At 71.1% G+C, this 46729-nt stretch carries 49 protein-coding genes; 26 read left to right on the top strand and 23 right to left on the bottom strand.

The features are described from left to right. Positions 1-695 (bottom strand): nucleotide sugar dehydrogenase (locus ASG32_RS35190; RefSeq protein ID WP_244492061.1); only part of this gene is annotated, 695 nt, incomplete at its 3' end. A gap of 312 nt (positions 696-1007) precedes the next feature. Between ASG32_RS35190 and argB the strand changes: the two genes are divergently transcribed. The 3 genes from argB (at position 1008) to rplS (ending at position 3476) form a co-directional block, all read left to right on the top strand. Then, a complete protein-coding gene (argB, locus tag ASG32_RS19510; RefSeq protein ID WP_020095286.1) occupies positions 1008-1901 on the top strand; it encodes an acetylglutamate kinase in 894 nt (297 codons plus the stop codon). Between the two features lie 201 nt (positions 1902-2102). Next, positions 2103-2852: a pyrimidine 5'-nucleotidase gene (locus ASG32_RS19505; RefSeq protein ID WP_056529635.1), complete on the top strand. Its 750-nt coding sequence runs from the start codon at positions 2103-2105 to the stop codon at positions 2850-2852. Between the two features lie 222 nt (positions 2853-3074). Continuing rightward, a complete protein-coding gene (gene rplS, locus ASG32_RS19500; RefSeq protein WP_020095288.1) occupies positions 3075-3476 on the top strand; it encodes a 50S ribosomal protein L19 in 402 nt (133 codons plus the stop codon). 114 nt (positions 3477-3590) lie between these two features. Here rplS and ASG32_RS19495 read toward each other — a convergent pair whose 3' ends face one another. The 3 genes from ASG32_RS19495 to ASG32_RS19485 form a co-directional block, all read right to left on the bottom strand. Next, positions 3591-5177, bottom strand: coding sequence for a methyl-accepting chemotaxis protein (locus ASG32_RS19495; RefSeq protein WP_082557963.1), 1587 nt, complete (start codon positions 5175-5177; stop codon positions 3591-3593). A gap of 482 nt (positions 5178-5659) precedes the next feature. Next, entirely contained in the window at positions 5660-6043 is a 384-nt protein-coding gene (locus ASG32_RS19490) for a RidA family protein (protein WP_056529629.1), read from the bottom strand. Further along, on the bottom strand, positions 6040-7254 hold the full coding sequence (locus tag ASG32_RS19485; RefSeq protein WP_020095291.1) for a lytic murein transglycosylase: 1215 nt from the start codon (positions 7252-7254) through the stop codon (positions 6040-6042). The genes ASG32_RS19490 and ASG32_RS19485 overlap by 4 nt, the downstream gene beginning before the upstream one ends. A gap of 171 nt (positions 7255-7425) precedes the next feature. On the opposite strand from ASG32_RS19485, the gene ASG32_RS19480 reads away from it, so the two are divergent. Continuing rightward, positions 7426-7767: a carboxymuconolactone decarboxylase family protein gene (locus ASG32_RS19480; RefSeq protein WP_020095292.1), complete on the top strand. Its 342-nt coding sequence runs from the start codon at positions 7426-7428 to the stop codon at positions 7765-7767. A gap of 49 nt (positions 7768-7816) precedes the next feature. Here ASG32_RS19480 and ASG32_RS19475 read toward each other — a convergent pair whose 3' ends face one another. Beyond that, complete coding sequence (locus ASG32_RS19475) at positions 7817-8470, bottom strand: TetR family transcriptional regulator (RefSeq protein WP_056529626.1); 654 nt, start codon at positions 8468-8470, stop codon at positions 7817-7819. Between the two features lie 94 nt (positions 8471-8564). On the opposite strand from ASG32_RS19475, the gene ASG32_RS19470 reads away from it, so the two are divergent. Beyond that, entirely contained in the window at positions 8565-9236 is a 672-nt protein-coding gene (locus ASG32_RS19470; protein ID WP_056529623.1) for an O-methyltransferase, read from the top strand. 72 nt (positions 9237-9308) lie between these two features. Here the strand turns inward: ASG32_RS19470 and leuD are convergent, their stop codons facing one another. Next, positions 9309-9911: a 3-isopropylmalate dehydratase small subunit gene (gene leuD, locus ASG32_RS19465; RefSeq protein ID WP_020095295.1), complete on the bottom strand. Its 603-nt coding sequence runs from the start codon at positions 9909-9911 to the stop codon at positions 9309-9311. Between the two features lie 69 nt (positions 9912-9980). Then, positions 9981-10712 (bottom strand): HisA/HisF-related TIM barrel protein, encoded by a 732-nt coding sequence (locus ASG32_RS19460; protein WP_082557962.1) that lies wholly within the window; start codon positions 10710-10712, stop codon positions 9981-9983. Between the two features lie 9 nt (positions 10713-10721). On the opposite strand from ASG32_RS19460, the gene ASG32_RS19455 reads away from it, so the two are divergent. The 4 genes from ASG32_RS19455 to ASG32_RS19440 are packed head-to-tail and all read left to right on the top strand — an operon-like array spanning position 10722 to position 13424. Continuing rightward, positions 10722-11771 (top strand): hydantoinase/oxoprolinase family protein, encoded by a 1050-nt coding sequence (locus ASG32_RS19455; RefSeq protein ID WP_056529620.1) that lies wholly within the window; start codon positions 10722-10724, stop codon positions 11769-11771. Then, complete coding sequence (locus ASG32_RS19450; RefSeq protein WP_012317969.1) at positions 11768-11968, top strand: hypothetical protein; 201 nt, start codon at positions 11768-11770, stop codon at positions 11966-11968. Before ASG32_RS19455 ends, ASG32_RS19450 begins: the two co-directional genes overlap by 4 nt. A gap of 23 nt (positions 11969-11991) precedes the next feature. Next, positions 11992-12774 (top strand): hypothetical protein, encoded by a 783-nt coding sequence (locus ASG32_RS19445; RefSeq protein WP_056529609.1) that lies wholly within the window; start codon positions 11992-11994, stop codon positions 12772-12774. Positions 12775-12803: 29 nt separating this feature from the next. Beyond that, the gene (locus tag ASG32_RS19440) at positions 12804-13424 is read left to right on the top strand and encodes a GNAT family N-acetyltransferase (protein WP_056529606.1); all 621 of its coding nucleotides are present in this window, start codon (positions 12804-12806) and stop codon (positions 13422-13424) included. 77 nt (positions 13425-13501) lie between these two features. Here ASG32_RS19440 and hpnH read toward each other — a convergent pair whose 3' ends face one another. Then, a complete protein-coding gene (gene hpnH, locus ASG32_RS19435; RefSeq protein ID WP_020095300.1) occupies positions 13502-14665 on the bottom strand; it encodes an adenosyl-hopene transferase HpnH in 1164 nt (387 codons plus the stop codon). Positions 14666-15285: 620 nt separating this feature from the next. Here hpnH and ASG32_RS19430 point away from each other — a divergent pair. Further along, positions 15286-17952, top strand: coding sequence for an MMPL family transporter (locus ASG32_RS19430; protein ID WP_056529641.1), 2667 nt, complete (start codon positions 15286-15288; stop codon positions 17950-17952). A gap of 45 nt (positions 17953-17997) precedes the next feature. Here ASG32_RS19430 and ASG32_RS19425 read toward each other — a convergent pair whose 3' ends face one another. The 6 genes from ASG32_RS19425 to ASG32_RS19400 all read right to left on the bottom strand — a co-directional run bounded on the left by ASG32_RS19425 (position 17998) and on the right by ASG32_RS19400 (position 24382). Continuing rightward, complete coding sequence (locus ASG32_RS19425) at positions 17998-18873, bottom strand: helix-turn-helix domain-containing GNAT family N-acetyltransferase (protein WP_056529603.1); 876 nt, start codon at positions 18871-18873, stop codon at positions 17998-18000. A 32-nt stretch (positions 18874-18905) separates the two neighbouring features. Beyond that, entirely contained in the window at positions 18906-19748 is an 843-nt protein-coding gene (gene hpnK / locus ASG32_RS19420) for a hopanoid biosynthesis-associated protein HpnK (protein WP_056529599.1), read from the bottom strand. Positions 19749-19869: 121 nt separating this feature from the next. Next, positions 19870-21303, bottom strand: a complete 1434-nt coding sequence (gene hpnJ, locus ASG32_RS19415; RefSeq protein WP_056529596.1) for a hopanoid biosynthesis associated radical SAM protein HpnJ — start codon at positions 21301-21303, stop codon at positions 19870-19872. A 57-nt stretch (positions 21304-21360) separates the two neighbouring features. Next, entirely contained in the window at positions 21361-22569 is a 1209-nt protein-coding gene (gene hpnI / locus ASG32_RS19410; RefSeq protein ID WP_056529593.1) for a bacteriohopanetetrol glucosamine biosynthesis glycosyltransferase HpnI, read from the bottom strand. Positions 22570-22655: 86 nt separating this feature from the next. Further along, positions 22656-23279, bottom strand: coding sequence for an ABC transporter substrate-binding protein (locus ASG32_RS19405; protein WP_020095306.1), 624 nt, complete (start codon positions 23277-23279; stop codon positions 22656-22658). Beyond that, complete coding sequence (locus ASG32_RS19400; protein ID WP_056529590.1) at positions 23270-24382, bottom strand: flippase-like domain-containing protein; 1113 nt, start codon at positions 24380-24382, stop codon at positions 23270-23272. The genes ASG32_RS19405 and ASG32_RS19400 overlap by 10 nt, the downstream gene beginning before the upstream one ends. Positions 24383-24592: 210 nt before the next feature. Here ASG32_RS19400 and ASG32_RS19395 point away from each other — a divergent pair, with 210 nt between their 5' ends. Then, complete coding sequence (locus ASG32_RS19395) at positions 24593-25768, top strand: amidinotransferase (RefSeq protein ID WP_020095308.1); 1176 nt, start codon at positions 24593-24595, stop codon at positions 25766-25768. A gap of 75 nt (positions 25769-25843) precedes the next feature. On the opposite strand, the gene ASG32_RS19390 is transcribed toward ASG32_RS19395, so the two are convergent. Further along, complete coding sequence (locus ASG32_RS19390) at positions 25844-26854, bottom strand: alpha/beta hydrolase (protein ID WP_056529586.1); 1011 nt, start codon at positions 26852-26854, stop codon at positions 25844-25846. A gap of 181 nt (positions 26855-27035) precedes the next feature. On the opposite strand from ASG32_RS19390, the gene ASG32_RS19385 reads away from it, so the two are divergent. Both ASG32_RS19385 and kdsA read left to right on the top strand, forming a co-directional pair. Then, the gene (locus ASG32_RS19385) at positions 27036-27524 is read left to right on the top strand and encodes a hypothetical protein (RefSeq protein WP_056529583.1); all 489 of its coding nucleotides are present in this window, start codon (positions 27036-27038) and stop codon (positions 27522-27524) included. Positions 27525-27534: 10 nt separating this feature from the next. Next, a complete protein-coding gene (gene kdsA / locus ASG32_RS19380) occupies positions 27535-28389 on the top strand; it encodes a 3-deoxy-8-phosphooctulonate synthase (protein ID WP_056529580.1) in 855 nt (284 codons plus the stop codon). 5 nt (positions 28390-28394) lie between these two features. Here kdsA and ASG32_RS19375 read toward each other — a convergent pair whose 3' ends face one another. Beyond that, complete coding sequence (locus ASG32_RS19375) at positions 28395-29069, bottom strand: methyltransferase domain-containing protein (RefSeq protein ID WP_056529576.1); 675 nt, start codon at positions 29067-29069, stop codon at positions 28395-28397. A 316-nt stretch (positions 29070-29385) separates the two neighbouring features. Here ASG32_RS19375 and ASG32_RS19370 point away from each other — a divergent pair, with 316 nt between their 5' ends. Next, the gene (locus ASG32_RS19370) at positions 29386-29724 is read left to right on the top strand and encodes a hypothetical protein (RefSeq protein WP_012317985.1); all 339 of its coding nucleotides are present in this window, start codon (positions 29386-29388) and stop codon (positions 29722-29724) included. A 64-nt stretch (positions 29725-29788) separates the two neighbouring features. Here ASG32_RS19370 and queF read toward each other — a convergent pair whose 3' ends face one another. After that, entirely contained in the window at positions 29789-30241 is a 453-nt protein-coding gene (gene queF, locus ASG32_RS19365; protein ID WP_056529573.1) for a preQ(1) synthase, read from the bottom strand. Positions 30242-30436: 195 nt separating this feature from the next. Between queF and eno the strand changes: the two genes are divergently transcribed. Together eno and ASG32_RS32725 are read left to right on the top strand one after the other, a co-directional pair. Then, on the top strand, positions 30437-31726 hold the full coding sequence (gene eno, locus ASG32_RS19360; RefSeq protein WP_056529570.1) for a phosphopyruvate hydratase: 1290 nt from the start codon (positions 30437-30439) through the stop codon (positions 31724-31726). Beyond that, on the top strand, positions 31627-32127 hold the full coding sequence (locus ASG32_RS32725) for a DUF3574 domain-containing protein (RefSeq protein ID WP_244492060.1): 501 nt from the start codon (positions 31627-31629) through the stop codon (positions 32125-32127). Before eno ends, ASG32_RS32725 begins: the two co-directional genes overlap by 100 nt. A 69-nt stretch (positions 32128-32196) precedes the next feature. Here ASG32_RS32725 and ASG32_RS19350 read toward each other — a convergent pair whose 3' ends face one another. Next, a complete protein-coding gene (locus tag ASG32_RS19350; protein WP_056529567.1) occupies positions 32197-33399 on the bottom strand; it encodes an adenylate/guanylate cyclase domain-containing protein in 1203 nt (400 codons plus the stop codon). A 112-nt stretch (positions 33400-33511) separates the two neighbouring features. Between ASG32_RS19350 and ASG32_RS19345 the strand changes: the two genes are divergently transcribed. The 8 genes from ASG32_RS19345 to lpdA all read left to right on the top strand — a co-directional run bounded on the left by ASG32_RS19345 (position 33512) and on the right by lpdA (position 40353). Next, positions 33512-33823 carry a septum formation initiator family protein gene (locus ASG32_RS19345; RefSeq protein WP_012317989.1) on the top strand — a complete coding sequence of 104 codons (312 nt, stop codon included), beginning with the start codon at positions 33512-33514 and terminating at the stop codon, positions 33821-33823. Positions 33824-33994: 171 nt separating this feature from the next. Continuing rightward, positions 33995-35080, top strand: coding sequence for a pyruvate dehydrogenase (acetyl-transferring) E1 component subunit alpha (gene pdhA, locus ASG32_RS19340; protein WP_056529564.1), 1086 nt, complete (start codon positions 33995-33997; stop codon positions 35078-35080). A 55-nt stretch (positions 35081-35135) separates the two neighbouring features. Beyond that, complete coding sequence (locus tag ASG32_RS19335) at positions 35136-36578, top strand: pyruvate dehydrogenase complex E1 component subunit beta (RefSeq protein ID WP_020095318.1); 1443 nt, start codon at positions 35136-35138, stop codon at positions 36576-36578. Between the two features lie 59 nt (positions 36579-36637). Continuing rightward, positions 36638-36925: a DUF5076 domain-containing protein gene (locus ASG32_RS19330; RefSeq protein ID WP_020095319.1), complete on the top strand. Its 288-nt coding sequence runs from the start codon at positions 36638-36640 to the stop codon at positions 36923-36925. A gap of 15 nt (positions 36926-36940) precedes the next feature. Continuing rightward, positions 36941-37129 carry a hypothetical protein gene (locus ASG32_RS19325; protein WP_020095320.1) on the top strand — a complete coding sequence of 63 codons (189 nt, stop codon included), beginning with the start codon at positions 36941-36943 and terminating at the stop codon, positions 37127-37129. Between the two features lie 4 nt (positions 37130-37133). Next, on the top strand, positions 37134-38564 hold the full coding sequence (locus tag ASG32_RS19320; protein WP_056529560.1) for a pyruvate dehydrogenase complex dihydrolipoamide acetyltransferase: 1431 nt from the start codon (positions 37134-37136) through the stop codon (positions 38562-38564). A gap of 45 nt (positions 38565-38609) precedes the next feature. Further along, positions 38610-38858, top strand: a complete 249-nt coding sequence (locus ASG32_RS19315; protein ID WP_244492059.1) for a hypothetical protein — start codon at positions 38610-38612, stop codon at positions 38856-38858. Between the two features lie 55 nt (positions 38859-38913). Beyond that, positions 38914-40353 (top strand): dihydrolipoyl dehydrogenase, encoded by a 1440-nt coding sequence (gene lpdA, locus ASG32_RS19310; RefSeq protein ID WP_056529554.1) that lies wholly within the window; start codon positions 38914-38916, stop codon positions 40351-40353. 60 nt (positions 40354-40413) lie between these two features. On the opposite strand, the gene ASG32_RS19305 is transcribed toward lpdA, so the two are convergent. Then, positions 40414-40617 (bottom strand): hypothetical protein, encoded by a 204-nt coding sequence (locus ASG32_RS19305; RefSeq protein ID WP_026605273.1) that lies wholly within the window; start codon positions 40615-40617, stop codon positions 40414-40416. A gap of 122 nt (positions 40618-40739) precedes the next feature. After that, positions 40740-40958, bottom strand: a complete 219-nt coding sequence (locus ASG32_RS19300; protein WP_020095325.1) for a hypothetical protein — start codon at positions 40956-40958, stop codon at positions 40740-40742. Between the two features lie 250 nt (positions 40959-41208). Between ASG32_RS19300 and ASG32_RS19295 the strand changes: the two genes are divergently transcribed. Further along, positions 41209-42225 carry a threo-3-hydroxy-L-aspartate ammonia-lyase gene (locus tag ASG32_RS19295; RefSeq protein ID WP_056529551.1) on the top strand — a complete coding sequence of 339 codons (1017 nt, stop codon included), beginning with the start codon at positions 41209-41211 and terminating at the stop codon, positions 42223-42225. Between the two features lie 133 nt (positions 42226-42358). Then, a complete protein-coding gene (locus ASG32_RS19290) occupies positions 42359-42736 on the top strand; it encodes an iron-sulfur cluster assembly accessory protein (protein ID WP_012317999.1) in 378 nt (125 codons plus the stop codon). A gap of 64 nt (positions 42737-42800) precedes the next feature. Here the strand turns inward: ASG32_RS19290 and ASG32_RS19285 are convergent, their stop codons facing one another. The 3 genes from ASG32_RS19285 to ASG32_RS19275 all read right to left on the bottom strand — a co-directional run bounded on the left by ASG32_RS19285 (position 42801) and on the right by ASG32_RS19275 (position 46140). Continuing rightward, a complete protein-coding gene (locus tag ASG32_RS19285) occupies positions 42801-43859 on the bottom strand; it encodes a GGDEF domain-containing protein (RefSeq protein WP_020095327.1) in 1059 nt (352 codons plus the stop codon). A 101-nt stretch (positions 43860-43960) separates the two neighbouring features. Next, a complete protein-coding gene (locus tag ASG32_RS19280) occupies positions 43961-45550 on the bottom strand; it encodes a DEAD/DEAH box helicase (protein ID WP_056529548.1) in 1590 nt (529 codons plus the stop codon). Between the two features lie 209 nt (positions 45551-45759). Then, the gene (locus ASG32_RS19275; protein ID WP_056529545.1) at positions 45760-46140 is read right to left on the bottom strand and encodes a hypothetical protein; all 381 of its coding nucleotides are present in this window, start codon (positions 46138-46140) and stop codon (positions 45760-45762) included. Positions 46141-46729 lie beyond the last annotated feature (589 nt).

The raw sequence follows: 46729 nt of genomic DNA, 5'->3' as shown, positions 1-46729 counted from the left end.
CCCACCGCCTCGCACAGGTCCGCCACCTCGTTGATGAACGTGATCTTCGCCGCGAGGAACGCGTTCGCCGCGTACTTGGTCAGCTCGGCCGTCCGGCGCGAGGTGACCATGATCGGCGCCTGGTTGAGGTAGAGCGGCCGGTAGACCTCGCGCATCACAGCCTCGGCCCGGGCCTCCTCGGCGCCGACGACGATGCGGTCGGGGCGCTTGAAGTCGGCGATGGCCGCGCCCTCGCGCAGGAACTCGGGATTCGAGGCGACCGCGAACTGCGCCTCGGGGTTGGTCTCGCGGATGATGCGCTCGACCTCGTCGCCCGTGCCCACCGGAACGGTCGACTTGGTCACAACCACGGTGAAGCCGGACAGGGACCCGGCGATCTCCCGGGCGGCATCGAACACGTAGCTCAGGTCGGCGAAGCCGTCGCCGCGGCGGGAGGGCGTGCCCACCGCGATGAAGACCGCGTCCGCCTCGGCCACGGCGTCCCGCATGGTCGCGCGGAAGGCGAGCCGGCCCTGGCGGACGTTCTCGGCGACCAGGACGTCGAGGCCCGGCTCGTAGATCGGCATGCGGCCGGCGTTAAGGCTGGCGATCTTGTCGGGATCCCGGTCGATGCACACGACCGTGTGGCCGAAATCGGCCAGGCAGGCGCCGGAGACCAGGCCGACATATCCGGCCCCAATCATCGCAATCCGCATCGGGCCCTCCCGGCAGCTCGCCCTCGGCTTGCTGCGATGCAACATGATCCGGGCCGCGTGAGGATGCAACCCGGGCCAGCCTGGATCTGCTCCAGTCTGTCACGGGAATGCAACACCCGCGAAGCATGACTGTAGTTTGACAGCGGGTCCCGGAGCGCCCCGCATCGGCCGCCGGTCCGCGCGGCGCGCCTCCGCGACGGCGCGCGGGGCGGCTTCGCAGCGCGGGCGGCTTCCTGTAGAAGCGCCCCCGCCCGACGGGGAGGCCCGGATCCGCCCCCGAGGACCCGACCCAAGGATCGGCGAAGGACCGCGATGACCGAATTGCCCAACGTGCACGTGCGTGCCGAGGTCCTGGCCCAGGCGCTGCCCCACATGCAGCGCTACGACCAGGAGATCGTCGTCATCAAGTACGGCGGCCACGCCATGGGCGACCGGGCCGCGGCCGAGGACTTCGCCGAGGACATCGTCCTGCTGGAGCAGTCCGGCCTGAAGCCGATCGTCGTGCACGGCGGCGGACCGCAGATCGGCAAGATGCTCGACCGGCTCGGCATCCAGTCCGAGTTCCGCGGCGGCCTGCGCGTCACCGACGAGGCCACCGTCGAGGTGGTCGAGATGGTCCTGGCCGGCCTGATCAACAAGCAGATCGTCGGCTGGATCTCGGCCGAGGGCGGCCGGGCGGTCGGCCTGTGCGGCAAGGACGGCAACATGGTCCGGGCCAAGCGGGCGATGAAGACCGTCGTCGATCCCGAGAGCCGCGTGGAGCAGACCGTCGATCTGGGCCTCGTCGGCGAGCCGGACCACGTCGAGCGCGGCGTCCTCGACGCGGTGCTCAAGGCCGAGCTGATCCCGGTCCTGGCGCCGGTCGCCTACGGGGCGGACGGGCAGACCTACAACGTGAACGCCGACACCTTCGCGGGGGCGATCGCCGGGGCGCTCCGCGCCAAGCGCCTGCTGCTGCTCACCGACGTGCCGGGCGTCCTCGACAAGGACAAGAAGCTGATCCCGGAACTCACCGTGGAGGATTGCCGGCGCCTGATCGCCGACGGCACCATCACGGGCGGGATGATCCCGAAGATCGAGACCTGCATGTACGCGATCGAGCGCGGCGTCGAGGCGGTCGTCATCCTCGACGGCAAGGTCAACCACGCCGTGCTGCTCGAGCTGTTCACCGATTACGGTGCCGGCACCCTGATCCGTCGCGGCTGAGATCCGGACCGCCCGCGCACCGTGCCGGATCCCGGCGCGGCGCGCGGGCGCAACCTCCGCGCGCCCAGCGCATTGTCGTACCCCGCCCGCCCTGGAGGGGCCGGCCCAGCAAGGCCCGGGCAAGGTACCGGCAAGCACCGAACTTGCGAGCTTGACCGTTCCAGTCCAGATTCCGGGGCAACAGCAACCTGAGGGGTTCCGGTGCACCACCCCGACAAGGCTCAGTTCACCACGCCCGCGCCGCGCGGCTTCGCCGATGTCGACACCTGGGTGTTCGACCTCGACAACACGCTCTACCCGAGCGACGCGGCGGTCTGGCCGAAGGTCGACGAGCGCATCACCCTGTACGTGATGCAGCTCTACGGGCTCGACGGGATCTCGGCCCGAGCCCTGCAGAAGTACTTCTACCACCGCTACGGCACGACGCTGTCGGCGCTGATGGTCGAGTCGCGGGTCGATCCCCACGACTTCCTCGATTTCGCGCACGACATCGACCATTCGTCGATCAAGCTCGACAAGAGCCTCGGCGACGCGATCGAGCGGCTGCCCGGGCGCAAGCTGATCCTGACCAACGGGTCGCGCCGGCACGCCGAGAACGTCGCCGCCAAGCTCGGCATCCTCGACCATTTCGAGGACGTGTTCGACATCGCCGCCGCCGACTTCGTGCCGAAGCCGGAGCGCACGACCTACGAGCGGTTCCTGGAGAAGCACGCCGTCGAACCGACCCGCGCCGCCCTGTTCGAGGACATCGCCCGCAACCTCGCGGTGCCGCACGACCTCGGCATGGCGACCGTGCTGGTGGTGCCGAAGGTCACCGATCCCTACCGCGAGGCCTTCGAGCAGGAGGCGGTGCGCGAGCCGCATATCGACCACATCACGGACGATCTCGCCGCCTTCCTCTCTGCCTGCGTGCTGCCCGAAGTACGATCCGCATCCGGGGAGCGCCGCTGACGCGAGGCCGGAGCGCTTCACGGGCGGCGCGCATCGGGCCCTGATCCCAAGTCGACCGACGATCCGCCGCGCCGGCAGCAGCGCGGACGGATCGCGGCGGCAACCCAATCGACAAGCCGGCGCCGATCCTGTAGAGAGCCGCCCAACTCACAACAGGATCGCCGAAATCCTGGCGCCGATCGCCCATGAGGGGCGGAACGGCGCGACGGCCGGAGCTATGCCATGAACATCATCGAGCAGCTGGAGCGCGAGGAAGTCGCGCGCCTCGCCAAGACCATCCCGGATTTCGAGCCGGGCGATACGCTCATCGTCAACGTCCGCGTGAAGGAAGGCGAGCGCACCCGCGTCCAGGCCTACGAGGGCGTCTGCATCGCCCGCTCGGGCGGCGGCCTCAACGAGAGCTTCACGGTCCGCAAGATCTCCTACGGCGAGGGCGTGGAGCGCGTCTTCCCGGTCCATTCGCCGATGATCGACTCGATCAAGGTGGCCCGCCGCGGCAAGGTGCGCCGCGCCAAGCTGTACTACCTGCGCGACCGGCGCGGTAAGTCGGCCCGCATCGTCGAGCGCACCGACCGCTACAAGGCCAAGGACACCCCGGCCCCGGCGCCGGCTGCCGCCGAGTAAGCTGTCCGATTCGCTCCGCAGGCCGGAGCGATCGCCCCGTTTCAGACCGGTCCGGCTCAGCCGGGCCGGTTTTTTCGTGGCCGACAGGTCCGTCCAGTCGGCCGATAGCGCTCCTCAGGCAGCCCGGATCCCGTCGAGGAGCCGGTGGATCTCGGCGGAGAGCTGATCGGACCTGCGCGACAGGTCGATCGCGGCGCCGAGGACCTGCTCGGCCGCCTCGCCCGTCGCCTCGGCGCCCTGCGAGACCTCGGCGATGTTGCCGGTGACGGCCTCCGTGCCGGCCGCCGCGCGCGCGACGCTGCGCACGATCTCCTCGGTGGTCGCGCCCTGCTGCTCGATCGCGGCCGCGACGGACGCGGCGAGCGTGCTGACCTCGCCCACACTGCGGCCGATCCCGTGGATCGCCTCGACGGCCTGCCGGGTCGAGGCCTGGACCGCGCCGATCCGCGCAGCGATCTCCTCGGTCGCGGCCGCGGTCTGCTCGGCCAGCGCCTTGACCTCCCCCGCCACGATGGCGAAGCCCCGGCCCGCCTCGCCGGCCCGCGCCGCCTCGATCGTGGCGTTGAGGGCGAGGAGGTTGGTCTGACGGGCGATGCCCGCGATCATGCTGGCGACGGCCCCGATCCGCTCGGCCCCGTCGGCGAGATCGCCCACGAGGGCGTCCGTGCGCCGCGCCTCGGTGGCCACCCGCGCGGTCTTGGCCGAGGATTGCGCCATCCGTCCGGAGATCTCCTGGATGGTGATCGCCATCTCCTCGGTGGCCGCGGCGACGCTCTGCACGCTCCCGGCGGTCTCCTGCGCGGCCCCGGCGACGCGCGTCGCTCGGGCACTCGTGCGCGACGCCGTCCGCGCCATCGCCTCGGCGGTCGCCTGCATCTCCGTGGCGGCCGCGGAGACGCCCGTCATCAGCGCCCCGGCCCGGGCCTCGAACGCCCGGGTGAGCGCGTCGAGGGTCTGCGCATGCCGGACCTTGGCCTCAGCTTCGCGCGCGACCGCCCGGTCCGTCTCGGCCTTGGCGACCAGCGCCTGCCGGAACACTTCGACGGTCCGGGCCATCTGACCGATCTCGTCCGTCCGCTCGAGTCCCGGTATCGGCTCCGCGCCGTCGCCCCGGGCGAGCGCCTGCATCCGGCGACCGAGGCGGTCGAGCGGGCGCGTGATGCCGCGCCCGATCAGGACGGAGCCGATCACGCCGAGCGCGCCGACCCCGAGCAGAAGGCCGATCGCCGCGAGGGCGAGCGCCTGGAAGGCGGCCCTGATGTCGTCGGTGTAGGTCCCCGCCGCGATCATGATGTCCCAGGGCTCGAACCTGACGGCGAGCGTCGTCTTCGGAGACAGGCCTTCGTGCCCCGGCCGGGGGTAGAGATAGCTCAGCGTCGCCGTGTCGGAGGTCTTCAGCCGTTCGATCAGCGTTCCGGCCTCGCGAACGCCGTTGAGCCGGGTCTCCAGCTGGTTGCTGCCGACGAGACGGCGGTCGGGGACCGCCAGGACCGTGCCGTCCATCGTGTAGATGGCGACGTAGTTGGTGCCGTTATCGAATCGCATGGCCATGGCGGTCTCGGCCAGCTCCGCCAGGGCCGCCGCACGGGACAGGGCGCCGCTCCTGACCCGGCTCTCGAGACTTTGCGCATAGGTGGTGAACAACTCCGTGACCGTGCGCAGGGACTGCAGCCGCCCCGACAGCATTTCCTGGTAATACATGCGCAGTCCGATGACACCGATGACCGATATAAGTAGACCTATCAAGGCAATCTGCGTCATCATCCTACGCGATAGATTTTTACTCAAAAATATCTTTATCATAATACGTTCCGCGAGATCGACAAACTCGTCGATGCTGCGGTGTGGCCTGATAAATCTGAGCCCGCATGTCAACGTAATCTCGCAGATCTGGATCGAGATCTGAAAGACACGCGGTTCAGGCGCGCAGGGCGGGCGAGGAAGCGGTCACCCGCGACGCGGTCTGCGCCGGCGGCAGGAGCGGGCCGTCAGTCGGCGAGCAGAACCTGAGATCGTGCCCGCGGCGCGGGGCTACGCCCGACCCGCCCGAATAACCGGGATCGAGTCGCTCCCTTGCACGCAGATCTCGGGCACGATGGGGATGACGTCATCGGCGGATCGGAGTGGCGCCGCGGCCCGACGGAACGGCGCGGAGACGGCGCGATCGGGAGCGGGACAGGCGTCTAGCCGATCCGCGCGGTCACCTCGATCTCGACGCGCATCTCGGGGCGCAGGAGGCCCGCCACGACCACGATCGTGGCGGCGGGCCGGACGTCCGCCAGCACCCGCCCGCAGACGGCCAGCACGGCCTCGGCATCGTCCCGGTCGGTGACGTAGTAGGTGGCGCGCAGGATGCCGGCGAGGCCGGTCCCGGCCTCGGCGAGGACCGAACGGATCGTGCGCCAGCAGGCCTCGGCCTGCGCGGCGGCGCCGTCGGGCATCGTCATCGTGGCGTAGTCGTAGCCGGTCGTCCCGGACAGGTAGACGGTGTCGCCGTCGACCACCGCCCGGGAGTAGCCGTAATCCCGCTCGAACGGGGACCCCGACGTGATCAGCCGCCGGCTCATCCGCCGCGCAGGGCCTCCAGAACCTTGCCGCCGGCGCGGCCCGTGGGCGTCATGCCGAGCCGGCGCTCGACGTCCTTGATGGCGTCGCGCGTCTTCTGGCCGACCTTACCGTCCGGCTCGCCGACGTCGTAGCCGCGGGCGGCCAGTCGGGTCTGGAGGTCGCGGCGCTCGGCCCGCGACAGGGGCGGGTCGTCGGTCGGCCAGGCGGCCTGGACGCCGGGCCGGCCGCGCAGCCGGTCGGACAGGACCGCGATGGCGAGGCCGTAGGATTCGGCGGCGTTGTACGAGTAGATCGCGTCGAAGTTCCGGGTCACCAGGAAGGCCGGTCCGTCGATGCCGGCGGGCGCCAGGATCCCGGCCGGGCCCTCGCCCGAGAGCGGGCGCCCGTCCGCGCGGGTGACGCCGAGCGACGCCCAGTGGGCGACCGGCTTCTTGTTCTTGCGCCCGGCGGCGCCGACGTTGAAGCCGCGGGGCAGCTTCACCTCGTAGCCCCAGACCTGACCGTTCTGCCACTTGGCGACGCGCAGGAAGTTGGCGGTGGAGGCGACGGCGTCGGCCACGGAGTCGACCACGTCGCGCCGGCCGTCGCCGTCGCCATCCACGGCGAGTCGCTGATAGGTCGTCGGCATGAACTGTGTCTGGCCGAAGGCGCCCGCCCAGGAGCCGGTCAGCCGCTCCGGCGCGATGTCGCCGCGCTCGATGATCCGCAGGGTGGCGATCAGCTCGCCGCGGAAGAAGTCCCGACGGCGGTTGTTCGAGCAGGCGAGCGTCGCCAGCGACTGCACCAGCGGCATCTTTCCGAGGTTCTTGCCGAAATTCGACTCGACGCCCCAGACCGCCGCGATCGTGTAGCGGTCGACCCCGTAGCGCGACTCGGCCTGGGCGAGCGCCGCCGCGTTCTGGCGCATGGCCGCGCGCCCGTCCTCGACCCGCTCGTCGTCGACGAGCGCCGCCATGTAGTCCCAGATCGGCGTCTTGAACTCGGGCTGCGCCTGGGACAGCTCGATCACCTTGTCGTCGTAGCCGATGCCGCTCGTGGCGGCCCGGAAGGTCTGCGCCGAGACGCCCGCCGCTGCCGCCTGCGACTGGATGCCGGCGAGGCAGCTGTCGAAATCGGCCCGCGCCGGCAGGCTCGCCAGGGGCAGGACCGCGATGCCGGCGAGCAGCCCGAGCGCGCGCGCCGTCCTCGGTCCCGTCGGGTGCTTCGGCATGCTGACGATCCTCACGATGCGGAACGGAGTCTGGGCGCGGATTCAGGCGACATGTGGGTTAATGAACGGTGAGGAAACCCGCCTCGTCTTGACCCCGCGGCCTACCAATCGGTAGGTTGGCCCCGTACTGGCGCATCGCCGGTCGGGTCAACGAACAGGGAGACGGGACGCGTGATGAAGGACTGGAATCAGTACGGCGCCGAGCTCGTCAGCACGCTCGGGCGCATCGGTGCGGTGAGCCCGGACCTCCTCAAGGCCCACGACCAGCTCGCCGCGGCGGCCCCGACCGAGCGCAAGCTGGACGCGAAGACCCGCGAGCTGATCGCCCTCGCGGTCGCGGTCACGACCCGGTGCGACGGCTGCATCGCGGTGCATTCCGACGCCGCCCGCAAGGCCGGCGCGAGCAAGGAGGAGGTCGTGGAGGCGCTGGGCGTGGCGGTGGCACTGAACGCCGGCGCCGCCCTGGTCTACACCGCCCGCGCCTTCGAGGCGTTCACCGGCGAGTCCGGCTGAGCCGACCGGGATAGGGCCATGTCCGGTTCGCAGGGCCCGGGGCTCGTCTTCAGGACGGCGTGCCGGCCCGGTCTCGGCTGCCCAGGCGGTCCAGATAGGCGCAGAGCATGTCGGCCAGGGCGTCCGCGAAGGTCGCCATGGCCGCCTCGGTCCGGACCATCTCCGAGATGCGCTCGCCGACCTCGCCGAGCGTCATCGCGATGATCTCGCCCGCGACCGCCAGGTCCGTCTCGGGCGCCGCGGGAAGTGCCGCGCGCAGGAAGTCGCGGAAGGCCTGCGAGCCGGCCAGCTGCGGCTCCGCGGCCTCGGGCGCGTCGCGATAGGCCGGGGCGGCCGCGTCGAGGGCCCGGCGCATCGCGGCCTCCGCGCATTCCGAGCGCACGAAGGCGTGGACGGCGGCGCGCAGGCGCTCGCCGGGCGCGCAAGCGGGATCCGTCAGAAGGCCGGCGAGGAGGGCGCTCGTGTCCCGCCACTCGTCGCTCTGGAGCTGGAACAGGATCGCCGCCTTGTTGGGGAAGTACTGGTAGAGCGAGCCGATGCTGACGCCGGCGCGCTCGGCGACCCGCGCCGTCGTGAAGCGCGCCGCGCCGACCTCCGCCAGAACCTGAGCGGCGGCCTCCAGAACGGCCGCGACGAGGTCGCTGGAGCGCGCCTGCCGGGGCTGCTTTCGCCTGGAGATTCCGAGACTTGGCCGGTCGGGCATGGGGCGGGGCTCGGAACGCGAATAGGCGCGGGCAGGGGGCGCCGGTACTCTGCGTCGTGTTCAGTTGAACGCGCAAGACGGAAAGCAACGCGCCATGTCACTCTCAGCATCCATACTCGCCGAACCGCGTATCGCGTCGCTGTTGGACAGTCTCTTCGCGCAGGCGGAGGCCTCCTCACCCTTGAGCGCCATCGGCGATCTCTCGGCGGACGAGCGGGCGCGCCTCATGGGCAGCCGCAGCGGCTACCGGGACTTCTACAGCCGGCTCAAGGATATGCCCCTCGCGGTCTCGCGGGAGACCGGCCGTCTGCTCTACATGCTCGCGCGAACCCGCCGGGCGCGGACGATCGTCGAGTTCGGCACGTCCTTCGGTCTCTCGACCCTGCACCTCGCCGCGGCCCTGCGCGACAACGGCGGCGGCCGGCTGATCACCTGCGAGTTCGAGCCGTCCAAGGTGGTGCGGGCGCGGGCGAACCTGATGGCGGCCGGGCTGGCGGACCTCGTCGAGTTCCGCGAGGGCGACGCCCTCCAGACCCTCGGCCTCGACCTGCCCGACTCGGTCGACCTGCTGCTCCTCGACGGGGCGAAGGGGCTCTATCCGGAGGTTCTGAGCCTCGTGGAGAGTCGCCTCGGACCGGGGGCCCTGGTGGTCGCCGACAACGCGGACCACAGCCCGGACTACCTGCAGCGGGTGCGCGCGCCGGGCCGCGGCTACCTGTCGGTGCCGTTCGCCGAGGACGTGGAGCTGTCCATGCGGCTCGGGTGAGGCAGGCCCTGGCCTCGGACCGGCGGTCGCCTCAGCGCGACGCGACCGCCGTCGGGACGCGGGTCCGGTCGCTCAGGCCCACTCGCGCTGGGCGAGCTTCTGCTCGTAGGCGTCGATGGAGGAGACGCGCTCCAGCGTCAGCCCGATCTCGTCCAGGCCGTTCAGCAGGTTGTGCTTGCGGCCCTCGTCGACGTCGAAATGCAGGGTGCCGCCGTCCGGTCCCCGGATCGTCTGCGCCGCCAGGTCGACCGTCAGGGTGGCGTTCGCGCCGCGCTCGGCGTCCTCGAAGAGCTTCTCCAGATCCTCTGGCGACACGACGATCGCCAGGATGCCGTTCTTCGCGCAGTTGTTGAAGAAGATGTCGGCGAAGCTCGTGGAGATCACGCAGCGGATGCCGAAATCGGCCAGCGCCCAGGGCGCGTGCTCCCGGGACGAGCCGCAGCCGAAATTGTCGCCGCACACCAGGATCTTGCTGTTCCGGTAGGCCGGCTGGTTGAGGATGAAGTCCGGGTTCTCGGAGCCGTCCTCGCGGTAGCGCATCTCGGCGAACAGGCTCTTGCCGAGGCCGGTCCGCCGGATCGTCTTCAGGTACTTCGCCGGGATGATCCGGTCGGTATCGACGTTGATCGTCCGCAGGGGCGCCGCGACGCCCTCCAGGGTGGTGAACTTTTCCATCGTCTGACGGCTCGTGTCGGTGGTCTCTCTGTCGCGCGGTTTAGCAGCCGCGGGCCCGGGCCGGAAGCGTCAGGCGAGGTCGGGCGCCGTCGCCCGGGACAGGGTGCCGTCGTGGAGGGCCGAGGCGACCAGCGCACCGGCGATCCCGGCCGCCCGGAGCGCCCGCAGGTCGTCCGGCCCGCGCACGCCGCCCGCCGCGTAGAGGCGGCGATCCGGCGCCCGCGCCCGCAGGGCTCCCAGGGCCGCGAGGTCCGGGCCGGCCCCGGCGCCGACCTGCGCCAGCGTCATGGCGATCACCTCCGGCGGCCAGAGCGCCGGATCGTCGTGGAGGGCCGCCGGGCCGAGCCGCTCCGCGCCGCGCGTGTCGAGAGAGAACACCGCCCGGTCGCCGAGCCGCGTCACGAGGTCGGCATCCGCCTGGCTCTCGCTGCCGATCACCGGTCGCCCGAGCCCGGCCTCCAGGAACGCCGCGACGCCCTCCGGCTCGGCGAAGCCGGCATCGACCCACAGGGCGATCCCCGGGCAGGCGCAAGCGATCGCCTCCAGGGCGCGGAGATCGGGCGCGGCGCGGTCGATGATCGCGTCGAGATCGGCGACGTAGAGGATCGCGGCGGGCCACGCGTCGACCAGCCCGCGGGCCACCGCGTCCGGCGCCGAGCCCTTTGCCAAGGGCGTCTCGATCGGGGCATAGGAGGAGCGCTCGCCCCGGCGCGCCCGCACCACGCGGCCGCCCCGGAGATCGAGCACCGGGATCACCGCGAAGCCGGGGCGCCCGATCCTGTGGTCCATCGAGGCGCTCATCGCGGTCCCATGCGCTCATCAAACCCAACGACCATCGGGTGGGACCTCGGCGGGGTCCACGTCAAGGTCGCCCTGGTCGAGGACGGCCGGGTCGCGGCCGCCGCCCAGGTGCCGTGCCCGCTCTGGCAGGGCCTGCCGGCCCTCGACCGGGCGCTGGAGGCCGCCCCCGACTGGGCCCGCGGCGCGGCCCTGCACGCCGTGACCATGACGGGCGAGCTGACCGACTGCTTCGCCGACCGGCGCGACGGCGTCGCGGCGCTCGCCGGATGGGCCGGGTCGCACCTTGCCGGGACCGTGCGGATCTACGCCGGCCGCTCCGGCCTCGTCGCCCCCGAGGCGGCCGCGTCCCTGTCGGCGGACGTGGCCTCGGCCAACTGGCACGCCACCGCGGCGCTCGCCGGCCGGCACGTCCCGGACGCGCTGCTGGTCGATATCGGCTCGACCACCGCCGACCTGATTCCCGTCGTGGGCGGGCGGCCGGCCGCGACCGGCTACAGCGACGCCGAGCGGCTGGAGACCGGCGAGCTCGTCTATACCGGCGCGGTGCGCACGCCGGTGATCGCCCTGTCCGACCACGCCCCCTTCGCGGGCCGCCGGACCCGGCTGATGACCGAGACCTTCGCCCACATGGCGGACGTCTACCGCATCCTCGGCCAGCTCCCCGAGGGGGCAGACCAGCAGCCGAGCGGCGACCGCAAGGGCAAGACGGTCGCCGAGAGCGAGACCCGGCTCGCCCGGATCGTCGGGCGGGACCGGGCGGAGGCGCCCGGAACGGCCTGGACGGCGCTCGCCGCCCATTTCGCCGAGGCGCAGCTGCGCCTGCTGCACGACGCGGCGGCGGAGATCCTCAGCCGGCCCGATCTCGGCGCGGACGCGCCCCTCGTCCTGTGCGGCGCCGGCGCCTTCGTGGGCGTCCGCCTCGCCGAGCGTCTCGGCCGGCCCTCGACACCGCTCGTGACGCTGCTGGCGGACCGGATCGGCGGCGCGCGCGACGGCATCTCGACCTGTGGACCGGCGGTGGCGGTCGGCCTCATCGCCGCGGAGGAGGCACTCGCATGAGCGCAATCAAGATCCTGGCCCGGATCCTGACGGCCCGGGTCGGGCCGCATATCGAGCTGGCCGTCGAGACGGAGACCGGAGAGGTTCTGAAGGTGCTCGCCACCGAGGACCAGGTCGACCGGCTGGTCGACGAGCTCGAGGACATCCTCAACTCGCCCGCCGACCCGGAGGATGACGGGCCGCCCCAGGCGGCCTGAGGCCCCGGGCCCCGCCTGTCGCCATGAGCCTGATCGCCGCCAAGATCGTCGTCACGCCGACCCTGATGTGGGCCGTGTCGGCGGCCGCGCGCCGGTGGGGCAGCCTCGTCGGCGGCCTGCTCTCGGGCCTCCCGCTGACCTCGGCGCCGATCTCGATCTACCTCGCCGCCGAGCAGGGCGAGCGCTTCGCCGCCGACGCGGCGATCGGCTCGGTGGAGGGGCTCGGCGCGGTCACCGTCAGCTACCTCGTCTACGCCGTCGCCGCGCCGCGGACGGGGGGCCTCGCGGCCGCGCTGCTCGCCCTCGCGGGCTTCGTCCTCGGCGGCGCGCTGCTGCACGGGGTGATCCAGCCCGGCCTGTGGCTCGCCACGGCGATCGACCTGCCGGCGATGGTCCTGGTGGTCGCCCTGTGCCGGCCGGCCGCGGGGACCGAATCGCCAGTCCGCCGGGCGCGCCCGCCGCGCTGGGACATGCCGGCCCGGCTCGCGGCCGCCACCACCCTGGTCCTGATGGTCTCGGGGCTGGCGCCGCATCTCGGCTCCGGCCTGAGCGGCGTCCTGGCGCCGATCCCGATCATCTCCTGGCCGCTCATCGTCTTCGCCCGGGCGCAGGACGGCGTCGGCGCCGCCCTGGAGGTGGTGCGCGGCAGCGCCCAGGGCGCGTTCGGCGTGCTGGCCTTCTATGTCTGCGTGCACCTGCTGCTCGGGCGCATCGACCCGGTCGCGGCCTACGCCGCCGCGATCGCGGTGTCGGCGGCCTGCGTGCTGCCGTGGCTGGTCGCGCGACGGCGCCCGCTTTCCGCCTGACCGGGCCGAGGCGACCGCGGAGGGGATCGATGCTGCCGGAGACGGGAATCCCGACCCTCACACCGGGCTACGCGGCGGTGCCGCCCGGCCATCTCGCCACGATCGTCACCAGCCTGGAGATGCTGCGCCCGCCGCCCCCGCGGCCCGGACGGCCGTTCCCGCCCGGGCTCGCCCTCGAGCCCCTGGAACGCACCGACCCGGAGAGCTACCGGAGCCTGTTCCGGGCAGTGGGCGCCGACTGGCTCTGGTTCTCGCGCCTCACCCTGGCCGACGAAGCGCTGGCGGCGATCCTGGCCGACCGGGATGTCGAGATCCTCGCGCTGCGGCGGGAGGGGCGGAACGTCGGCATGCTGGAACTGGATTTCCGCCGGCCCGGCACCTGCGAGCTGGTCTTCCTCGGACTGACCGGGGACGCGGTCGGCACCGGGATCGGCCGCACGCTGATGAACGCGGCGATCGGCCGGGCCTGGGCGCGCCCGATCGCGCGGTTCTGGGTGCATACCTGCACGCTGGACCATCCCGGCGCGCTCGCCTTCTACCGGCGCTCCGGCTTCGTTCCTTTCGCGATCCACGTCGAGGTCGCGCCCGATCCGCGGCTCGACGGGACCCTGCCGCGCGACTGCGCGCCGCACGTGCCGCGGCTCGGCTGAGCCGCTGAGGGGTCCGAACACGAAGAGACCCGCGGCCTCGCGGCCGCGGGTCTCGTGTCGTCAGTCGCGCGCGCCGATCAGGCGGCGGTGCGCTTGCGGGCTTCCTGCTTCGTGTCGACGCCGGCCGCTTTGATCTCGGACAGCTTCTGCGCGACGTTACGCGAGAACACGAACTCGGCCGGGCGCTGGTTCTCCAGGCTGACCTCGGGGGCCATCTCGCCCTCGGTCTTGATGCCGCGGATCGCGTGCACCAGCGGCTTCCAGGGCTTGCGGACCGAATCGACCACCGAGGAGGCCTCGTAGCCCGAGTGGACCATGCAGTCGGCGCACTTCTCGTAGTTGCCGGTGCCGTAGGCGTCCCAGTCGGTGGTCTCCATCAGCTCCTTGAAGGTCGCCGCGTAGCCCTCGCCGAGCAGGTAGCAGGGCTTCTGCCAGCCGAACACGGTGCGGGTCGGGTTGCCCCACGGGGTGCAGTGGTAGGTCTGGTTGCCGGCCAGGAAGTCGAGGAACAGGCCCGACTGCTGGAAGGTCCACTTCTCGCGGCCCTTCTCCTTGCCGTGCCGGAAAACGCCGCGGAACAGGTCCTTCGTCGCCTTGCGGTTCAGGAAGTGCTTCTGGTCGGGGGCGCGCTCGTAGGCGTAGCCGGGGGAGACGGTGATGCCGTCGATGCCCATCCGGGTCACGCTGTCGAAGAAGTCGGCGATCTTCTCCGGCTGGGAATTGTTGAAGAAGGTGCAGTTGATGGTGACCCGGAAGCCCATCTCCTTGGCCTTCGCGATCGCCGCCACAGCCTTGTCGTAGACGCCGCGCTGGCACACCGACTGGTCGTGCATCTCCTTGTCGCCGTCCAGATGGATCGACCACGTGAAGTACGGGCTCGGCTTGTACTCCTTGATCTTCTTCTCGAGGAGCAGCGCGTTCGTGCAGACGATCGCGAACTTCTTCTGGGCGATGATGCCCTCGACGATCTGCGGCAGGTCCTTGTGGAGAAGCGGCTCGCCGCCGGCGATCACCACCACCGGGGCGCCGCACTCGCGCACCGATTCGAGCGCGTCGGCGACCGGGAGGCGCTTGTTCAGGATCTCGTCCGGGTAGTCGATCTTGCCGCAGCCGGCGCAGGCTAGGTTACAGCGGAACAGCGGCTCCATCATCATCACAAGCGGGTAACGCTTGCGGCCTGTGAGGTGCTGCTTCAGGATGTAGCCGCCGATCTTCGCGACGTACCGGAGGGGGATACCCAAGATTGCGGCTCCTTACTTCGTCGGCCCCGGGACATCGGGGTGCTTAACGCGAAAAAATCTCGAATTCCAGCCATCTAGCTTGGAACTAATCTGAAATGACCCCGTTTCGGCGGGGCGATGACATCTTATTCCGTGCCTGACGCAACGGCGCCACATGGACCGCGCTTGCGGAGCCCGTGGGCGGACGCGCCCGATCGTTGAGGACAGCACGTGCATTGCGTCGGCAATACGACCGGAATCCCACGATTCAGGTGGCCGCGCCAGAAACGCCGTGCGCTAGCGCACACGGGCGGGCGCGGGATGCGCGCCACGGCGGCCGCGTTGCAATCTGGCATCGCCCTCTTTACTGAGCCTCGTGGCCGCGATGCAAGTCCCGGCCCGCGGCGGGTGTCCCGACCGCGGACCGCATCGGGCGCAATCAGTCGGGCGCCGGGCGCGCGCGGCGCGCTCGGATCGGGCGGTGTGGCGTTCCTCGAACCCGATGCGCACCCGGCCGAATCGCGGAGCGTCGCGCGGCGGAGCCCTGAGCCCGCCCGTGTCGGTGGCCCGGGTTCGGACCGGACAGATGGCAGGAGCCGGTCGCGCACGGGGCGCGTCCGATGCGAACAGGCAGGGTGCTCGTGATCGAAAGTCTCGTCGCGTTCTCGGTGCGGTATCGGTGGATCGTGATCGCCTTCACGGCGTTCCTCACGGTCGCGAGCCTCGGAGTCGCGGCGCACCTGTTCCGAATCAACACAGACGTTGAGCGGCTGATCGACCCGAAGGAGCCGTGGCGGCAGGACGAGATCAATTTCGAGAAGGCGTTCCCGCAGCGCAGCAACACCATCGTCGCGGTCATCAACGGCGAGACGCCGGAGGAGACCGAGGAGGCGGCCGCCAACCTCGCCAAGGCGCTCACGGCGCACAAGAACCTGATCGAGACGGTCTACCGGCCCGACGGCGGCCCGTTCTTCAACAAGAACGGCCTGCTGCTGATGTCGCAGGCGGACCTCGACAAGACCCTGGAGGCGCTGACCCAGCAGCAGGGTCTGCTCGGCCCGCTCGCCGCCGACCCGTCGCTGCGGGGCATCATGCGGGTGCTGACGCTGGGCGCGCGCGGCGTGAAGACCGGCGACGCCAAGATCGAGGACCTCGAGAAGCCCATGGGGCAGATCGACGCCACCCTGCAGAAGGTGCTGGCGGGTCAGCGGGCGCGGATGTCCTGGCAGGAACTCCTGTCGGGAGGTGAGACCAGCGTCACCGACAAGATGAAGTTCGTGGTGATCCAGCCGGTCCTCGACTTCAACGCCCTGGAGCCCGGCTACCAGGCGACCAAGCTGATCCGCAACGTCGCCAAGGATCTCGGGATCGACGCCCAGAACGGCCTGCGGATGCGCCTGACCGGCACGGTGGCCGTGGCGGACGAGGAGTTCGCGACGCTGTCGGAGGATGCCGGCCTCAACAATAGCATCATCGTCGGCGCGATCGTGCTGTTCCTGTGGCTGGCCCTGCGCTCGGGCAAGCTCGTCGGCGCGGTGATCATCACCACCTTCGCGGGCCTCGTGGTCACGGCCGCCCTGGGCCTCATCATGGTCAAGGAGCTGAACCCGATCTCGGTGGCCTTCGCGGCCCTGTTCGTCGGGCTCGGCATCGATTTCGGCATCCAGTTCTCGGTGCGCTACCGGGCCGACCGCTACGAGCAGCCGACGCTGGAGAGCGCGATCCGCGCCGCCGCCCGGGGCGTCGGCTGGTCGCTGACGCTCGCCGCGGTGTCGCTGGTGGCGGGCTTCTTCGCCTTCCTGCCCACGGCCTTCCGCGGCGTGTCGGAGCTAGGCCTGATCGCCGGCGTCGGCATGATCGTGGCCTTCCTGTTCTCGCTGATCCTGCTGCCGGCGCTGATCGCGGTGTTCAAGCCGGTGGGCGAGAAGGCGGCGGTCCAGACTGACTGGCTCGTCGGCGTCGACCCCTGGATCATCCGGCACCGCAAGCCGATCCTGATCGGCGTCGGCCTCGTGACCCTGGCCGGCGCGCCGCTGCTCTGGCACCTGCCGTTCGACTCGAACCCGATGCACCTGCGCAGCGCCAAGACGCAGTCCATCGCGACCTACCTGGACCTGATCAAGAATCCCGAGACCAGCCCGAATTTCATCGACGTGCTGGCGCCCAGCGTCGCGGAGGTCCCGTCGCTGTCGAAGACGCTCCTGGCCCTGCCGGTCACCGCCTCGGTCAACAGCATCGACACCTTCGTGCCGCGGGATCAGGACAAGAAGCTGGCCCAGATCGCCGACACGGCCCAGCTGCTCGATCCGGTGCTCAATCCCGGCCGCCGCCCGCCGCCGCCGACCGACGCCGACAACGTCAAGGCGCTCAAGGACGCCGCCGCGGCGCTCAACGGCCTCTCGGCCGACGCCAAGGGCGACGCGAAGGGCGCCCAGGAGGCCAAGCAGCTCGCCGGCACCCTGGACAAGCTCGCCGCCGGCCCGGTCCAGCTGCGCGAGGCGGCCTCGGTGGCGCTCACCAAGGATCTGGTGCCGCTGCTCGCCCGCCTGCGCGACCTGCTGCATCCCGAGAAGATCACGCTGGACAACCTGCCGCCGCAGCTGAAGGCCGACTGGGTGGCGGCGGACGGACGGGCGCGCATCGAGGTCCACCCGAAGGGCGATTCGAACGACGACACGGTGCTCCGCCGGTTCTCGGACGAGGTCCTGAAGGTCGCCCCGCACGCGACCGGCGCGCCCGTGGCCACGACGCAGTCGAGCTACACGATCCTGGGCGCCTTCGTGCAGGCGGCGGTGACGGCCTTCGTGCTGATCTTCGTCATCCTGTCGGTCGCCCTGCGCAAGCCGTGGGACGTGGCGATGACCCTCGGCCCGCTGGTGATCGCGACGCTCTGGACGCTGATGGCGATGCGCATCGTCGGCATGCCGCTGAACTTCGCCAACATCATCGCCCTGCCGCTGATGCTCGCGGTCGGCGTGGCGTTCCACATCTACTACGTGATCGCGTGGCGGGCGGGCGTGACCGACATGCTCGCCTCCAGCCTCACCCGGGCGATCTTCTTCTCGGCGCTGACCACGGGCAGCGCCTTCGGGTCGCTGGTCCTGTCGAGCCATCCGGGCACGGCCAGCATGGGCAAGCTGCTGGCGCTGTCGCTGTTCTTCACCCTGGTGGCGGCGTTCTTCGTGGTTCCGGCGACCCTCGGCGAGCCGCCGGAGCAGCCCGACGAGGATCGTCCGGAAGCCGAGAAGGCGGCCGGCGCGGCCCTGCGCAAGTCCGCCCCGCACCAGGATCCGGTGCCCGCCAAGTAGAAGCCGCGCAGCGCCGGCCGGTCGCGGCCGGCGCTTCGGAGGGCCTCAGAGGACCTTCTCGAAGAAGTGGTCCGGATAGGGATCGTCGTTGAAGCGGTCGATCTCCATCCAGCCCGACCGCCGGTAGAGCGCCAGGGCCTCAGGGAGGGCGCTGTTGGTATCGAGCCGCAGCGTCCGGATCCCGAGGTCGCGGGCGGCGGCCTCGGCCTCCCGCATCAGCCGCCTGGCGAGGCCCAGCCCGCGGGCCGCGGGATCGACCCAGAGCCGCTTGATCTCCGCGACCGCGCCGCCGCCTCCCTTGAGCCCGACGCATCCGACCGGCAGCCCGTCGGCGCACGCGAGCAGGAACACGCCGCGCGGCCGCACCATGGCGTCGGCCTCCGGGTCGCACGACAGGGCGACGTCGAACCCGCCGGCAAACCGGGTCGCGAGCTCGGCGTAGTAGGCGGCGAGGCAGGCGCGGGCGCCCGCGTCGGTCGGGTCGGCCTCCCGGATCGCGATGGCGTCGCGTCCGAGGGCCAGGGCGACCCGGTCCATGGCGTGCAGCAGCGCGTCCACCTGCGGTGCGCGCTCCAGCAGGGCGACGGCGCGGGCATCCGACAGCGCCTCGTAAGCCGCGAACTCGCGCCGCCCGGCCTCGGTCAGGGAGGCGACCCGGCGGCGGGCATCCGCGGGATGCGGCGCGGTCGCCACCAGCCCTTCCTCCTCCAGGCTCCGCAGGAGACGGCTCATCAGGCCGGAATCGAGACCGAGATAGGCGCGGATCTCGCCGATCTCCGCGCGGCCCGCGCCGATGGCGTTCAGGACCCGCGCCGCGCCCAGGGGACGGCCGCGACCGAGGAATGAGGAATCGAGCGCGCCGACCTCGGCGGTGACCGCGCGGGCGAAGCGGCGGACGCGGGCGATCTCGGCAGGCTCCATGTTATCTGACTAAAGTCAGATAACGACCTGGGTCAACCGAGGAAGTCGGAGAACCCACCGCGGACGGCGCCCGACGCGTCGGCGGCCGACCGGGATGCGGGGGCGGTCAGGGCGTCGCGCTCGTCGGCGTAGCGGTAGCCCGGCGCCTCGCCGGGGAAGCCGCCGGCGGTGGCCGGATGGGTGTAGAGCTCGGTCAGGCCGTCCGGAAGTTCGGCCAGCAGGGCCGCGACACGGGCGGGCGTCATGGCGCCGGACCACGCGAGGCCGAGGGTGCGGTCGGGGATCAGCAGCCCGGCCTGCCGGGCGCGGACGGCGAGCAGCGCCGCCCAGGGCGCGATGTCGAGGGCGGCTCGCGGCCGCGCGCCGGGCTCGGCGCGGCGCAGGATCTCGCGCGGCTCCCGCGGCACCCGCAGGGCGCGCATCCCGAAGTCGCGGCCGACGCGCAGCACCGCCCCGGCGATCAGCGGGTGGACGTGGAAGTGCTTGTGGGCGTTGACGTGGTCCAGCGGCAGGCCGGTGGCCCGGTAGGCCTCGAACTGAGCCCGGATCTCGGCGGCGAGCTGGCGCCGGGCCGCGGGCCTGCGGGCGAAGTCGAGGCCGAGGCGGGCCATGTCGGCCCGCATCAGGCCGGCCTCGTCCGTCAGGTCGGGAAGCTGTTCCGCCGGCAGGGTCGGCCACGCCTCCACGAGGACGAGGTGCAGCCCGACCCGCAGGGACGGCATCCGCCGGGCCCGCGCCACGGCGTCGGCGGCGGCCGGCGCCGAGACCATCAGGCTCGCCGCCGTGAGGATCCCGTCGCGATGGCCCTGCTCGACGGCCTCGTTGACCTCGGGGCTCAGCCCGAAATCATCCGCGGTGACGACCAGACGCTTCACGGTAACCTCGTAACGGGTGTCGAGAGGGCTCGCCCTCTCGCGGGTCCAGGGCGGAGCCCTGGAAGAGGGGCGGGGCTCCGCCCCGCTCCCCGCCGGGGCCGCAGGCCCCGGACCCCTGACTTCAGGCCGCCTTGGCGGTGCCCTGACGCTCCTTGAGGAAGCGGTAGAACTCGACGCCCTCGCGCAGGCGGCGCTTCATCATGTCGGGCGAGCGCACCATCTCGCTGACGATCGAGGCGATCTTCGGCGCCCGGAAATAGAACTTCTTGTAGAACTCCTCGACCGAGGTGAAGATCTCGGTGTGCGAGAGGTGCGGGTAGTGCAGCGGCGCGACCTGCACTCCGTTCTCGTCGACGAGCTCGGCGTTCTCGATGTCGAGCCAGCCGTTCTCCACCGCCTGCTTGTACAGGAAGGTGCCCGGGTAGGGCGCCGCCAGCGAGACCTGGATCGTGTGCGGGTTGATCCGCTTGGCGAAGGCGATCGTCTCCTGGATCGTCTCCTTCGTCTCGCCCGGCAGGCCGAGGATGAAGGTGCCGTGGATGGCGATGCCGAGGTCGTGGCAGTCCTTGGTGAACTTCTCGGCGACCTCGACCCGCATGCCCTTCTTGATGTTGTGCAGGATCTGCTGGTTGCCGGACTCGTAGCCGACCAGCAGCAGGCGCAGGCCGTTCTCCTTGAGCACCTTCAGGGTCTCGCGCGGCACGTTCGCCTTGGCGTTGCACGACCACGTGACGCCGAGCTTGCCGAGCTCGCGGGCGATCTCCTCCGCGCGCGGCAGGTTGTCGGTGAAGGTGTCGTCGTCGAAGAAGAACTCCTTGGTCTGCGGGAACTCCTTCAGGCAGTACTTGATCTCCTCGATCACGTGGGCGACCGAGCGGGTGCGGTAGGTGTGGCCGCCGACCGTCTGCGGCCAGAGGCAGAAGGTGCAGCGGCTCTTGCAGCCCCGGCCGGAGTAGAACGAGATGTAGGGGTGCTTCAGGTAACCGATGAAGTACTTCTCCATCTCCAGGTCGCGCTTGTAGACGCTGGTGACGAAGGGCAGCTGGTCCATGTCGGTCATGATCTCGCGGTCCTCGTTGTGGACCACGACACCGTTGGCGTCGCGATAGGACAGCCCCTTGATCTCCGACATCGGGACGCCGTCGGCGACCTCCTTGACGGTGAAGTCGAACTCGTTGCGGGCGCAGAAATCGACCACCGGGGCCTGGGCCATCGCGCCGGCGGCGTCGACCGCGACCTTGGCGCCGATCAGGCCTGCGATGAGCTTCGGGTTGGCGGCCTTGAGCGCCTCGATCGTCTTCACGTCGGACTTGAAGGACGGCACCGAGGTGTGGAGCACGACGAGGTCGAAGTCGTTGGCCTGCGCCACGATCTCGGCGAGCTTGATGTTGTGCGGCGGCGCGTCGATCAGCTTCGAGTTCGGCACCAGGGCGGCCGGCTGGGCCAGCCAGGTCGGGTACCAGAACGACTTGATCTCGCGCTTGGCCTGGTAACGGGAGCCGGCACCGCCGTCGAAACCGTCGAAGGTGGGGGCCTGGAGGAAGAGCGTGCGCATGGGGTTCAAGGCCTCAGGGCAATGCCGGGGGGAGGGCGGAGGACGAGGAAGCCGGGTTCAGCGGAGCGGCGCGCCGGCATCGCGGCCGAGTTCGGCGTCCGGGATCAGGGTGCCATCCGCAACCACGTGATAATCGTGACCTTTCCATGTCACCGCCCCCGACACGAAGGCCCAGGAGAAGTTCAGGAAGGAGAGGATGTCGCGGATCGGCAACAGTCCGTAGGGGTGCGGGGCGAGGCCGAAGGCCCGCTCCAGCTGCCGGCAGAGCAGCACGCGGCTCGCCAGCGCCGCGGCGGCGACCCAGAGGGCGCCGGTGCCGGCGCCGGGCAGGAGCGCGCCCAGCAGGGCGAGCGGGAAGGCGTGAGTGACGATCGAGCCGGCGTAGCCCGCCGGGTCGACGGTGCGGATCGTCCGGTTCCAGCGCAGCTCGTGCCGCCACAGGCCGAAGAGATCGGTGTCGACGCTGGTGTGGCCGATCGTGAAGCTCGGGATCACCACCCGGCCGCCGAGGCCGCGCAGGGCGGCGCCGATGGCGTAATCGTCCGCCAGATCGTTGCGGAAGGTGCGGAAGCCGCCGACCGCCTCCAGGCTCGCCTGGGTGAAGGCCACGGTGGAGCCGAAGCAGGGCTTCGCCAGACCGAGGCTCAGGCCCATCACGACGTTGGGTAGGAAGTGGGTGTCGATCGCGAGCGTCGAGAGCTGGTCGTACAGGCCCCGGAAGGCCGGGACCCCGTGGTACAGGCAGGTGACGCCGGTGACGCCGTCCTGGGACAGCTCCGCGACGAGGCGCTCGAGGTAGTCGGGCCCCACCACCATGTCGCTGTCGGCCAGCACCACCACGTCGTGGGCGATGGCCTCGGCCATGTTGATCAGGTTCGAGACCTTGCGGTTCGATCCGTGCTGCCGGCCGTCGATCACGAGGTCGATGCGGGCCTCGGGATAGGCCTGCTGCAGGCGCTCGACCACGCCGATCGCGGGATCGGTGGGCTTCTGGACGCCGAACAGGACCTGGACCGGCCCGGCGTAGTCCTGGCGCAGCACGGTCTCGAGATTCGCGTAGAGATTGGGCTCGAGGCCGCAGAGCGGCTTCAGCACGGTCACGGAGGGCCGCGTCGCGCCGGCGGGCAGCACCGGTGGGCGGCGGCCCGCGTAGCGGCCCGCGCAGATGGCGGCGGCCAGCCCGTAGACGCAGCCCGCCACCGCCAGGATCAGGCAGAGCAGCGAGAGCCACGAGAGGCCGAGCAGCGCCAGGGAGGAGACATCCATCCGGTCGGATCCGTGCGATCGTCCGGCCGCCGAGGCGGCGATGGCCGCGAACGGCCGGTTCAGGTCGGCGCAGGCGCAGGCGCCGCTCAGGGCGTCGGCTTGGCCGCGAGCATGCCGTCGGCCCGCGCCCGGAGGAACTTCACGACGCCGTCGGCGCCCCCGGACTTCAGCGGCGCCGACAGGGCGTTCCGCTGCGCGGCGATCTCGCTGACGTCGCCGTTGAGCAGGACGTCCTGGATGCGGTTGTCGGCGTTGACGACGAAGTCCACGGCGGAATCGTCGCCGTCCGCGGCGGTGACGCGGGTCGGCACCACGCGCTGGGCGCCCCGCTCCTCGACCTTCGGGGTCACGTCGAACTTGCCGCCGGCGGCGCGTGCCAGCCGGTTCGCGTAGGTCACGGTCAGGCTGCGCTTGAAGGCGTCGATGACCGCCGCCTGCTGCTCCGGGGTGAAGCTCGACCATTTCGAGCCCACCGCGATGCGGGTCATGGCGGGGAAGTCGAACGCCTTGTCGAGCGCGGGGCCGACGGCCTCGACCCGGGCCGGCAGGGGGCCGGGCCCGTCCTTCAGCGCGGCCGAGAAGGCGGCGTAGAGGTCGCGCACGGTCTGAACGGCCGGATCGTCCGCGGCCCGTGACGGGGCCGGGACGAGCAGGGTCAGGGCCAAGGGAGCGGCGATGAGGGCGGCCGCGAGCCGGCGGGTCAGGCGCACTTCTTCAACTCCTCGCCGTCGCCGAGCCGCGCCCCCATGCGCGGCGGGGCGTAACTGTAGAACGGGCCGAGGGTGGCGGGCTGCGCGACCCTCTTGGCCTTGCGCCCGGCCTCCGGCGCAGGCTCGCGCTCCTCCTCCTCGGGGGCCTCGGACCGGAGCCTGGACTCGATCCGGTGCCAGAGCAGGAGGCTCGGGAGCCCGACGCCGAGATCGGCGAAGCGCTTGACCAGCGACAGGGCGAGCGCCGCCTCGGCCGGGATATTGAACAGGCCGCACAGGGCGATCAGTCCGCCCTCCTGCGCGCCCAGGGCGCCGGGCACCGCGAAGGCCGCGCCACGCACGGCCTGGGCGAGGCTCTCGATCATGAGCGCCTGCGCGAAGTCGATCGGGTAGCCCATGAACCGCAGGCAGACATAGACCTCGAGCGTGCCGATCACCCAGCCGGCGAGGTGGACCACCAGGGCCAACGCGAAGCGACCGTGGTTGCCGTAGAGCCGGCGCAGGCTGTCGTAGAGCTGGTCGATGGCGCCGAAGGCCCGCCACTCGCGCCCGGAGGCGAAGCGGCTGAGCAGCGCCTGGATCAGGCGATGACCGGCCTTGCGCTGGATCAGGTAGAAGGCGCCGAGCGCCGGGACCGCCAGGGCCAGCCCGCCCTCGACCGTGTGGGCGATCGGTCCGTCACCGGAGATCAGGACCAGCAGGGCGAGGCCGGCCACCGTGAACAGGAGCTGCGTCAGCGCCTGGGTCATCAGGTCGACGAACATGCTGGCGCCCGCGAGCGCGCCCGGAACGTTGCGCTTCGACAGGAGGCGGGCGCCGACGAAGTCACCGCCGACGGTGGCGACGGGCAGCAGCGTGTTGATGCCCTCGCGGACGAAGCGGAGCGAGATGCAGTCGGCGAGCTTGGTCGCGCCGGCGGGGAACACGACGTACCAGCCGAGCCCCGCCCAGGCGACGGCCACGAAGCGCGCGAGCACCACCAGGGCGGCGCCCCAGCCGGCGCTCACGACGGCGGCCGACACATCCTCCAGGCCGGAGGACATGAACAGGCCGACGACCGTGCACAGACCGGCGATCGAGGCCAAGGTCGTCAGGCGCTTCATTGTCGTCTTTCAAGCTCGCGTAAGGCTTGATGCGGGAAATCGGTCACGGTCGCGGCAGAAATAGGTCCATCGGCCCGGGAACGTTTCTGTCACGTTGCAGCACGGATTAGCGGTGTCTATCACCCGTTTGACACACCGAGGGCCAAAGCGGCGGCGGGGCGGAGAAGCCCGCGCAGAAGGCCGCGGCACGTCGCAGAAGGGGCACACGTCATGGAGCGCGAATCACCGATCACGGCCCTGGAGGCCGTGACCGACGACACGCATGCGGGCGGCTTTCCGGGCGGGACCGGACCGGGCGTGCCGGCTCCCCAGTCGCCGGTGATGGCCTGGAACGAGTGGGATCCGCTGGAGGAGGTCATCGTCGGCTCGCTCGACGGCGCCACGATCCCGACTCACCACCTGACGGTGATCTTCAACCTGCCGCGCGCCGCGCAGCCGTTCTACCGGCTGGCGAGCGGCTGGAAATATCCGAAGTTCATGAAGAAGCTCGCCCAGGCCGAGCTCGACAACTTCATCACCATCCTGGCCGGCGAGGGCGTGAAGGTCCGTCGCCCCGACGCGGTGGACTTCTCGAAGAAGTTCAAGGCGCCGCGCTGGTCCTCCCGCGGCTTCTGCGTCGCCTGCCCGCGCGACCCGTACCTCGTGATCGGCGACGAGATCATCGAGAGCCCGATGTGCTGGCGCTCGCGCTACTTCGAGGGCGACGCCTACCGGTCGCTGTTCAAGGAGTATTTCCGCGCCGGCGCCCGCTGGACCTCCGCGCCGCGGCCCCAGCTGACCGACGACCTCTACAACTACGATTACCGGGTGCCGAACCTGAAGGCCGGCGAGCCCATGCAGTTCACGGTCAACGAGTTCGAGCCGGTCTTCGACGCCGCCGACTTCGTCCGCTGCGGCCGCGACCTGTTCGTGACCCGCTCGAACGTGACGAACCTGATGGGCATCGAGTGGCTGCGCCGCCACCTCGGCCCGGGCTTCCGCATCCACGAGATCGAGAGCCGCTGCCCGCAGCCGATGCACATCGACTCGTCGTTCATGCCGCTCGCCCCCGGCAAGGTTCTGGTGAACCCAGACTACGTCGACGTCGAGAAGCTCCCGGCCGTGCTCAAGAAGTGGGACGTGCTGGTCGCCCCGCGCCCCGACCCGGTCGAGGGCTTCATGAGCAAGATCTCGATGTGCTCGCCCTGGACCTCGATCAACGTCCTGGCGATCACCGAGAAGAAGATCGTCGTCGACCAGAGCCAGCCGACGCTGATCAAGGCCCTGAAGGACTGGGGCTTCGACCCGATCCCGGCGCCGTTCCTCAGCTACGGCCCGTTCGGCGGCTCGTTCCACTGCGCGACCCTCGACGTCCGCCGCCGGGGCGTGCTGAAGTCCTACTTCTAGGATCAAGGCGCCGGGCACGCCGTCGTCCCGGGGCGCTGCGAGCGCCCCGGGACGACGGAGGACGGCGCGCGGCGCCTAGCGCGCCGCGATCCCGGCGATCAGCGCCGCATTGAACCCCTCCGGGTCCGACATCTGCGGCGCGTGGCCGAGATCCGGGAACTCCACGAGCCGCGCGCCCGGGATGGCCCTGGCGGCCGCCTTGCCGAGCTCGGGATAGTTGCCGAGGCTCGCCCGCACCTCCGGCGGCGCGAGGTCCTTGCCGATCGCCGTGTTGTCCTTCTGACCGATCAGGAGCAGCGTCGGCACCGCGATCTGCGGGAACCGGTAGACCACCGGCTGGGTGAGGATCATGTCGTAGAGCAGCGCCGAGTCCCAGGCGACCGCCTCCTTGCCGGGGCCGCCGTTGAGGCCCGCGAGCATCGTGACCCAGGGCTCGTAGCGGGGCTCCCAGGCGCCGGCGTAGTAGGTCGCCGTCTCGTAGGCCCGGATCGAGGCCGCCGTCACCTTCAGCTCGCGCTGGTACCACTGCTCCACCGAGGTCGGCGGCACGCCCTTGGCGGCCCAGTCCTCCAGGCCGATCGGGTTGACCAGCACGAGCTGCTCCACCGCCTTGGGGTAGAGCAGGGCGTAGTGGGCGGCCAGCATCCCGCCCGTCGAGTGGCCGACCAGGATCGGCCGCTCGATCCCGAGCTTGTCCAGGAGCGCGCGGGTGTTCTCGGCGAGCTGCCGGAAGGTGAACTGGTAGGCCGCCGGCTTGCTCGACTTGCAGAAGCCGATCTGGTCCGGCGCGATGACCCGGTACCCGGCGGCGCTGAGCGCCCGGATCTGGCTCTCCCAAGTGGCGGCGCAGAAATTCTTGCCGTGCAGCAGAACGGCGGTCCGGCCGTTCGGCGTCGCCGGCCGGACGTCGAGATAGGCCATCTGCAGCGGCTGGCGCTGCGACGTGAACGGGAACCGCTCGACCGGGAACGGGTAGGCGAAGCCCTCGAGTTCGGGCCCGTAGGTCGGCTGCGGCGGCGGCTCTGCGGAAGCGTGCCCGGCCGGCACCAGGGCCAGCAGGACGGAAGCGAGGAGGGTTCGGAGCATGGCCGCGTCGGAGCCTGATCTGCGAGCGGCGTGCGGCGCCGCGCCGCCCGCTCAGATCGGTCATCCGGCTGTTCCTGTCCACGTCCCGCGGAGCGGCGCGGCTTCGCGCCCGCCGCAGGGCGCGCTATCTCCCGAGCGCGCTATATGCCGGGCGCGACCGTCTCCCGCCGCGGATGTCCCGATGCTGCGCCTCACCACCCTGACCGCCCTCGCCGGCGCGCTCCTCCTCGGGCCGGCCCCGGCCCGGGCGGCGGATGCCTGCGACGTCCTCGCCGCGCGGGTGATCCGCACCACCGGCGCCTCCCTGGCGGGGCGGGCCGGCCCCGTCGCGGTGTTCCGGGCACAGGATGCCGAGCGGCTGAGCCTCGATTGCCGCGCGCCCGCCCGCATCACCGTGGCCTCCCGCGAGCGCGAGCCGGCGCCGGCCTACTTCGTCCTGATCGGCCGCGCCGCGCAGGCGCTCGCCGGGGCGGACGCCGCCGCGGTCGAGGTGCTGGCGCTCAACCTCCACCAGGCCAGCCTGCTGGCGGATGCGCCGCGTCGGGGCGGTGCCGGCCGGATCCTGATGCTGTGCGAGACCGGCCCGCGCGCGGACGCCCTCCGGGAGGACCGCACGGTCTGTCGGGTCGCGCCCCGGCCCGGGCTTTCGCGGATCCGCCGCGCGGGCTAGATCGGCCGGCATGTCGAAGATCGAGACACCCGGCCCCGTCGTCCAAGTCGGCGACGCGCGCTTCGCCAACCACCTGCCTCTGACGCTGATCGCCGGCCCGTGCCAGCTCGAAGGGCGTCAGCACGCCCTGGAGATCGCCGCCGCCCTCAAGGAGATGGCCGCGGGTCTGGGCGTCGGCCTCGTGTTCAAGACCTCCTTCGACAAGGCCAACCGCACCTCGGGCAGCGCCGCCCGGGGCATCGGCCTCGACGGGGCGCTCCCGGTCTTCGCCGAGATCCGCGAGACCCTCGAGCTGCCGGTGCTGACCGACGTGCACGCCGCCGAGCAGTGCGCCCCCGCCGCCGAGGCGGTGGACGTGCTCCAGATCCCCGCCTTCCTGTGCCGCCAGACCGACCTGCTGCTGGCCGCCGCCGCCACCGGCCGGGCGGTCAACATCAAGAAGGGCCAGTTCCTGGCGCCCTGGGACATGAAGCACGTCGCCGCCAAGGTGACGGAGGCGGGCAACCCCAACGTCATCGTCACCGAGCGCGGCGCCTCGTTCGGCTACAACACGCTGGTGTCGGACATGCGCAGCCTGCCGATCATGGCGCAGGTCACGCAGGGCGCCCCGGTGGTGTTCGACGCCACCCACTCGGTGCAGCAGCCCGGCGGGCAGGGGGCGAGTTCTGGCGGACAGCGGGAATTCGTCGCCGTCCTCGCCCGCGCCGCCGTGGCGGTGGGCGTGGCGGGGGTGTTCATCGAGACCCATCCCGACCCCGACCGGGCGCCCTCCGACGGCCCCAACATGGTGGCGCTGAGGGACATGCCGGCCCTGCTCGAGGAACTCCTCGCCTTCGACCGCCTCGCCAAGAACCGGGCCCCCTGACCGGCTCAGGCGGCCGCCGGCTCCAGGACGTGGATCCGCAGCGGCTGGACGAGGCCGAACTGCCCGTCGGCCTCGCGCGCGGCGGCCTTCAGGAAGGCCTCCTCGACCACGGAGCGCCGGTCCCGGATGGTCGCCTCGCGGGCCGGGTCCACGGCGCTGACGCGGGCGAGGAAGGCATCGAGCGAGTCGAAGCGCTCGCGCCGCGCGATCGTCGCGTCGCGGCGGCACGCGTAGGCGCCGCGGGCGAGGGCGGCCGCGATGGCGTCCTGGGCGGCGGCGCGGATTGCGGTCTCGTCCTCGATCGGCCGCAGGGCGTCGAAGAAGCTGCCTTCCGCCAGGGGCTCCACCACGACGAGCAGCCCGCCAGGGGCCAGGACGCGGGCCGCCTCGGCGAGGGCCGCCGCCGGGTCCGGGACGTGGTGGAGGGAATTCAGCATCACGGCGCCGTCGAAGCTGGCGTCCGGGAAGGGCAGGGCCTCGCCGGTCGCGGCCTCGAAGCGCGCCTCCGGCACGGCGTCCCGCGCCCGCGCCAGCGCCGCCGCGCCGGGATCGATCCCGGTGACCCGCGCGCCCGCGTCGACCAGCCGCCGCGCGAGCGTCCCGGGGCCGCACCCGATATCGACGACCCGCTTGCCGGCCAGCGGCGCGAGGCTCTCGCGGATCAGGGTCAGGGCATCCATCGTCGGTCCTCCCGGCCGATCCGTAGCACGCCCGACCCGCGGCAGGGCGGATTTCCGTCTCCGGGACCGGCCGTCCGCCGCGCCGGCCCGCCGCGGCGTTTCAGGTGCTCCCGAAGACTCGCCGCAAGAGTTCGAGCGGTTCCGGAAGAGCCGCACCCAAGCTTGACCGCACTCATCGAAGCGGCGGCCACGCTGAACAACGGTTCATAATCCCGACTGGGTGCGGATCCGCACGCAAGTCCGGCGTGAAATCTGGAACTGTCCGGATGCGGCCACGTTATTGGGCATGTTCGATCAGGGATCGAGAAGGAACACTATGCGCAAGATCGGTATCATCGCCACTGCCGCCGCCATGGCTCTCGGCAGTGTTGCCGTCACCACGAGCGCCGAGGCGCGGCCTTACGGCTACCACGGCGGCTACGGCGGCTACGGCCACGGCTACTACCGCGGCCGTCGCGGCATCGGCACCGGCGCCGCGATCGGCCTCGGCATCGCCGGCCTCGCGGCCGGTGCGATCGCCGCGGGCGCGGCCCGCGACAGCTACTACGGCGGCGGCTACGGCTACGCCCCGTCGTACGGCTACGGCTACGCCCCGGTCTACGGCGGCTACGGCTACGCCGCTCCGGGCTACGGCTACTACGGCTACGGCTACTGAGATCGGAGATCCGAGAGGATCGGGGGCGACCGGCGCGAGCCGGTCGCCCTTTTCGTTGGCTCGGTCAGCGTCCGCGGTAGGGCGGCACGCCCGGGTCCGGTAGCCACGCGGTCTTCGGCAGTTCGCCCGTCTGCCAGAAGACGTCGATCGGGATTCCGCCGCGGGGATACCAGAACCCGCCGATTCGCAGGTAGCGCGGTTCCAGCAGGTCGCGGAGCCGCTTGCCGATCGCCACCGTGCAATCCTCGTGGAACGCTCCGTGGTTGCGGAACGACCCCAGGTAGAGCTTCAGCGACTTCGACTCCACCAGCCAGTCACCGGGCACGTAGTCGATCACCAAGATCGCGAAATCCGGCTGCCCGGTGACCGGGCAGATCGAGGTGAATTCCGGCGCGGTGAAGCGGGCGACATAGTCGGTGTCCGCGTGCGGGTTCGGGACCCGGTCGAGTCGCGCCTCCTCGGGTGAGGTGGGGACGGGCGTCGGCTGGCCGAGCTGGAGGTCGTTGGTGGAGGTCATGGCCGGCCATATAGAGCCTGCCGGCGCCGCGCGCATCCGCCTGATCCGCGACGCTTTCCCGGCAGGACCCGGCTGTGCGCCGTCCCTCCCGGCGCTTGCCGCCGGCCGCGGCTTGACGGATAAGCCGCCGCGATGCGCCGCACCCTCCGATTGGGGCGCGGTCGCCGACCCGCGGCCCCCGCGAGAGGACGTTCCATGACCGCGATCACCAATATCAGCGCCCGCGAGATCCTCGACAGCCGCGGCAACCCCACGGTCGAGGTCGACGTCATCCTGGAGGACGGCTCCTTCGGCCGCGCCGCGGTGCCGTCGGGGGCCTCCACGGGCGCCCACGAGGCGGTGGAGCTGCGCGACGGCGACAAGAATCGCTTCCTCGGCAAGGGCGTGCTGAAGGCGGTCGAGGCGGCCCAGACCGAGATCCTCGACGCGATCGGCGGCATGGAGGCCGAGGACCAGGTCGCGGTCGACGAGGCGATGATCGAGCTCGACGGCACGCCCAACAAGGCCCGCCTCGGCGCCAACGCGATCCTCGGCGTGTCGCTGGCGGTGGCCAAGGCCGCGGCCGAGGCCTCGGGCCTGCCGCTCTACCGCTACGTCGGCGGTGTGCAGGGCCGGGTCCTGCCGGTGCCGATGATGAACATCATCAACGGCGGCGCGCACGCCGACAACCCGATCGACTTCCAGGAATTCATGATCATGCCGGTGGGCGCCGATTCGGTCGCCGAGGCCGTGCGCATGGGCTCCGAGGTGTTCCACACCCTCAAGGGCAAGCTGAAGAAGGCAGGCCACAACACCAATGTCGGCGACGAGGGCGGTTTCGCCCCGAACCTGCCGTCCGCCGAGGCCGCCCTCGATTTCGTGATGGACGCGATCAGCGCCGCCGGCTTCAAGCCGGGCCAGGACATGGCGCTCGCCCTCGACTGCGCCGCCACCGAGTTCTTCAAGGACGGCGCCTACGCGTACGAGGGCGAGGGCAAGACCCGCACCATCGAGGCGCAGGTCGACTACCTCGCGCAGCTCGTCGCCACCTACCCGATCGTCTCGATCGAGGACGGCATGTCGGAGGATGACTGGGCCGGCTGGAAGCTCCTGACCGACAAGATCGGCGACCGCTGCCAGCTCGTGGGCGACGACCTGTTCGTCACCAACGTCGAGCGCCTGTCCCGCGGCATCGCCGAGGGGACGGCCAACTCGATCCTGATCAAGGTCAACCAGATCGGCTCGCTCACCGAGACCCTGGCGGCGGTCGATATGGCCCAGCGCGCCGGCTACACCGCGGTGATGTCGCACCGCTCGGGCGAGACCGAGGACTCGACCATCGCGGACCTCGCGGTCGCGACCAATTGCGGGCAGATCAAGACCGGCTCGCTCGCCCGCTCGGACAGATTGGCCAAGTACAACCAGCTGATCCGCATCGAGGAGGGCCTGGGCCCGCAGGCACTCTACGCCGGCCCGTCGGCGCTCAAGCAGCTCGCCCGCCGCTGATCGGTAAGATCCTGCTGGCCGGCCTGCTCGGTGTCGGGGCGGCCGGCCCGGCCCGCGCGGACCCGCTCTGCGACGGTGCCCGCCCGACCCTCAGCGCGCAGCTGCTGTTCGGCCTGTCGCGGCCGGACGGCGGCCGCGTCTCGGGGGCGGCCTTCGACCGGTTCCTGGCCGAGTGGATCACCCCGCGGTTCCCGGACGGGCTGACCGTGTTCGCCGGCCGGGGCCAGTGGCGCGGGCCGGACGGACGCATCGTCCGCGAGGCCGCCCGCATCGTCCTGATCGTCACCGAACCGACGCCCGAGGCGGTCGCGACCCTGCGTGAGATCCGGGAGGCCTACCGGCGCCGCTTCGTGCAGGGCGCGGTCGGGCTGGTGCTCCAGCGGAGCTGCGCGCTGTTCTGACGACGTCGGCGCGGCGCCTCCCACTTTGTTCCGGGGCGCCGCAGGCGAGCCCGGAACACGGCGCTCGCATCAGGTCATCGCCGCACCGGACGACTCCCCCGGCACGGTCCAGACCCGCATCGGCCGCGACAGGCCCCGCAACTCGATCGTCCCGACCGGCTCCAGCCGCCGGGCGCACCGCTCGGCGAAGGAGTCCGACACGAGGAGGTCGTGGCCGAGGGCGGCGCACTGGCTCTCGATCCGGCTCGCCTCGTTGACCGCCCGTCCGATGATCGTGAAGTCGAGGCGCCGCTCGGTCCCGACATTGCCGTACATCACCGTCCCGAAATGCACGACGCCCTCGGCCGGCAGCTCCGGCAGCCCCTCGGCGCGGCGGCGGGCGTTGAGCGCCGCGTTGGCGGCGAGGCCCTCGATCGCGGCGTCGAGGGCGGCCCCGCAGACCGGGCAGGGGAGGGTGTCGGCGTCCGGGACCGGGAAGATCGCCAGGAAGCCGTCGCCGAGGAACTTCAGGATCTCGCCGCCGTGCCGCGCCACCGGGTCGCCGAGGGCGTCGAAATGCTCGTTGAGCCACGTGACCATGTCGGCCGGATCCACCCGGTCGGCCAGGGCCGTGAAGCCGCGCAGATCGGTCAGCAGGATCGCCGCCGGCACGGCCCGCCCCTCGCCCCTCCGGATCTGACCGTCGAGGATGCGCTCGGCGGTGGATCGGCCGAGATAGGTGGCCGAGACTTCCCGGAACGTGTGGGCGAGGCCCATCTTGGCCATCGCCAGCGTCAGGAACGGCAGGACGCCGGCGATCGCGGCGAGGTCCGCCTCGGTGAAGCCGGCGGCGGCGCGGGTGCAGAACGAGACCGCGATGCCCCGCAGCGCGGTGCCGGGAGCGAACTCGGCGATGTGCAGCACGTAGTCGACGCCGCCCTGCGCCCCGAGGGCCTTCAGGACCGGGAAGTCCACCGCCAGCTCGGGCGCGTCGAGGCGCCAGCGGCCGAAGGTCTCGCCCGTCTCCACGAGGGCGTAGACGGGGCTCAGGAGCCAGTCGCTCTCCTCGTCGGCGCCGTGGGCGTTGGCGACGAAGGACATGCCCTCGCCCGCGTGCCAGTTGAGGCTGACGCCGCGCAGCGTCGGGTCCAGGGCCGGCGCCATGACGCTGACCCGCCAGACGGGGAGGCCGGCCTCGACCAGCGACTCGCAGAAGCCCGAGAGCAGGGTGTCGTGGTCGTCGGTCGCCGTGGCGTGCGCGGCGATCCAGCGTCCCAGATGCGTCAGGTCCATGCCTCAGGCTCGCCCCTGTTCGTCCCGGCCGCGGTCCGGCCCCGTCGCGGTCCTGCCCCGACCGCGGCGCGGTCGAAAAGAACCGTTAACCTTTCCGCGCGAGGGTCGCGCCATGGTCGTGCGCCGCCGAGTCAGAATGGTCGTGTTGCCGCTGGGTCTCTGGACCCTGTCGGCGCTCGTGGTCGGCTATTTCGTGTGGCAGGCCGAGAGTGGCAACCGTGGCCTCGAGGCCAAGAAGGCCCTGAAGATCCGCGCCTACGGCCTCAGCCAGGAACTCGCCGCCGTGAAGGCCGAGCGCGCCGTCTGGGAGCACCGGGTGAACCTGCTGAAGAGCGACCAGATCGACCGCGACCTCCTGGAGGAGCGCGCCCGGATCGTCCTGGGCCGGGTCCACGCCAACGACGTGGTCATCATCACGCCCTGACAGGTCCGCGGAGGTCCCGCGATCGTCCCGCGGAAGTCCAGGGGATCGTTTTCCCTAGTCCCGAAAGTCCTCTGACAAGAGTGGCTTCCTGTCAGAGCGGCAGCCCTCGCTTTCCAATCGTCGCTGTCCTACACCCCCACGAAGTCGCGTGGAATCACGGGGAGAGCGCCGATGGACGCCGCCAAGGAGCCTGCCAAAGAGCCCGCCAAGGACGCGTCGTCCGCGCCGGTGCAGGCCGCGAGCCCTCAGGCCGCCGAGGCGCATCGCCCCGCGCCGAACATGCCCCAGTTCACGCGGGACGAGGATCTCCACGCCTATCACGAGATGCTGCTGATCCGGCGCTTCGAGGAGAAGGCCGGCCAGCTCTACGGCATGGGCCTGATCGGCGGCTTCTGCCACCTCTACATCGGCCAGGAGGCCGTGGTGATCGGCATGCAGATGGCCTCGGTCGAGGGCGACCAGGTCATCACCGGCTACCGCGACCACGGCCACATGCTCGCCTGCGGCATGGACCCGAAGGGCGTCATGGCCGAGCTGACCGGCCGCCGCGGCGGCTACAGCCGCGGCAAGGGCGGCTCGATGCACATGTTCAGCCGCGAGAAGCAGTTCTTCGGCGGCCACGGCATCGTCGGCGCGCAGGTGTCGCTCGGCACCGGCCTCGCCTTCGCCGACCATTACCGGGAGAACGGCAAGGTCAGCCTGACCTACATGGGCGACGGCGCCGCCAACCAGGGCCAGGTCTACGAGAGCTTCAACATGGCGGCCCTCTGGAAGCTGCCGGTCGTCTACGTGATCGAGAACAACCGGTACGCCATGGGCACCTCGGTGGCCCGGGCCTCGGCGCAGACGGACTTCTCGAAGCGCGGCCTCTCCTTCGGCATCCCCGGCGAGCAGGTCGACGGCATGGACGTGCGCACGGTGCGCGAGGCCGCCTCGCGGGCGATCGAGCACGCCCGCACCGGCCAGGGCCCCTACATCCTGGAGATGCAGACCTACCGCTACCGCGGCCACTCCATGTCCGATCCGGCCAAGTACCGGACCAAGGACGAGGTCTCGAAGATGCGCGACGAGCACGACCCGATCGAGATGGTGCGCAAGCGCCTGCTCGAGCTGCACGCCGTGCCCGAGGCCGAGCTCAAGGCCACCGACGCCAAGGTCCGCGAGGTCGTCAACGCCTCGGCCGAGTTCGCCACCAACGACCCCGAGCCGGATCCGTCCGAGCTGTGGACCGACATCCTGCTCGAAGCGCACGCCTGAGCGCGGACGACAAAGCTGGCCGCCCCCTAACGAAAAGACGACCGCAGAGCTGAGCATGGCGACCGACATCCTGATGCCCGCCCTCTCGCCCACCATGGAGGAGGGCAAGCTCGCCAAGTGGCTGAAGAAGGAGGGCGATCCGATCAAGTCCGGCGACGTGCTGGCCGAGATCGAGACCGACAAGGCCACCATGGAGGTGGAGGCCATCGACGAGGGCATCCTCGCCAAGATCCTGATCGCCGAGGGCACCGAGGGCGTCGCGGTCAACACGCCGATCGCCGTCATCGCCGGCGAGGGCGAGGACCCGGCGAGCGTCCAGTCGGGCGGCGGCGCCAAGCCCAACGGCGCGGGCGGCCATCCGGCCCCGGCGCCCGACATGCAGGCCGAGGGCATGGCCGACAGGCCGGCCCCCGCGGCCAAGACCGGCGACGACGCCCCGAAGGCGCCGGCCGCGCCGGCCGTCATCACCAACAAGGCTCAAGAGCCGGTGATGGAGGAGTTCCCGGCCGACACGCCGATGGTCACCCAGACCGTCCGCGAGGCCCTGCGGGACGCCATGGCGGAGGAGATGCGCCGCGACGGCGACGTCTTCGTCATGGGCGAGGAGGTCGCCGAGTACCAAGGCGCCTACAAGGTCACCCAGAACCTGCTGCAGGAGTTCGGGCCGAAGCGCGTCGTCGACACCCCGATCACCGAGCACGGCTTCGCGGGCATCGGCGTCGGCGCGGCGCTCGCCGGCCTGAAGCCGATCGTCGAGTTCATGACCTTCAACTTCGCCATGCAGGCGATCGATCACATCATCAACTCAGCGGCCAAGACCCTCTACATGTCCGGCGGCCAGCTTGGCTGCCCGATCGTGTTCCGCGGGCCCAACGGCGCCGCCGCCCGCGTCGCCGCCCAGCACAGCCACGACTATTCCGCGTGGTACTCCAACGTGCCGGGCCTGAAGGTGATCGCGCCCTACACGGCCTCCGACGCCAAGGGCCTGCTCAAGGCCGCGATCCGCGACCCGAACCCGGTGATCTTCCTCGAGAACGAGATCCTGTACGGACAGTCCTTCCCGGTGCCGAAGCTCGACGACTTCGTGCTTCCGATCGGCAAGGCGAAGATCCACCGCACGGGCAGCGACGTGACCATCGTGTCCTTCGCGATCGGCATGACCTACGCCCTCAAGGCCGCGCAGGCGCTCGCCGAGCAGGGCATCGAGGCCGAGGTGATCGACCTGCGCACGATCCGCCCGATGGACAGCGCGACGGTGGTGGAATCGGTCAAGAAGACCGGCCGCTGCATCACCGTGGAGGAGGGCTTCCCGCAATCCGGCATCGGCGCCGAGATCGTGGCCCGCCTGATGGTCGACGCCTTCGACTTCCTGGACGCGCCGGTTCTGCGCATCACCGGCAAGGACGTGCCGATGCCCTACGCGGCCAACCTCGAGAAGCTGGCGCTGCCGACGGTGGCGGAGGTCGTCGAGGCCGCCAAGAGCGTCTGCTACAAGTGACGGGCGCGCGGGCGACGCCGTCGCCCGCCCCGGCCAGATCGAGGAACAGCCGGCGCGCCATGAGCCAGGATCCCAGCACCGACTTCGCCGAACTCGCCATCCCGCCCGACGCCCTGGAGCAGGGCGGCATCGAGGTGCTGCGCGCGGCCGTGGTCGACGGCGCGGTGAGCGTCGCCCTGCGCCGCTCCTTCGACGATCCGGCGACCTGGGGCCGGCTGCTGGCCGACCTCGCCCGTCAGGCCGCCCGCGCCTACGCGCTGGAGACCGACATGTCGGAGGACGAGGCGGTCGAGCGCATCCGCGCCGGTTGGGAGGCCGAGGGGCTCGACCCCGGCGGTCTCAACTGACGATGGCGGCCGACCATGGCTGAGGCGGCCGTCCGGCAGGCGACCTACGCGGATCTGGAGGCGGTCCTCGCGCATCGCGTCGCCGCGAAGGTCGACGGGGCGCCGGACCCGCGTCCGCGGCCGCCTTACGACGCCGTTCCTTTCCCCCTCGACGACCTCTTCCCCTTCGACGATCCGGCCGCCCCGGCCTTGCCCGAGACCTGATGCCATGCCGATCAACGTGCTGATGCCCGCGCTCTCCCCGACCATGGAGAAGGGCAACCTCGCCAAGTGGCTGAAGAAGGAGGGCGACCCGATCAAGTCCGGCGACGTGCTGGCCGAGATCGAGACCGACAAGGCCACCATGGAAGTGGAGGCCATCGACGAGGGCGTGCTCGCCAAGATCCTCGTGCCCGAGGGCACGGCGGACGTGCCGGTCAACGATTTGATCGCCATCATCGCCGCCGAGGGCGAGGACCCGTCGAGCGTGCAGGCCGGCGGCGCGCCGAAGGCCGCCTCGAACGGCGAGGCCAAGGCCGAGTCCAAGCCCGAGCCGAAGGCCGACGCCTCTGCGGCCGGCCAGAACACCACGCCGGGCGGCGGCCACATGTCGTACGAGCGGGTGAACGCCGCACCGGAGGGGGCGCAGCCGAGCGGCGCTCCGCAGGGTGGCGCGCAGGCCGGCCCGGGCGGCCGCGTCTTCGCCTCGCCGCTGGCCCGGCGGATCGCCAAGCAGGAGGGTGTCGACCTCGGCGCCGTCCAGGGCAGCGGGCCGCACGGCCGCATCATCGCCCGCGACGTCCAGGCCGCGAAGGCCTCCGGCGCCACCAAGGCACCCGCCGCCGCGCAGGCCGCCGCCGAGGCGCCGAAGGCGGCTCCGGCCCCGAAGGCCGCCCCCGCGGGCGGCGCGCCGGCCGGCCTCACGACCGACCAGGTCAAGGGCTTCTTCGCCAAGGATGCCTACGAGGAGGTGCCCCTCGACGGCATGCGCAAGACCATCGCCAAGCGCCTCACCGAGGCGATGCAGGTCGCCCCGCACTTCTACCTGACGGTGGATTGCGAGCTCGACGCGCTGATGAAGCTGCGCGAGACGCTGAACGGCTCGGCCGGCAAGGACAAAGACGGCAAGCCCGCCTTCAAGCTCTCGGTGAACGACTTCGTCATCAAGGCGATGGGCCTCGCGCTGACCCGCGTGCCGGCCGCCAACGCGGTCTGGGCCGAGGACCGGATCCTGCGCTTCAAGCACGCCGAGGTCGGCGTCGCGGTGGCGATCGACGGCGGCCTGTTCACCCCGGTGATCCGCCGGGCGGACGAGAAGACGCTCTCGACCATCTCCAACGAGATGAAGGATTTCGCGGCCCGCGCCCGCGCCAAGAAGCTGAAGCCCGAGGAGTACCAGGGTGGCGTCACCTCGGTGTCGAACCTCGGCATGTTCGGCATCAAGCACTTCACCGCGGTGATCAACCCGCCGCAATCGAGCATCCTGGCGGTGGGCGCGGGCGAGAAGCGCGTGGTCGTCAAGGACGGGGCGCCGGCCGTGGTCCAGGTGATGACCTGCACCCTCTCGTGCGACCACCGGGTGCTCGACGGGGCGCTCGGCGCGGAGCTGGTCTCGGCCTTCAAGGGGCTGATCGAGAACCCGATGGGCATGCTGGTGTGAGGCGCGACTCTGTTATGATCGCCTGAGCGATCAACGGAGAGTCGCGTGTCCGAAGTCACCGATCTGGTCCTGCCAGTCCTACAACGGATGCAGAGCGACATCGCCGAGGTGAAGCGCGATGTCGCAGCTATCAAGACGACCCTGACGGGTCACACCGAAAAACTTGAGGAGTTGGAGATCTACATCGCCTACGAAACCGGTCTCGGCACACAGGCGAAGGCGGATCTCCAATCGATCAAGAAGACGATCAAGGCCATGGAGCAGCGGCTGAGCGCGCTGGAGACCTCGTCCTGATCGCCGCGTCAACGACGGTGCAGTCGCGCGCGCCACAGCGGAGAGCTGAGACACGATGTCCGACACCTACGACGTCCTCATCATCGGCGCCGGGCCCGGCGGCTACGTCACGGCGATCCGCGCGGCGCAGCTCGGCTTCAAGACCGCCGTGGTCGACCGCGAGCATCTCGGCGGCATCTGCCTGAACTGGGGCTGCATCCCCACCAAGGCCCTGCTCCGCTCGGCCGAGATCTTCCATTACTTCCAGCATCCCGGCGAGTACGGGCTGACGGCCGACAAGGTCGGGTTCGACACGGCCGCCATCGTGAAGCGGTCCCGCGGCGTCTCGGCCCGCCTCAACGGCGGCGTCGGCATGCTGCTCAAGAAGAACAAGGTCGACGTGATCTGGGGCGAGGCCTCGGTCGACAGCGCCGCGCAGGGCAACCAGCCCGGCAAGGTCACCGTGAAGGAGACCAAGCGCGCCGAGGCGCCGAAGGGCGCCAAGGGCGCCGGCACCTACCAGGCCAAGCACATCATCGTGGCGACCGGCGCGCGTCCGCGCGCGATCCCGGGGATCGAGCCCGACAAGAAGCTGATCTGGACCTACTACGAGGCCATGGTCCCCGAGGCGATGCCCAAGAGCCTGCTGGTGATGGGCTCGGGCGCCATCGGCATCGAGTTCGCCTCGTTCTACCGCACCATGGGCGCCGAGGTGACCGTGGTGGAGCTGCTGCCGCAGATCCTGCCCGTGGAGGATGCCGAGATCGCCGGCCTCGCCCGTAAGCGCTTCGAGAAGCAGGGCATCAAGATCCTCACCGGCGCCAAGGTGACCAAGGTCGAGAAGGGCGCCGATTCTGTCACGGCCACCATCGAGGGCGGCGACGGCAAGACCCAGCAGATCACCGCGGAGAAGCTGATCTCGGCGGTGGGCGTCGTCGGGAACATCGAGAATATCGGTCTCGAGAAACTCGGGGTGAAGATCGACCGCGGGATCGTGGTGACGGACGGGCTCGGCCGCACCAACGTGCCCGGCCTCTACGCGATCGGCGACGTCGCCGGGCCGCCGATGCTCGCCCACAAGGCCGAGCACGAGGGCGTCATCTGCATCGAGACCATCAAGGGCCTGCACACCCACCCGATGGACAAGGCCAAGATCCCGGGCTGCACCTACTGCCAGCCGCAGATCGCCAGCGTCGGGCTCACCGAGGCGAAGGCCAAGGAGCAGGGCTTCTCGGTGAAGGTCGGCCGGTTCCCCTTCGCGGGCAACGGCAAGGCGATCGCGCTCGGCGAGCCGGACGGCCTGATCAAGACCGTGTTCGACGCCAAGACCGGCCAGCTGCTCGGCGCCCACATGGTCGGCGCCGAGGTGACCGAGCTGATCCAGGGCTACGTGGTGGCGATGAACCTCGAGAGCACCGAGGAGGAGCTGATGCACACGGTGTTCCCGCACCCGACGCTCAGCGAGATGATGCACGAGAGCGTGCTCGACGCCTACGGCAAGGTGATCCACACCTGATCGGCGGTCGACGCGGTGCACCGGTCGGACAGGGATCCGAGCCGCGCCGCCACCGGCCGGTCAGTGCGGACCGGTCCGCGCCGCGAGCGTCAGGCTCACGGCCTGGAACAGCAGGATCACCAGAACCGTCGCCACGCTGCCGCCGATCGGGATCAGCAGCAGGGCAACGAGCGGATCGAGCCCCCGGACGAGCAGGAGCGTGACGCAGCTGCCGATCACGGAGGCGATGGTCATCCGAAAGATGCAGCATTCGGACGGTTGCATGTGCCCTCCCATCAGGCCCCCGGCGGGAGTGTGAGGACCCGCACCGCAATATGCAACCGGAGATAGTTCCTAGCTGAGAATCAATCCCAGATCGTGATTTCGGCGTCTTACGCGACAGCGCCTCAGGAGCACCCGCGATCCACGGGCTCGGCCTGGTCCGGCGACGGCACATAGGCGCACCACTCGCAGATGCCGCGTTCGGCGCCCCGCCGCGCGTTGCGCTGCGAGCAGAGCGGGCAGACGAGCAGGATCAGGCGCGAGCCGGTGCGCAGCGCCAGCCCGCGCCCACGGAAGGTGACCTCGGTCGCAGCGTCGCCCGAAGCGCGGTCGCGGGCGCTCACGGCGAGGCCCTGCCGCCGTGCGGGCGGCACACCGGTGCGCGCGTGATCTCTGTTGCCATGGCGATGCCGCCCCCCAGCGTTCCTGCCAAGTTGTCGCTGGGTATAAGCGGCGAGGTGGCGAATGGCTCCGCTTGCGCATGTGGATCGGCGGGATGCGCGCGGGTCGAAAGGCCCGTATGACGGGCTGCGCCCCGGCCTCGCTCCGGCGCGGCCCCGGGCGGATGGTACCCGGACGACGATGCAGGCAACGATGCAGGCGACCATGCACGACACGCAGCACGGCGAATCCGGCGCGGCCACCGGCGGCCTTCCGACCTTCGCGGACGTGGCCCGCGCCGCCGAGCGGATCGCCGGGGCCGCGCACCGCACCCCGGTGCTGACCTCCCGCACGGCCGACGCGATGACCGGCGGCCGCCTGTTCTTCAAGGCGGAGAACCTGCAGCGGGCCGGCGCCTTCAAATTCCGCGGCGCCTACAACGCGATCAGCGCGCTGCCGGAGGCGGCCCGCACCCGCGGGGTCATCACTTACTCCTCGGGCAACCACGCCCAGGCGATCGCCCTGGCGAGCCGGCTGCTCGGAGCGCCCGCCACGATCATCATGCCGGGCGACGCCCCCGCGGCGAAGATCGCCGCCACCCGCGGCTACGGCGCCGAGGTGGTCCTGTACGACCGCTACACCCAGGATCGCGAGGCCCTGGGCCGCGAGATCGCCGAGGCCCGCGGCCTGACGCTGATCCCGCCCTTCAACCATCCCGACGTCATCGCCGGGCAGGGGACGCTGGCGCAGGAGCTGATCGAGACGGTCGGTCCCCTCGACGTGCTGGTGGCCTGCCTCGGCGGCGGCGGCCAGCTCGCGGGCTGCGCCCTCGCCGCCGCGGAGCTGTCACCGGGTTGCCGGGTGATCGGCGTCGAGCCGGAGGCGGGCAATGACGGGCAGCGCTCGTTCCGCGAGGGCCGGATCGTCACGATCCCGGTGCCCCGCACCATCGCCGACGGGGCGCAGTCGACGGCCCTGGGCGACCTGACCTTCGCGATCATCCGCGCGCGGGTGTCCGACATCCTCACCGTCACCGACGCGCAACTCGTCGAGACCATGCGGTTCTTCGCCAGCCGGATGAAGCTCGTGGTCGAGCCGACCGGTTGCCTCGCGGCGGCGGCGGTGCTGAGCGGCCTCGTGGACGTGACGAACAAGCGCGTCGGCGTGGTGATCAGCGGCGGCAACGTCGATCTCGGGACCTTCGCGCGACTGACCGGCGAGGCCGCCTGAGGGCGCTCCCGCGCGGCGAATGCCGGGCCGGTGTGACCCCGCCGCGGTGGACCGGCCCCGGGCCAATGCTTATCTTGTACGCGTCGGAATGCGCGTCCCCGGGCCTTGAACCCGGATGGGCGGGAGGGTGACGATGTCCGCTGGTTTCAAGGTTCTCTCGCTGACCGATCGCGCCGCCGATCGGATCAAGGCGATCATGGCGGAGGCCGACCGGCCGATCGCCGGGCTGCGCGTCGGCGTCCGGAACGGCGGTTGCGCCGGGATGTCCTACACGATGGAATATGCCGAGGCGGCCAAGCCCGGAGAGGACGTGGTCGAGGATCGCGGCGTGCGCGTGTTCGTCGACCCGAAGGCGGTGCTGTTCCTGCTCGGCACCGAGATGGACTTCACCACCAACAAGCTGGCCTCGCAGTTCGTGTTCAACAACCCGAACCAGACCTCGGCCTGCGGCTGCGGCGAGTCGGTGGCGATCACGCCGGTCTCGGCTGACCGCCTGCCCGCGCAGGCCTGACCGGTCCGCGCCCGCCGTCGCGGGTGGCGCGTGTCGCCGGACGGCGACGCGGCCGGGGCCGGCTTTAGGCCACCTGCATCAGCGACTCGGCGGCGTCGTCCAGGAAGCGGTTCCGGCCGGCGCGCTTCGCCGCGAACATGCACAGGTCGGCCCGCTCCATCAGCGAGGCGGGCGTGTCGCCCGGGCGCAGCACCGCCACGCCCAGCGAGATGGTGACCTTGCCGAGCGACTCGCCGGTCGAGCGCTTGACCAGCTCGCGCCCCATGACGCTGGCGCGGACCGTCTCGGCCACCTGCTTGGCCACCGTCCGGTCGACCCCGGGCAGGATGATGCCGAACTCCTCGCCGCCGAACCGGGCGAGCTGCGCCTGCTTGCCGGCGTTCTCGCGCATCACGATCGCCACGAGCCGCAGGACCTGATCGCCCGTGAGGTGACCGTACAGGTCGTTGAATCGCTTGAAGAAGTCGATGTCGAGGATGATCAGGCTCATGGGCGTGCTGCGCGCCCGGGCAGTCTCCATCGACGCTTTCAGCGTCTCCTCGAAATGCTTGCGGTTGGCGAGCCCCGTCAGGGCGTCGGTCAGGCTCTCGCGCCGGGTCGCCTCGAGCTTCTCGCGCAGGGTCTCGATCTCGCTGCGGGTCTCGCGCATGCGGGCTTCGAGGATCCGGTTGTTGGCGGCGACCTCCCGCGTCGTGGCGGCCAGGGTCGCGACGATCTCGCCGAACCGCGCCCGGCTCGGGACGCCCTGGGAGAGGTCCTGAGCGACCGCGCGCAGCGACTCGCTGTACTGCGCCGTCGAGCCCAGGGAGAGGTCCAGGATCTCGGTGACGGCCGCGATCTCGCTGAGGACGATGCGGCTGACGTCGTCGGTGGTGCTCGCGAGGCGGCGCCCGTCGAGATAGGTCTCGTGCAGGTCGTCGATGTCGCCCTCGGTGAGGCAGCCGTTCTGCGTGGTGAGACGCTTCACGGCGTCGGCGAGGAGCGGCAGCTCTCCCGAGACGTAGGCGTACCAGACGGCGTAGGCGCGCGGCGTCGCGGAGGGCCCGTAGTCGCGAATCAGGTCGTGGCTGCGCTTCGCCAACGCGAAGCTGCGATCGCGATCCGAATAGGTCTCCTGGCTCATCCGTATCCCGCGGTCCGGGGCGACCGACGCGCCTGCGTCGTTGCCCTGACCCAATATACGGCTGCCTGGTAGCCGGACAGTTAAGCCGGAACAGACGTCTGTTACTTATCCTTCTTCGCCAAGACTGGTCGAAGCAGAAACGCAGGAACGTGCGAGCCGAGGCCGACGGGCGTGTCTCCGTCCGCGTCGATCCGGCGCCCGCGCTCCTCGCGCGCGGATTCGCCGCCGCGGCCTGACGCGCGGCCCGACGCGCGCGGCTCCGGACGGTTCTCGGGGCGGCTCTCAGAACGGCTCTCGGGACGATCGTCCGGGCGGCTCTCCGCGCGCGCCGCGCCGCGGCCGCCGCGCGACCGGGTCGGACGCTCGCGGACCTCCTCGGTCTCGCTCGCGCTCCGGGCGCTCTTCTCGACGACGGCCTTGTCGGCGCCCTTGTCGGCACCCTTGTCGCTGCTGCTCTTGTCGCCGCTCCGTCCACCGCTCTTGGCGGAACGGCCGCCCCGACGCCCGTCGCTCGCGCGGCCGCGGTGGCGCGTCCCGGTGTCGCCGGACGCGTCGGCCACGCTGGTCAGGTCGCCGTCCAGCCAGGGGATCGGCTGGCCGATCAGCGCCTCGATGGCGCCGAGGGAGCGCGAATCGTCGGGGGCGACCAGCGTGTAGGCCGTGCCGCTGCGGCCGGCGCGGCCGGTGCGGCCGATCCGGTGGACGTAATCCTCCGGGTGATGCGGCACGTCGAAGTTGAAGACGTGGCTGACGGCCGGGATGTCGAGACCGCGCGCCGCCACGTCGCTGGCGACCAGCAGGGCGGTGTCGCCGTTGCGGAACCCGTCGAGGGCCGTCGTGCGGGCGCGCTGGTCCATGTCGCCGTGGAGCGCCGCGGCGTCGAAGCCGTGGCTGACCAGGGACTTCTGCAGCAGCGCCACGTCGCGCTTGCGGTTGCAGAAGATGATCCCGTTCTTCAGCTCGCCCTCGCCGCGGATCAGGGTGCGCAGGCGCTCGCGCTTGGCGTGCCCCTCGGCGCCGGTGGCGACGAGCCGCTGGGTGATCGTGGTCGCCGTGGAGGCGGGCCGGGCCACCTCGACCCGCTGCGGGTTGTGCAGGAACATGTCCGCCAGCCGCTCGATCTCCGGCGGCATGGTCGCCGAGAAGAACAGCGTCTGCCGGGTGAACGGCACCATCTTCACGATGCGCTCGATGTCGGGGATGAACCCCATGTCGAGCATGCGGTCGGCCTCGTCGATGACCAGGAGCTCGACGCCGGTGAGCAGCAGCTTGCCGCGCTCGAAATGGTCGAGCAGGCGGCCGGGCGTCGCGATCAGCACGTCGGTGCCGCGCATCAGCTTGGCGTCCTGATCGGCGAAGGAGACGCCGCCGATGATCAGCGCCACGTTGAGCTTGTGGTTCGTCCCGTAGCGGTCGAAATTCTCGACCACCTGGGCGGCCAGCTCGCGGGTCGGCTCCAGGATCAGCGTGCGCGGCATCCGCGCGCGGGCGCGGCCGTTCTCCAGCAGCGTCAGCATCGGGAGCGTGAAGGCCGCGGTCTTGCCGGTGCCGGTCTGGGCGATCCCGAGGACGTCGCGGCGCGCCAGCACGTGGGGGATGGCCTCAGCCTGGATCGGCGTCGGCTCGGTGTAACCCGCCGCTTCGACGGCGTTCAGGACTTTCTCGCTCAGTCCCAGGTCGGAAAAAGGCATCTGCGTTCAGGAACCGTTGCGCGCCCGGCCGGCGCGAAGGACACCGTCGCGGCAACGGCTGGGAAAGGCTCGCGCGGGGCGCTCGGACGCTCCCGGGGCCGCGGGGCGCATGCTCCCTGTCAGTTAGGGCCTTGGCGCGACTTGTCAATCTCGCAATGGCGACAGCGCCTGCCCGCGCACAGGGGATCGGCCGCGCGAAGGGTCGCCGATCAGGGCCGGAGACGGTCGCCCGCGGGCGCGACGCAGGGATCCAGGCGGGTGGTGCGGGCGGATCGGGCCGCCGCGATGGCGCCGGTCGTCTCGGGCTCGGCCATCGGCGCGAGCGCCGCGGTCGCGAGAGCAGTCCCGGGCGTCGGCGCGTCGGGCCGGCTCAGCCGCGCGAGCTGGTAGGCGCCGATCACCGCGACGATCCCGATCAGACCCGCCACGCGCAGCGTCCAGGGCAGGGGGCCCGCGGACCGCCTCGGCTCGGCGCGCGCCACCCGCGCGGCGGTCGAGCCGGTCCGCGGGCCGGCCTGCGCGCCGGGCGCGGCCTCGCCGGTCCGGCGCTTGCCGAAGGTCGTCCGGCTCCGTTCGTCGGGGCTCTGCATGGACAGCGGTCTCCGCCGGCGGGGGACCGGATTCGGTTTGGGGCGCGACAGGGGCTCGGGGACGGGCCCGCGAGCGACGGACCATCGGGCAACAGGGTTAATCGATCGCTTACGAGCGAGAATCATTCTCGTCGAAGTTGTGCCGGAATAAAACGTTCGCCGCCGACGGCTCCTGCAGAGACCACGAGCGATGTCGCCGGCCCCGCGCCGGCCGCCGCCAATATGCGCGGCCCGCAAGGCAGCTAGTCTTCACGGTCTCTGCAGCTCTCCTCGCTCTCGTCGAGCGCGCGAGCGGGCCGTCTGCTGTCGGGCAGAGCCGGCTAGTCTTCATCTTTCGTTGACGGGATGTCCCTAGCCTGAAGAGGCTTGTTGCAGGAAAGCGACAGACCCGCCATCCGAGAGCGCCTAGAAGGCTGCCGGCTCAAGCTAACCCCAGGACCGAACACCACCATGAAGAAGCTTCTCCTCGCATCCACCGTCCTCGCCGGCATGACCGCCGCGGCGTCCGCCGCCGACCTTCCGCGCCGCGCCGCGCCGCCGCCGGTGTTCACGCCGGTGCCGGTGTTCACCTGGACCGGCTTCTACATCG

It is taken from the genome of Methylobacterium sp. Leaf361 (assembly GCF_001424445.1).
Classification (GTDB): domain Bacteria; phylum Pseudomonadota; class Alphaproteobacteria; order Rhizobiales; family Beijerinckiaceae; genus Methylobacterium.
The sequence above is the reverse complement of the archived record's forward strand: the minus strand, read 5'-3'. Positions and strand labels throughout refer to the sequence as shown.

What these genes read in the sequence shown, in the direction of transcription:
- ASG32_RS19395 (WP_020095308.1), top strand. Translation starts at nt 24,593, where the DNA reads ATGGAGCGCGAATCACCGATCACGGCCCTGGAGGCCGTGACCGACGAC.
- argB (WP_020095286.1), top strand. Translation starts at nt 1,008, where the DNA reads ATGACCGAATTGCCCAACGTGCACGTGCGTGCCGAGGTCCTGGCCCAG.
- ASG32_RS19475 (WP_056529626.1), bottom strand. Translation starts at nt 8,470, where the DNA reads ATGCCCGACCGGCCAAGTCTCGGAATCTCCAGGCGAAAGCAGCCCCGG.
- hpnI (WP_056529593.1), bottom strand. Translation starts at nt 22,569, where the DNA reads ATGGATGTCTCCTCCCTGGCGCTGCTCGGCCTCTCGTGGCTCTCGCTG.
- ASG32_RS19295 (WP_056529551.1), top strand. Translation starts at nt 41,209, where the DNA reads ATGCAGGCGACCATGCACGACACGCAGCACGGCGAATCCGGCGCGGCC.
- ASG32_RS19305 (WP_026605273.1), bottom strand. Translation starts at nt 40,617, where the DNA reads ATGCAACCGTCCGAATGCTGCATCTTTCGGATGACCATCGCCTCCGTG.
- ASG32_RS19375 (WP_056529576.1), bottom strand. Translation starts at nt 29,069, where the DNA reads ATGGATGCCCTGACCCTGATCCGCGAGAGCCTCGCGCCGCTGGCCGGC.
- ASG32_RS19325 (WP_020095320.1), top strand. Translation starts at nt 36,941, where the DNA reads ATGGCTGAGGCGGCCGTCCGGCAGGCGACCTACGCGGATCTGGAGGCG.
- ASG32_RS19345 (WP_012317989.1), top strand. Translation starts at nt 33,512, where the DNA reads ATGGTCGTGCGCCGCCGAGTCAGAATGGTCGTGTTGCCGCTGGGTCTC.
- ASG32_RS19455 (WP_056529620.1), top strand. Translation starts at nt 10,722, where the DNA reads ATGCGCTCATCAAACCCAACGACCATCGGGTGGGACCTCGGCGGGGTC.
- ASG32_RS19400 (WP_056529590.1), bottom strand. Translation starts at nt 24,382, where the DNA reads ATGAAGCGCCTGACGACCTTGGCCTCGATCGCCGGTCTGTGCACGGTC.
- ASG32_RS19470 (WP_056529623.1), top strand. Translation starts at nt 8,565, where the DNA reads ATGTCACTCTCAGCATCCATACTCGCCGAACCGCGTATCGCGTCGCTG.
- ASG32_RS19495 (WP_082557963.1), bottom strand. Translation starts at nt 5,177, where the DNA reads ATGTATTACCAGGAAATGCTGTCGGGGCGGCTGCAGTCCCTGCGCACG.
- ASG32_RS19370 (WP_012317985.1), top strand. Translation starts at nt 29,386, where the DNA reads ATGCGCAAGATCGGTATCATCGCCACTGCCGCCGCCATGGCTCTCGGC.
- ASG32_RS19490 (WP_056529629.1), bottom strand. Translation starts at nt 6,043, where the DNA reads ATGAGCCGGCGGCTGATCACGTCGGGGTCCCCGTTCGAGCGGGATTAC.
- ASG32_RS19425 (WP_056529603.1), bottom strand. Translation starts at nt 18,873, where the DNA reads ATGGAGCCTGCCGAGATCGCCCGCGTCCGCCGCTTCGCCCGCGCGGTC.
- ASG32_RS19460 (WP_082557962.1), bottom strand. Translation starts at nt 10,712, where the DNA reads ATGAGCGCCTCGATGGACCACAGGATCGGGCGCCCCGGCTTCGCGGTG.
- leuD (WP_020095295.1), bottom strand. Translation starts at nt 9,911, where the DNA reads ATGGAAAAGTTCACCACCCTGGAGGGCGTCGCGGCGCCCCTGCGGACG.
- ASG32_RS19450 (WP_012317969.1), top strand. Translation starts at nt 11,768, where the DNA reads ATGAGCGCAATCAAGATCCTGGCCCGGATCCTGACGGCCCGGGTCGGG.
- ASG32_RS19280 (WP_056529548.1), bottom strand. Translation starts at nt 45,550, where the DNA reads ATGCCTTTTTCCGACCTGGGACTGAGCGAGAAAGTCCTGAACGCCGTC.
- kdsA (WP_056529580.1), top strand. Translation starts at nt 27,535, where the DNA reads ATGTCGAAGATCGAGACACCCGGCCCCGTCGTCCAAGTCGGCGACGCG.
- hpnJ (WP_056529596.1), bottom strand. Translation starts at nt 21,303, where the DNA reads ATGCGCACGCTCTTCCTCCAGGCCCCCACCTTCGACGGTTTCGACGGC.
- ASG32_RS19285 (WP_020095327.1), bottom strand. Translation starts at nt 43,859, where the DNA reads ATGAGCCAGGAGACCTATTCGGATCGCGATCGCAGCTTCGCGTTGGCG.
- rplS (WP_020095288.1), top strand. Translation starts at nt 3,075, where the DNA reads ATGAACATCATCGAGCAGCTGGAGCGCGAGGAAGTCGCGCGCCTCGCC.
- ASG32_RS19320 (WP_056529560.1), top strand. Translation starts at nt 37,134, where the DNA reads ATGCCGATCAACGTGCTGATGCCCGCGCTCTCCCCGACCATGGAGAAG.
- ASG32_RS19440 (WP_056529606.1), top strand. Translation starts at nt 12,804, where the DNA reads ATGCTGCCGGAGACGGGAATCCCGACCCTCACACCGGGCTACGCGGCG.
- ASG32_RS19275 (WP_056529545.1), bottom strand. Translation starts at nt 46,140, where the DNA reads ATGCAGAGCCCCGACGAACGGAGCCGGACGACCTTCGGCAAGCGCCGG.
- ASG32_RS19330 (WP_020095319.1), top strand. Translation starts at nt 36,638, where the DNA reads ATGAGCCAGGATCCCAGCACCGACTTCGCCGAACTCGCCATCCCGCCC.
- ASG32_RS19290 (WP_012317999.1), top strand. Translation starts at nt 42,359, where the DNA reads ATGTCCGCTGGTTTCAAGGTTCTCTCGCTGACCGATCGCGCCGCCGAT.
- ASG32_RS19385 (WP_056529583.1), top strand. Translation starts at nt 27,036, where the DNA reads ATGCTGCGCCTCACCACCCTGACCGCCCTCGCCGGCGCGCTCCTCCTC.
- eno (WP_056529570.1), top strand. Translation starts at nt 30,437, where the DNA reads ATGACCGCGATCACCAATATCAGCGCCCGCGAGATCCTCGACAGCCGC.
- queF (WP_056529573.1), bottom strand. Translation starts at nt 30,241, where the DNA reads ATGACCTCCACCAACGACCTCCAGCTCGGCCAGCCGACGCCCGTCCCC.
- ASG32_RS19445 (WP_056529609.1), top strand. Translation starts at nt 11,992, where the DNA reads ATGAGCCTGATCGCCGCCAAGATCGTCGTCACGCCGACCCTGATGTGG.
- pdhA (WP_056529564.1), top strand. Translation starts at nt 33,995, where the DNA reads ATGGACGCCGCCAAGGAGCCTGCCAAAGAGCCCGCCAAGGACGCGTCG.
- ASG32_RS19350 (WP_056529567.1), bottom strand. Translation starts at nt 33,399, where the DNA reads ATGGACCTGACGCATCTGGGACGCTGGATCGCCGCGCACGCCACGGCG.
- ASG32_RS19485 (WP_020095291.1), bottom strand. Translation starts at nt 7,254, where the DNA reads ATGCCGAAGCACCCGACGGGACCGAGGACGGCGCGCGCGCTCGGGCTG.
- ASG32_RS19390 (WP_056529586.1), bottom strand. Translation starts at nt 26,854, where the DNA reads ATGCTCCGAACCCTCCTCGCTTCCGTCCTGCTGGCCCTGGTGCCGGCC.
- ASG32_RS19335 (WP_020095318.1), top strand. Translation starts at nt 35,136, where the DNA reads ATGGCGACCGACATCCTGATGCCCGCCCTCTCGCCCACCATGGAGGAG.
- lpdA (WP_056529554.1), top strand. Translation starts at nt 38,914, where the DNA reads ATGTCCGACACCTACGACGTCCTCATCATCGGCGCCGGGCCCGGCGGC.